This window comes from Vibrio sp. R15-SG3-ISO1A, assembly GCF_059833955.1.
In genome coordinates, this window is sequence record NZ_JCBDGH010000070.1 from 115,343 (window position 1) to 158,083 (window position 42,741).

A 42,741-nucleotide genomic window follows, 5' to 3' on the forward strand; every position below is an offset into this window, starting at 1 on the left:
CGCCTTAGGAAATACAGGGCTTTACAACGCTTGTTGTCGCTGAATAAAGGCTGTACAATTCGCGCCCTTAATTAATGTTCTGTCGTTTGTGAGGTTACATGAGCACTGAAAAAATCAATCTACTCGACTTCGATCGCAAGGGCTTGCGTGAATTTTTCGCTGAAGAATTAGGTGAAAAAGCATTCCGCGCCGATCAAGTTATGAAGTGGATCTACCATTTTGGTGTCGATGACTTCGACAACATGACCAACATTAACAAAAAGTTACGCGAGAAACTGCACGCGCGCTGTGAGATCAAAGCGCCGGTAGTCGCTGAGGCGCAACACTCTTCTGATGGCACCATCAAGTGGGCAATGAAGGTGGGCGATCAAGATGTCGAGACTGTCTACATTCCTGAAGACGATCGCGCGACCTTGTGTGTCTCTTCTCAGGTGGGCTGTGCACTGGAATGTAAGTTCTGCTCGACGGCTCAACAAGGGTTCAACCGCAACCTCAAAGTCTCAGAAATCATTGGTCAGGTATGGAGAGCTGCCCGTGAGATCGGCTTAGAAAAAGAGACCGGTCGTCGCCCGATTACCAACGTCGTGATGATGGGCATGGGTGAACCTCTGTTGAACATGAAAAACCTCATTCCAGCCTTAGAGATTATGCTAGATGATCTCGGTTTTGGTTTGTCTAAACGTCGCGTTACTGTCTCCACATCGGGTGTCGTCTCTGGCCTTGATCAGATGACAGGTAAGATTGATGTGGCGTTGGCGATCTCTTTGCACGCGCCGAACGATAAATTGCGCAGCGAAATCATGCCGATTAACGACCGATGGGATATCGAGGATTTTCTTGCGTCTGTGCGCCGTTACATAGCTTCTTCCAATGCCAACCGTGGCAAGGTGACCGTAGAGTACGTGCTGCTTGACCACGTTAACGACGATATGGACCATGCGCGTGAATTGGCAGAGCTGATGAAAGATACACCATGTAAAATCAACCTGATTCCATTTAACCCGTATCCGGGCTCGCCTTATAAGAAGCCAAGCAACTCTCGCATTGATCGCTTCCAGAAAACCTTAATGCAGTACGATCACACCGTGACCGTGCGTAAGACGCGTGGGGATGATATTGATGCGGCGTGCGGACAGTTGGTCGGCGATGTCATTGACCGCACCAAACGTACTGCCATGTTAAAAGCGGCCAAAGGTGAAACCATCGAGGTGAAAGCCGTTTAACCGCATATTGAATGCTTAAATTTGCATGAATCCGGAGGCCAGAGCTTTGCTCTGGCTTTTTTATCGACAATTTGTAATCAGATGTTGCGTCTTAATGTCAATTTAAGGAAAAACCTTGAGCTGGCTGTGAATTATCACCTTTTGTCATGTTGTTTCATCTCTGATATAGATTAGAATTGAAAGTTAATGCTTTTGGTGGCTTCCTCACACTTTTGATGGCGTATATTGCCTCTTTGATGAGTTAGCTGCCCGGATACTTCGCCAATTCTGCCCCATTGCTACCAATAATGAATAACGAAAAGCACGCGCGGAAGAGGCCCTGCACTTAAAAGAGATGAATTCATAATGACTGCCGAACACGAAACGACAGAAACCAATCAACCACAAGAACATATTGAAGCGGGTACACTACTTAAGCAAAAGCGCGAGCAGTTAGGATTAACGCAAAAGCAGATTGCCGATAGGCTTCGTCTTCGCCTCTCCATCATCGAAAACTTGGAAAAAAATGACTTCGAGTCTGACCAAGTCGCTACCTTTACCCGCGGTTACCTTCGTTCGTACGCAAAGGCAGTGGGGCTAAAAGAGTCAGTCGTATTGGCTGCGCTCGATCACAGCGGCACCGCTCAGCATAAAGAGCAATCGATGCAGAGCTTTTCACGTAAAACCAAGCGAGAGAAGCACGACAGCCGCATTATGATTCTGACGTGGGGTATTTTTGCCGTGATTGCCGGGATCTCTTCCTTATGGTGGTGGCAAAATCAGCAGGATGACATGTTGGATTTGGGCCCATCTTCGGCGCAGGAAACCACGCAGCAGAGTGCAGACTCAAGCAGCAGTGATACCTTGGACTTTGTTTCGCTTGATGAGGCGATGCCAGATGAGCCTTCGCAAGAGACTCAAGAAACGATGGAACCAATCCTTAGTGAAGATTCCGATGTGAGTCGTATTGAGACGATCGAAAACACGCAAACTGAGATGTCGTCAGAGACTGAAATCATCCGTGAAGAGAGTGCGCTAGAGTCCCCAGAAGAAACTGTGACCGCATCAGACTCAACAGAACAAGCTGATGCGCCGCAAGAGAGCACAACGGATACGGCGGTTGCAGTGACGAACCGTCTAGAGATGAGCTTTAGCGATGATTGCTGGGTTCAGGTGAAAGACGCTAGTGGTAAAACCCTCGTGACCGGCATCAAAAAAGGTGGCGAGTCGGTTGAGTTGGATGGTCAGTCTCCTTACAGCGTGATTTTAGGTGCACCAGAAAACGTTTCAATGACATTAGCGAGTGAACCTGTCGACCTTTCTGGGTATACTTCAGGCAAAGTAGCAAGATTCACCTTACCTTAGACATTACTATGCAACACGAATCTCCTATCAAACGTCGCCCCTCGACTCGTATCTATGTGGGCGACGTACCTATTGGTGACGGTGCGCCGATTGCGGTGCAGTCGATGACCAACACTCGTACTACAGACGTTGACGCCACCGTGGCTCAAATTCGTGCCCTTGAAAATGTGGGTGCGGATATCGTCCGCGTCTCGGTGCCGACAATGGATGCTGCCGAGGCTTTCAAGCAGATCAAGCAGCAAGTGTCGATTCCGCTGGTGGCGGATATTCACTTTGACTACCGCATCGCACTCAAGGTTGCGGAATACGGCGTCGATTGTTTGCGTATCAACCCAGGTAACATCGGTAAAGAAGATCGTATTCGTGCGGTCGTCGATTGTGCAAGGGATAAAAACATTCCAATTCGTATCGGCGTGAATGGCGGTTCTCTGGAAAAAGATATCCAGATGAAATATGGCGAGCCGACCCCAGAAGCCTTGGTGGAATCGGCGATGCGTCATGTTGATATCTTAGATCGCCTCAACTTTGATCAGTTTAAAGTGAGTGTCAAAGCATCCGATGTGTTCCTTGCGGTGGATTCCTACCGACTGTTGGCGAAAAAAATCGATCAGCCACTACACCTAGGTATTACTGAGGCAGGCGGAGCGCGTGCGGGTTCAGTCAAATCTGCGGTTGGACTCGGCATGCTGTTGGCAGAAGGGATTGGCGATACGCTGCGCATCTCGCTTGCGGCGAACCCAGTTGAAGAGATCAAGGTCGGTTTTGATATCTTAAAATCGCTGCGCATCCGCTCTCGCGGGATCAACTTTATTGCGTGTCCGAGTTGTTCTCGCCAAGAATTTGATGTGATTGGCACCGTCAATGCGCTAGAGCAGCGTCTTGAAGACATTATCACACCGATGGATGTTTCAATTATTGGCTGTGTGGTCAATGGACCCGGTGAGGCGGAAGTGTCGCATTTGGGCTTGGCAGGCAGTAACAAGAAAAGTGCCTTCTACGAAGATGGCAAACGTCAAAAAGAGCGATTTGATAACGACGATCTCGTGAGTCAACTCGAAGCGAAGATCCGCGCTAAAGCCGCGTTGATGGATTCGCAAAATCGCATTGATGTAAAAGTACAAGAGTAATAACTCTCAACCAACGATTACGGTAATTATTGTGGCAAAAACAATTCAAGCAATCCGAGGCATGAACGATTGTCTCCCAACTCAATCTCCACTGTGGCAAAAACTTGAAACCGCAGTGAAAAACGTAATCAGCGCTTACGGTTACAACGAAGTGCGCATGCCGATTGTTGAGATGACTCATCTATTTAGCCGCGCGATTGGTGAAGTCACCGACGTGGTTGAAAAAGAGATGTACACCTTTGAAGACCGCAATGGTGACAGCTTAACCCTTCGCCCAGAAGGCACGGCGGGCTGTGTTCGCGCCGGAATTGAAAATGGCTTGCTCTACAATCAAGAGCAGCGCCTATGGTACATGGGCCCAATGTTCCGTCATGAACGTCCGCAGAAAGGTCGCTACCGTCAATTCCACCAATGTGGTGTCGAAGTGTTTGGTCTCGATGGCCCTGACGTCGACGCAGAGCTGATCATGATGACGGCGCGTCTGTGGCGTGAGCTTGGTATTGATAAACATGTACGTCTAGAGTTGAACTCGATTGGCTCTCTTGACGCGCGAGCTGAATACCGCGAAGCGTTAATCGAGTTTCTCACTCAGCACATGGATATTCTGGACGACGATTGCAAGCGTCGCATGCACACTAACCCACTGCGAGTTTTGGACACCAAGAACCCAGAAATCCAAGCGGTACTCGGTGATGCCCCTCGTCTGTCTGACTACTTAGACGCAGACTCAAAGCAACATTTTGCCGGCCTTTGTGAACTTCTCGACGCAGCAGGTATCGAATACACAGTCAATGAGCGTTTGGTGCGTGGTTTGGATTACTACAACCGCACGGTATTTGAGTGGATAACGGAAAGCCTTGGTGCGCAAGGTACGGTGTGTGGCGGTGGTCGCTACGACGGCCTGGTTGAGCAACTCGGTGGCAAGGCAACGCCTGCGGTTGGTTTTGCTATGGGCCTTGAGCGTTTGGTTCTGATGCTAGAAACCCTTGAGTTGACCGATGTGCGTCGCAGCGTCGATGTTTACATGGTCACCGCGGGGGAAGGTACAATGATGGCTGGAATGAAGTTGGCTGAGCAGTTGCGCGAGCAAGTGCCAGGGCTGCGAGTGATGAATCACTTTGGCGGCGGCAACTTTAAGAAGCAATTCAAGCGTGCGGACAAAGTGGGCGCAGCGGTGGCGCTGGTTCTCGGCGAGAATGAAGTCGCAGACAGCACGGTCGTCGTGAAAGATCTGATTGGTGGTACACAAGAAACCATCAGCCATGCCGATGTGGCGAGCAAACTAGCGCAGTTGGTATAACCCGATAACAGGAAGTGGCGACCTTTATGCGCCACTTTTTTCGATTTTAAGAGGACAGGAAGTGGAACTCTACGATTCTGAAGAACAACAAGTAGAAGCGATTAAAGATTGGTGGAAAGAAAATGGCAAAGCGGTTATTTTCGGTGCCGTCATTGGTTTGGGGGGGCTGTTTGGCTGGCGTTATTACCAAGACTCCGTCACAGCAGCTCAGGAAGCGGCCTCTGAGAGTTACACCACCGTGATTCAAGAGTTGGCAGTCAAAGGCGCAGATGCCAGTGCTAACGTGCAAGGGTTTATTGAGGCGAATGGCGAGTCGCAATACGCGGTATTGGCGGCGATGCAACTGGCGAAAGCTCAGGTTGATGCAGGTAATTTGGATGAAGCACTAGCGCAGCTCGAGTGGGCAAAATCGGCCACTAAAGATCAAGCACTGCTGAGTATCCTTCACTACCGAATTGCGCGTATTCAAGCTCAGCAAACAGACTTTGATGCGGCGATCTCAGAGTTGGCTAACATCAACGACGAAAGTTGGATGGGGCGCGTAGAAGAGTTGAAAGGCGATATTCTTTTACTCAAGGGTGATGAAGAAGGGGCATATGCCGCCTACACCCAAGCTCAACAGTCTGGCGAGCCAAGTCAGGCTCTGCAAATGAAGCTGGACGATCTCGCTAAGTAAGGATGCGCATGAAGACAATGCTCAATAAAGCACTCTCTACCGCGCTGGTTCTTGGCTTGCTTGCAGGGTGTGCTGGAGAGGAAGACACCATTATCATGGCGCCGACACCGGTTGTAGACAATGAGTTCACGACCAAGAGCGCATGGAGTGCGTCGGCAGGGAAAGGTGTGGGCATGTACTACTCGCAACTTTCACCCGAATACGCCTACGATAAAGTATTTGTTGCCAGCCGTGATGGTGTGGTGAAAGCACTCAACCCTGAAACGGGCAAAGCGATTTGGCAAGCGGACCTGGAAAAAGAGGGCTCTGCACGTTTATCTGGTGGTATTACCGCCGGTTATGGTCAGCTGTTTATTGGCAGTGAAAATGGTCAGGTGATTGCCCTTGATGAAGAAAACGGGGCGCTCAATTGGCAGACCGCTGTCAAAGGTGAAGTGCTCGCTGCTCCTGCGGTAGACAGTAACTTAGTGATTGTTCATACCAGTGACGGTGTGCTTATCGCCTTGGATCAAGAATCGGGCGAGAGCAAATGGACCATCAGCACTGAAGTGCCGAACCTGACTCTGCGTGGTAACAGCGCGCCTGTGACGGTGTCTGGAGGCGTCTTCTGGGGAACGGCGAACGGACGTTTGGCGGCAGCGATTGTCGAGCGTGGTCAATTGATTTGGCAACAACCCATTGGTACACCACAAGGGGCGACCGAAATCGATCGTTTGGTGGATGTTGATGCTTCACCACTGATTTTGGGCAGTACGCTATACATTGTCGGTTACAACGGGCAGTTGACCGCGATTGATCTGCGTTCAGGCACGCCAAGCTGGAAGCGTAACTACTCTTCATCCACCGATATGGCGAGTGAAGGCAGTCGTTTATTCTTGGTGACTGATAAAGACCACATTGTCTCGGTTGATGCGCGCAGTGGTACTGAGCTTTGGAGCAATGATCAGCTTGAGCACCGTTTGCTAACGGCGCCAGTCATGCTCAATGGTTATGTAGTCGTGGGTGATAGTCTAGGCTTCTTGCACTGGATTGATCGACGTACCGGCGAATTTGTTGCTCAGCAGCAATTAGATGACAGCGGCTTCGCGGTCGCACCTATCGCCGTACCGGGTGGATTTGTCACGGTTACTCGCAATGGCGATGTAAAGAAACAGACGATCAACCCATAATCATGTGATATAATTCACATTCGGCTCCTAGCTGGTTACTCAGTTGGGAGCCGTTTTATTGTTAACGCTACGTGGTTATAGGTAAAAATTGGTCTCGTCATCAGTCCTTACCTATAACTACATATGAGAAAAAGATTGTAGAGGTTGTTATGGTACCTGTTGTTGCTCTTGTAGGGCGTCCAAACGTTGGTAAATCGACGTTGTTTAACCGACTAACGCGCACGCGTGATGCGTTAGTGGCGGATTTCCCTGGCTTAACTCGCGACCGTAAATATGGCCAAGCGAAACTTGGTCAACATGAATTTATCGTCGTAGACACTGGCGGTATCGACGGCACGGAAGAGGGCGTTGAAACCAAAATGGCCCAGCAGTCACTCGCCGCGATTGATGAAGCGGATGTTGTGCTATTCATGGTGGACGGCCGTGCGGGTCTGACTGTGGCGGACGAAGCCATTGCCCTTCATCTACGTAAGATTGAAAAGCCAGCGATGCTGGTGGTAAACAAAGTCGACGGTATTGATGCCGAAGCGGCCAGCGCTGAGTTTTGGCAACTGGGTATGGACAACATGTACCAAATCGCTGCCGCTCATGGCCGTGGTGTTGGTGCACTGATTGATCGTGCGCTTAACCCGTTTGCTGAGCAGTTACTTGAAGAAGCCAACGGCGAAATTGAAGACCTCACTGACTTCATTGATGAAGAAGAAAAACTGGAATACAGCGAGGAAGAGGCGGAGCAAGAGTTTAAACGCCTACAAGATCAGCCGATTAAATTGGCGATCATCGGTCGACCTAACGTTGGCAAGTCGACACTCACTAACCGTATTCTGGGTGAAGAGCGTGTGGTTGTGTACGATATGCCGGGTACCACTCGTGACTCTATCTACATTCCGATGGAACGCGACGGCCGTGAATATGTCCTAATTGACACCGCTGGTGTGCGTCGTCGTAAACGCATCAATGAAACCGTTGAGAAGTTCTCGGTGGTGAAAACATTGAAAGCGATTGAAGATGCGAACGTGGTTCTTCTGGTCATTGATGCGCGTGAAAACATATCAGACCAAGACTTAAGCCTACTCGGTTTTGCGCTCAACGCTGGACGCTCGATTGTGATTGCGGTTAATAAGTGGGATGGCCTTGATATGGACGTGAAAGAGCACGTCAAGAAAGAGCTGGATCGCCGCTTAGGCTTTGTTGATTTTGCACGCATTCACTTTATTTCGGCGTTACACGGTACGGGTGTAGGTCACCTGTTTGAATCGGTTCAAGAGGCGTACAAGTCTGCCACTACTCGCGTGGGTACCTCTGTTCTGACCCGAATCATGAAGATGGCAACCGACGATCACCAGCCACCTTTGGTACGTGGACGTCGTGTGAAGCTAAAATACGCCCACGCTGGGGGATACAACCCACCGATCGTGGTGATTCACGGCAACCAAGTGAATGAGCTTCCAGACTCTTACAAGCGCTTCTTGATGAACTACTTCCGTAAATCGCTTGAGATTATGGGCACACCGATTCGAATTACTTTCCAGAACAGTGAAAACCCGTATGAAGGTAAATCGAGCAAGATGACCCTATCACAAGAGCGTAAACGCAAACGCTTAATGGGCATGGTGAAAAACCGTAAGAAGTAGCCCTATCTGAATAATCACATGATGGTCAAAACGCCTTAGCTTGCTAAGGCGTTTTTTTATGTCATCAATGGGCTCCACCAAAGAGCCTATCCCTCTTTTCCACTCATTTTCGAGTTACATACTGTGTATTTGGATGAGTGATCATTTTATTAACTCTGGTTTTGGTGTGTAATATTAATCATTATTAGTTTATCGTGCTTTTTAAAATTGAAATGCAGCATATGTAACTTATGCTTTCGGTGTGTGGTTATATAAATGTTCTTTTAGGGGGAGATCGCTGATCACAGCGGCTTTTGCCGATGATCTTGTTATGATCATTTATAGAAGCATAGAGCGACGAGAGCAAGCTAGTCGGTGTGATATTGAGTTGGAGATGGGATTTTTGTATATTAGTTTACGCTAAATTAAAAAGGTAACACAGATCATGAACACCAATCTATGCCCAAGTTGTCAGCAAGAGCTGGAGTGGAATGGCCACTACCACTGCACACAGTGCCAATATGATTACAACAAGATCGGTTGGTGCCCACAGTGCGACAGTGAATTAGAGAAGCTGCAAGCGTGCGGGGCGGCAAATTATTTTTGTAATCAGTGCAATGAACTCAAATCGAAATCAGCGATTCGATTTGAGTTCCGTCCTATTGACTCGAAGAAATCGTAGAAAAGAGGGTGCCATCGGCTAATCGGGTGACTAAGGTGTCACCTGATTTCATTTGCTTTGTGGAGGTCACCACATCGCCTTGTGCGTTTTGGCTGATCGAGTAGCCACGTTTTAATGTCGCCAGTGGGCTTACCGCATCTAACGTTTCAGCCGCTAACGCGAGTTGATGGCGTTGATAGGTCAAACGTTTATTCATCGCGTCGATCAGTTGTTGCTCTAAACGGATCATGCTTGCGTGTTGATTGGCGAGTTTATGTGCAGGGCTATGCAGGTTGAGTTTGTAGTGCAGTCGCTCGACTCGTTGCTCTGCACTGCGCAATCCATTATCCATCGCTCGCTTGAGGCGAATTTCGAGTTCATCTAACTGCTGGCTCTGACGTTGAAGCTGATGAGTAGGATGTTGGCGTTCGAGACGATGCAGCAGGCCAGTCAGGTTGCGTTGTTGCTCAGACACTCTCTGGCGCCACGCACTGAGCAGTTTATGCTCACGACTAGCGAGCGCTTGCTCTTTATGGCTGTTATCGCGGCTCACTAGCTCAGCGGCTGCCGAGGGGGTAGGCGCGCGCATATCGGCGACGAAATCGGCGATGGTCACATCCACTTCATGTCCAACCGCACTGATAATCGGGATTTGGCTCGCCGCAATCGTCCGAGCTACGACCTCGTGGTTAAAGCACCATAAATCTTCTAGAGAGCCCCCGCCACGACCGACGATCAATACATCACATTCGTTACGGCTGTTGGCACAACCAATGGCTTGCGCGATTTGAATCGCGGCATCGTCACCTTGTACTAATGTCGGGTAAATAATCACCGGCAGTGAAGGGTCACGTCGCTTCAGTACATCCAGAATATCGTAGAGCGCCGCGCCGGTTTTCGAGGTAATGATGCCGACCCGTTTCGGATGCTCAGGCAGCGGCTTCTTGTTAGTCTGTGCAAACAGGCCTTCAGCGGCCAACTTCATTTTAAGCGCTTCAAACTCTTGCTGGAGTCGGCCATCGCCTTCCGGCTGCATGCTTTCAATGATCAACTGATAGTCGCCGCGAGGTTCATACAACGAGAGACGCGCTTTGACTAATACTTGATTGCCGTTAGCCGGTTTGAACGTGACACGACGATTATTGCCGCGAAACATCGCGCATTTGACTTGAGCTCGGGAGTCTTTAAGGGTGAGATACCAGTGACCAGACACCGGGGCAGAGAAGTTGGAGATCTCTCCGACCAACCAAACGATACCCATTTCGTTTTCAAGCAGCAGGCGAACTTCTGCGTTGAGGCGAGAGACAGTGAAAATGTTTTGATTGGTGGATGCAGGCACAGCTAATCCCATGGACGTGGGTATGGAAATTAGCGGCAATATAATACATAGCAAGGGGGTGATTGCAAATAAAAAGTAGAAAAATGTGTAGCCAAGCGTTTGCGTTGACCGTATAATCCGTCCGCAATATCTAATCCAAATGCAACTTTGTTCTCGCACACTCTAGTGTGAATAGGTTGCCCTCATTATGCGAAACGATGAGATTGGATTGTTCTTTTTACTCCTCTAATTGTGAGATATTGCAAATGCTAAGAATTGCCAAAGAAGCGCTGACATTCGACGACGTACTGCTTGTGCCAGCACACTCCACCGTTCTCCCAAACACAGCTGATCTTCGCACTCAGTTGACGAAAAATATCACTCTTAATATTCCGATGATTTCTGCGTCTATGGATACCGTGACGGAAGCCCGTCTGGCTATCGCTCTTGCGCAGGAAGGTGGCATTGGCTTTATCCACAAGAACATGTCGATTGAGCAGCAAGCGGCAGAAGTTCGTAAAGTTAAGAAATTTGAAGCGGGTGTGGTCACTGACCCTGTTACCGTTAACCCTGAAGCGACCATCGCGGATGTGGTTGCACTGACAGACAAGCACGGCTTTGCAGGCTTCCCTGTCGTCACAGAGAACAACGAGCTGGTCGGTATTATCACCGGTCGTGACGTGCGCTTTGTTACGGACCTCACTAAGAAAGTCTCTTCAGTGATGACGCCAAAAGAGAGCCTTGCTTCAGTAAAAGAAGGGGCAACTCGCGCTGAAGTGCAAGAGAAGATGCACGAAGCGCGCGTTGAAAAAGTGTTGGTGGTTAACGATGAGTTCCAACTCACGGGCATGATCACCGCAAAAGACTTCCATAAAGCAGAACGTAAACCGAACGCGTGTAAAGATGAGCGTGGTCGTCTTCGTGTTGGTGCGGCAGTTGGCGCTGGCGCGGGCAACGAAGAGCGTGTTGCGGCATTGGTTGAAGCAGGGGTTGACGTGCTTTTGATCGACTCTTCACACGGCCACTCTGAAGGCGTTCTTAACCGTATCCGTGAAACTCGCGCGGCATACCCTAACCTCGATATCATTGGCGGTAACGTCGCAACGGGTGCCGGTGCGAAAGCCCTTATCGATGCAGGCGTTAGCGCAGTGAAAGTCGGTATCGGCCCAGGCTCTATTTGTACTACTCGTATCGTAACGGGCGTGGGTGTTCCTCAGGTAACGGCCATCGCTGATGCGGCGGAAGTGGCAAATCAACACGGTATTCCCGTTATCGCTGACGGCGGTATCCGTTTCTCAGGCGACATCTGTAAAGCTATCGTTGCTGGCGCATCGTGTGTGATGGTGGGCTCGATGTTTGCGGGTACTGAAGAAGCTCCGGGTGAAGTGATTCTTTACAACGGTCGTTCTTACAAAGCGTATCGTGGTATGGGTTCATTGGGCGCGATGTCTCAAGGTTCTTCTGACCGTTACTTCCAAACGGACAATGCCGCAGACAAGCTTGTCCCTGAAGGCATCGAAGGACGTATCGCGTACAAAGGCCGCCTAAAAGAGATCGTTCACCAACAAATGGGTGGTCTACGCTCAAGCATGGGCCTAACGGGCAGCGCGACGATTGAAGACATGCGTACCAAAGCTGAGTTCGTTCGTATCTCTGGTGCTGGTATGGCGGAATCTCACGTCCACGATGTTCAAATTACTAAGGAAGCACCAAACTACCGTCGCGGTTAATTTCTTAGACAAGAAACCCTCGACGAAAACGTTTGCTTTTTCCTTGAAGCATTGAAGAGAGGCGGGTACACTCGCCTCGTTTTCTTAACCCAGCTTAAAAAGACTGCTCAAATGACCAAAAATATTCATGACCAACGTATCTTGATCCTCGATTTCGGATCGCAATACACCCAACTTGTCGCACGTCGTGTACGTGAAATCGGTGTCTACTGTGAACTGTGGAGTTGGGACGTTGAAGAATCAGATATTCGTGAGTTCAACCCAGACGGTATCATCCTATCTGGTGGACCAGAAAGCGTCACCGAAGAGAACTCGCCACGTGCTCCTCAATACGTATTTGACTCTGGTGTGCCAGTGCTCGGTGTGTGCTACGGCATGCAGACAATGGCAGAGCAGCTAGGTGGTAAAGTTGCCGGTTCCAATGAACGCGAATTTGGCTATGCGCAAGTCAAAGTGTCAGGCGAATCTTCACTATTTAAAGACCTAGACCTGACCCAAGATGTTTGGATGAGTCACGGTGACAAGGTTGTTGAGATTCCAGCAGACTTCGTCAAAGTGGGCGAAACGGACACCTGTCCTTACGCGGCGATGGCCAATGAAGAGAAAAAATACTTCGGCGTGCAGTTCCACCCTGAAGTGACGCACACCAAGCAAGGCCTACAAATGCTTGAGAACTTTGTGCTTGGCGTGTGTGGCTGTGAGCGTCTTTGGACCTCTGAATCCATTATTGAAGATGCGGTTGCTCGCATCAAAGAGCAAGTGGGTGATGACGAAGTTATCCTTGGTCTATCCGGCGGTGTTGACTCTTCGGTTGTAGCGATGTTGGTTCACCGCGCAATTGGCGACAAGTTAACTTGTGTCTTCGTTGATAACGGTCTGCTACGCCTAAACGAAGGTCAACAAGTGATGGATATGTTTGGCGATAAATTTGGCCTAAACATCATCAAAGTCGACGCAGAAGAGCGTTTCCTTGCCGCACTAGAAGGCAAGTCGGATCCTGAAGAGAAGCGTAAGACCATCGGTCACGTCTTTGTTGACGTGTTTGATGAAGAGTCGAAGAAGCTGAAAAACGCGAAATGGTTAGCGCAAGGCACCATCTACCCAGACGTGATTGAGTCTGCGGCGTCAAAGACGGGCAAAGCACACGTGATCAAATCTCACCATAACGTGGGTGGTCTACCTGAAGATATGGCGATGGGCTTGGTTGAGCCACTACGTGAGCTGTTTAAAGATGAAGTACGTAAGATCGGTCTAGAATTAGGTCTACCTTACGACATGCTATATCGCCACCCATTCCCAGGACCGGGTCTTGGTGTGCGCGTACTTGGTGAAATCAAGAAAGAGTACTGTGATTTACTGCGTCGTGCGGATGCGATCTTCATTGAAGAGCTGCATGCTGCTGACCTTTACCACAAAGTCTCTCAAGCGTTCACGGTCTTCCTACCGGTTCGTTCTGTAGGCGTTATGGGTGATGGCCGTAAGTACGACTGGGTTGTGTCACTGCGTGCAGTCGAAACCATTGACTTTATGACCGCACATTGGGCACACCTACCGTATGACTTCCTTGGTAAAGTCTCTAACCGTATCATCAACGAAGTGGACGGTATTTCTCGCGTGGTTTACGACATCTCAGGTAAGCCGCCAGCGACGATTGAGTGGGAATAATTTTTCCGACTAAATGTTAAGAACCAGCCTATCAGGCTGGTTTTTTTCGTCTTTGGATGAGCGGCCAAGCAAAAAAATAGAGGCAAACCTTGGTTTGCCTCTATTGATGACCGAAACGGTCGTCCACTGCTTTTTATTTATCGATTAGGTTGAAGGTTGCTCAACGCTTTTGGTTTTTGATTCCGCCTCTGCTTTCGGATCGAGTCCTGTTTTTCTGCGGTATTTTTCTTCCCAGTAGTCAGCGCCTTTGATGCCAAGTTTCACTGGGTTGAACGTGTACTCTTCAACACCTTGTTTTTGCTGTTCTTCGTAGTCATTCAGTGCTTTTAGGGCAGGTTTTGACATAAAGAAGATGATCAAAATACCGACAATGTTTAACCACGCCATCAAACCTACACCGACGTCACCCATCGCCCATGCGAGGTTTGCGGTTTTGACGGTGCCGTAGAACACCACGGCAATCAACGCGACTTTAAGGATGAACATCAAGCCGTCAACTTTGAAGTGGCGACGGATGTACGCAACGTTGGTTTCTGCAATGTAGTAGTAAGCCAGAATCGTTGTGAAGGCAAAGAAGAACAGCGCGATAGCGATGAACGGTTTGCCGATGCCTGGCAGTGCACTTTCAATCGCCATTTGCGTAAACACTGGGCCGTTCGCCGCGATATCCGCCGCGACATTCTGGATGATGAAGCCCTCTGCACCGTGAACGTTATACGCGCCAGTGATCAAGATCATGAACGCCGTGGCTGAACAAACAAGCAAAGTATCAATGTAGATAGAGAAAGATTGCACTAGGCCCTGCTGCGCTGGGTGCTCAACACTTGCCGCTGCCGCCGCGTGAGGTCCTGTACCTTGACCCGCTTCGTTTGAGTAAACACCACGTTTAACACCCCAGCCAATCGCCGCACCCACACCGGCCATCGGTGTGAATGCATCACCGATGATCATTGAGAAGATGCGTGGCACTTCACCAATGTTCAGTAGGATGATGATGAAAGCGGTGACGATGTACGCCAATGCCATGAAAGGCACGACAATCTGAGTAAAACTCGCAATGCGTTTTACACCACCAAAAATGATGAACGCAAGAATGATAGAAATCAGTGTGCCGGTGAAGATTTTCGCGAAACTAAAGGTGCCGATGGCCGTTTCGATCATGTCACCTGAGCCAAATGCAGCTTCGACTGCGTTACCGATACTGTTCGATTGCACACCAGGAAGTAGGAAGCCACACGCAAAAATGGTCGCGACTGCAAAAATCCACGCATACCATTTCTGACCCATGGCTTTCTCTATGTAGTAAGCCGGACCACCACGGAATTCGCCGTTATCTTCTTCTTTATAGATTTGCGCCAGTGTCGATTCTGCATACGCGGTTGCCGCGCCAAAAAATGCGACTGTCCACATCCAGAAGACAGCACCTGGGCCGCCAAAACCGATCGCTGCAGCGACACCTGCAATGTTACCTGTACCGACACGACCAGAGAGTGAAACGGCCAGAGCCTGGAATGAAGAGATGCCTTTAGAAGAACTTTTTCCAGACAGAAGCAAACGCCACATTTCGGTGAAGTGTCGAACTTGTACAAATCGAGTCATGATTGAATAGAACAAACCCGCGCCCAAGCACAAGTAAATCAGTGCCGGGCTCCAGATAATCCCATTCATAAAATCAACAAATGACTGCATATGAATTTCCCTGTTAGTTGTTGAGTCCCTTTAGTGACAAAACGGCATATCGTTTAAAGGGGTGTTGTGTTTAATTGCGAACAGCATATTAACCTTTTTGTAACCTTAATGTTAAATCATTTATCTATTAATCTTGTTTGGCGTGACCCCATCCACAAAATTCCAATCAGAAGAGAAATGATAGGTTAAAACTTCATCGATTAGTCTTTTTGTGCCAAAACTGAGAATGGTAAAACGCATCTGGTGGTCGATGCGTTCTATGGGAAAGTAGAATTTCTATTTTTTAAATATGCTGATAATGTTGGTTAATTCAGTGAATGCTACTATTTGCCGTAGCGGCTCATGCTCAGTTGCGGGTATTGATGACGATCTCCGGTGACAAGGTCGGTTAATATTTCGGCTGATCCACACGCCATCGTCCATCCTAGCGTACCGTGACCAGTATTAGTGAAGAGGTTACTCAGTGGTGTTGGGCCAATGATCGGCGTGCCATCGGGCGTCATTGGGCGAAACCCACTCCAATATTGTGCATGCTCAAAAGAGGCACCGCGAGGGAATAGGTTGCTGACGACATGATTCAGCGTAGCCAGGCGTTTGGCCGTTAGCTTATCGTCAAAGCCTGCCAATTCAGCCATACCTGCCACGCGGATTCTGTCATCAAAACGCGTTAGGGCGACTTTGTAGGTCTCGTCCATAATGGTGGAAGAGGGGGCATACTGATCATCGCTGACAGGTAAGGTAAGCGAATAGCCTTTGACGGGGTATATCGGGAGAGTTATCCCCAGCGGCTCTAATAATGCCTTGCTGTAACTGCCCATTGCGACAACGAAAGTATCGGCGGTGAAATCACCGGCATCTGTGTGAATGGCGCAGACACGTTGATGAGATGCAGTTAGACGTTGAATACGGGTATTGAAATGAAACTGAACGCCAGCCTCTTCACACAGACGCTGGAGCTCTTGGCAAAAAAGGTGGCAGTCACCGGTTTCATCGTCCGGTAGATAGAGGCCGCCGACCAGCTCACCCTGCATATGAGCCAAACCGGGCTCTTGGTTAAGGCACTGATTAGTATCGAGCAGTTCAAAGCGAGTACCTGCCTCGGCAAGCAGCGCCATGTCCTTTTCTACCGCTTGCAATTGCTGAGTATGACGTAACAGTTGCAGTGTGCCTTTCTGGCGTCCTTGATAATCGAGCTTGTACGTTTGGTTGAGCCTTTTTAAGCTCTTCTGGCTGCGAGTTGCTATCGTCAACATGCGGGCTTTGTTCACTCGATAGCGCTCTAGCTGGCAGTTACGCAGCATTTGCGTCATCCAAATGAATAGCTCGCGGCTCACCATAGGTTTGATCTTTAGCGGCGCATGTTGCTCGAATAACCATTTGATCGCCTTGAGCGGAATACCGGGAGCGGCCCAAGGAGAAGAGTAGCCATAAGAGATTTGCCCTGCGTTGGCAAAACTGGTTTCTTCGCCTGCGCGAGATTGACGATCGATAACCGTCACATCACATCCTGCTTGATTGAGCATCCAAGCGCTCGTGAGTCCGATGACTCCACTGCCCATCACCACAACCTTCACATCATTCTCCTCATTGGTATTTTGGCTAAGAATCTGTGATTTACATTTGCGTAACAATCGATAAAAATTAAACACATAATTTAGAAAAACTAAAAGCAGTGCTCATGACCCAGATGTTATTTCAAGGTGTTCATTTACTGTGCCAAGTCGCGCAGTACCCGACGATAAGCCAAGCAGCAAGTCGTCTAAACCTCACGCCGGGAGCCATCAGTCAGCAGGTAAAGTCCATTGAACAACATTTGGGTTTTAGTGTATTTGAACGTCATCCGCGCGGGATTCGCTTAACCGAGCAGGGGAGAAAACTGATCGACGGGGTGACGCCGCATCTGTTAGCCATCGAAGAAGTGACCGCGCAAGTGAGATCCTCCGGCGAAGCAGCGCAGATTCGTCTGAAGTTAACCCCCTCTTTCGCGTTTAAATGGCTCGTCCCTCGTTTAGAGAGTTTCTATCGATTACACCCGACGATTCAAGTTCACACCTTTGCCGAGGGCGCATTGGTGGATAGCCAGTATAAGGACTTTGATATTGCGATCGACTATGGCCCGATCCCCTATAAAGATGATCGCGCTGAACTGTTAATGGCGGAGTCACTGCTCCCAGTGATGAGCCCCCATTACTATCAGCAGCATTTTTCGTCGCATTCGCCCAATGAGGCGTGGTCGCGGGTGACGTTGCTGCATGATGCGATGCTTTGGCAAGGAGCCGTTCGAGATCATGAGTGGCGCTATTGGTCCAAGCAGCAAGGGATGGATTTTGACTGCCAACGTGGTCACTTTTTCAATCGCACCGATATGGCGATGTCGGCAGCAGAGGCGAACGTGGGTGTTGCTTTGGCTCGTATGGCATTGCTGGGCGATGAAGTTTCGATGCAAAGGTTAGTCGCACCTTATGAGCCCATCCCTGCTGGCGCAGGGTACTTTGTGTTGACCCATGTGGACAACGCACACACGCGGGTCTTCAAACAGTGGTTAAGAGCGCAGTGCGATGTGGGTGAGTAAACTACGGTGATGGTCACCATCGCCAATTAATCTGGCGCTGTGTCTTATTGGCTCTACACTTTAAAAAGTCAACGGGATAGCCTTTTGTTGGCAGAGTGAGGGAGCGGCATGTATGAATTCGAATGAGCAGTTATGCAGCTATCGTAATCCAGATGGTTGGTGCTGCGATCAAATTAGTGGTGAGTCAGGGCTGTGCTATTGGCATGATCCGAACATCGATAAAAGTAATGACGACATCAAACAGCAAGTGGAGCAATGGGCCGCAGAGGGCAAGCCACTGGATGGCTTTCAGTTAGCGAAAACCGATTTGACGGATGTAGACTTGGTCAATCGAGGCAGTAAAGACGGGTATCTTTGTCGTGAGGCCGATTTTTATCGAGCAGACCTCACCGATGCGCATTTTTTCGGCTTAGATCTTCGCGGCTCCTCTTTGATGAAAGCCAAGATGCTCGGCGCCAATCTGCATTGCGCGAAATTGGATAAATGCAATTTATTGGGCGCAGATCTTGGGCGTGCCAAGCTAGAAAATGTCGAGTGGGGACGCTACCTAAAACAAGAACTCGATGCCAGGCAAGCAAAGAAAAAGCACAATAGAACGCTCACCGCCAGTCTCTATCAGGAGGCGGAAGAGGTGTGTCGTAACATTCGTAAACAGTGCGAAAAACAAGGACTGTTTGAGATGGCGGGAGACTTCTTTAAACGTGAGATGCGTTTTCGTCGTTATCAGTTACCCAAATTCAGTACCAAACGGTGTATATCCAAAGCGGTCGATCTGTTTTGTGGCTATGGCGAAGATCCCGTCCGCGTAGTGCTGTTTTCGATCTTTTTGATCATGGTGTGCGCGATGGCCTATTTCTTTCTTGATACCACAGGGGCGCATCCGATTTACGAAGGGGTGACGGGCTGGCGTTTTTATCTGTTGGAGTTTTTTAACTCGCTCTACTTCAGTGTGGTGACCTTTACCACGCTCGGTTACGGTGACATCTCACCGGTTGGTGTTGCGAGGTTTATTGCTGCGCTTGAGGCCTTTCTAGGCAGTTTCACCATGGCCCTATTTGTGGTGGTGTTTGTAAAAAAAATGACCCGCTAGCGCAGCCTGTACTGATTACAGCTTGGATTGTGCACGGCCAAGGCGGTCGTGCACCGCGACCCACTCGTCAGTGCGAGGTGGCGTTTCTACCCAAATCTCATCGCAGTGCCATTGGTCAGCATCATCAAGCGCGCGGTACAGGTCGTGTGCGTACTGAGCCACGTTATCCGCCATTTTCATTGCTCGAACATTCAAATCCGTAGGTAACGGTGAGTAGTGTAGCAAAGCCACCTGTCCCTTTACTTCCGGTAGATGATCAATGTCGACCAACTTCACTGAGGTGTTAGGTTGATAATGGCTGGTCACGTTACCCGGGACGGCGACATTATGCGCTTGAGGCGAACACACTTCTTCACCTAATGTGTGTGACAATTGCGCCGCGCTAATGGGACCTGCGCGAAGGATTCGAAATGGACGTTGCGTGAGATCGACAATCGTTGACTCAAGGCCATGAGCACAATCTCCACCATCAAGCACCGCAGCGATATGACCGCCTAGCGATTTGAGTACGTGTGACGCTGAGGTTGGACTCAGTTTCTTATAAGGGTTAGCGGATGGGGCGGCAACGGCGAGCCCGCTAGAGAGCAGTTCATTAAACACGTCGTGTGCTGGCATGCGAACGCCAATGGTCTCTAGACCGCCCGAGACGACCGAATTAGCTTGTGGCGATTTCTTTAGTAGCAGGGTAACCGGACCAGGCCAAAAGACATTAGCAATGGTGTACGCTTCCTCTGGGATCTCCGTCGCCCAATCGGATAACTGCTGCACTTGGCCAATGTGTACGATCAACGGGTGGTTTGCCGGTCTGCCTTTCGCCGCGAAAATCTTCTTTACCGCCTCTGGGTTGGTGGCATCTGCCGCGAGTCCATAAACGGTTTCGGTCGGAATCGCCACTAACTCGCCAGAAGCAAGAAGCGACTTCGCTTGTTCGATATCGTTTTGGTTTTGTGCGGAAAGATGTAGCGTTTTCAATGTCACTTCCTCAGAAAAACGGACGGTTACACAGGCATGTTTGCTCTAGTCAAATCAAAGCAAACGCACATTTTAGCTATCTTTTTCAAATTTGCGATGCTTATTTTCCTTTTTACATCGCTAGGCGAACCTCGTTTTGCGAAGTGCTTGATTCTGTGTAAGCTTTCCATCAAATCTTGCCACAACCCACAACCCACAACCCACAGTCTCAAAAATGTGCAGCCGAACTCTGCACCGTGGGATAAGAGCGTGATTGCTTAATTAAATGGAGAGCGCCAGTAATTAACACTCAGCAGCGCAAGCTGAATCAAGTTTTCGTAAACGCAGAGACATCGACATCAAGGCAAAACCGCACGCCAATATCGCACCGCCAATCGCGACGAAAATCGTGCCATCGGCGAAGTTGTCGGTGGTGACAGCAAACAGCGCCACGATGACGCCCAGCGCCGTCATTGCTTTCCCCATAAAAATGCCGTTGGCGTGATCAATCGGCGTTTGTTCTTGCGAGGAAATCGGAGTGTGGATTCGCTCACTCACAGTGTGATTGAAATAGGGGCGTTTGGTCATCAAAGCGGTAGAAAGGAAAAAGCCACCAGTGACGATCACATGCGCCAGGAGACTGCACACCACCATCATATCAACACTTTCTCTGTGATTGAGCGGGCCGATGAAAGGCTCAAGCCAATGAACATCGAACACAAAATGCATCCAAGCGGAAACCAGAATGCCGACCAGAACCGTTGCCCAGCCAGACCAAGGTGGCGTACGTAAGTTGAGCATGGCCAATAGCGAGGGAATCGACATCGGCATGTGCAGCAAAGCAGAGAAGATCATCATGATGTCGAACAGGCTGTAGTCTTCGATACGAGCAAACAACAGTGCTACGCCGCAAGCCAACAGACCGGTCACGACTGTGGCGATTTTACCTAGACGCATCTGTTGCTCGCTGCTCGCGTGCGGATTGATCAAGGAAAGATAGACATTGTTGACTACAATGCCGGCGTTGCGATTGAGCGCAGTGGTCATCGGAGACACGGTCGCCGCTAACATCGCCACCATCACCAGCCCCAATAGTCCTTTTGGCATGTAGTGTTCGATATAGTAAAGGTAGGCGGCGTTGTTGGCTCCACCTCCGAGCTCTGGGTAGCTCAAGCCCAAATCAATATTGAGTGAAGCAACAAACCAAGGCGGGGCAAACCAAAGCAGCGGTGCGACGAGAAACAGCGCGCCAGCCAGCAACGCCGAGCGTGATGCTTCTTTCTCATTGCTGGTGGTGAGGAAGCGATAGCTGCTGAGGGCATTATTAGTGGTTAGCGTTTGTTTCAGCAGCATGATGGCCACCCAAGCAATGAAAATCTGCCAGGTGTGCATGCTCTCGCCCATGACGGTGTTTGACAAAGATTCAACCGGTAGGCTCACGACGTGCTTGGCCGCAGTGGCCCCAACGACCATGGTGATAGTGACCAACAGCACCAGTTGGATCACATTGGTCGCAGAGACCGTCCAAACCCCTCCGGTAAGGGCAATAAAGGTCACCAGCAGAGAAATAGAGACGATGGTGACATCGATACTAATGCCAAAGGTCGCCGACAAAAAGGCGCCCAATCCATTAAGCCAAATCGCTGCGCCAATCAGTGTGATGGGAAAACTCGACCAAGTGAAGACTTGCTCAGACAACTTGTCAAAACGCAGACGCACCACATCCATCGCTGTAGCAACCCTTAAGCGGCGGTAACGCGACGCAAAAAAGAGCGCTGAGACAAAAAAGCCTAACGCATTGCCCCAAAAGACAAACATGATGCTGAGACCATCTTCAAACGCTTTGGCTGCCGCGCCAGTAAATGTCCATGCCGAAAACTGCGTCATGAAGGCGGTGGCGCCCGCCATCCACCACGTCATTGCACCATTGCCTTTAATAAAGCCGTCGGCATTGGAAGCGTGGCGTTTGAACGCGTTGGTCACGATCAGTAAGAAAACGAAATAGAGCGCAAGTACGAACCAGTCGAGATGTGTCACAAGGGAACCTAACTATAAAAGAGGGAGTGAAGTTTTTTTTAAAATTGCGTTTCACTTCATATTGTACGACAAGATTGGCCTGCATTGGGAGAGCTGGATCATATTTGCTGAGTCAAGTAAGTGAATGAAACGGCTGCACGTAAGTATGGAAAGAGGTGATGTTACCCGCAGACACCTCAGTTATCTCCTCTGAATTGATGCGCCTATTGAGGTAGGATAGTGGTACTGTCTTTCAAACTTTGGATATTCGCCGTGCATCGCCCGACCCCGTTAGAGGTACTCAATTCTGTATTTGGTTACGATCATTTTCGTCATCAGCAACAATCGATCATCGAGACGTTGGTTGAAGGCGGTGATGTGCTCACCTTGATGCCGACAGGCGGGGGAAAGTCGCTCTGCTACCAAATCCCAGCCATTGTGCGAGAAGGCGTGGGGGTGGTTGTGTCGCCGTTGATTGCCTTGATGAAGGATCAGGTTGATGCATTAGCGCAAGTCGGTGTGGCCGCTGCCTACCTCAACTCCACATTAGATCGCTATGAACAGCGTGAAGTTGAAGATCAGATTCGACGTGAAGAGATTCAGCTTCTCTACATCGCCCCAGAGCGTTTGATGATGCCGCAAACCCTCGACTTGCTCTCCGAGTGCCGCGTATCGCTCTTTGCGATTGATGAGGCACACTGTGTGAGCCAATGGGGACATGATTTCCGACCAGAATATCAACAGCTTTCTGTTTTACATCAACGCTTTCCGAACGTGCCGCGCATTGCACTTACCGCAACGGCTGATAAGCGTACGCAGCAAGAGATCATCAGTCAGCTAGCGCTTCAATCGGCCCAAGTGTTTGTCCACAGTTTTGATCGCCCCAATATTTGCTACTACGTCAGTGAGCCAAGCAATGCAAAGAATGACTTGTGGTCATTCATCTCTGCGCATCACGCGAACGATGCGGGCGTCGTCTACTGTCTATCGCGTAAAAAAGTGGAAGAGACAGCAGAGTGGTTAGCGAGCAAAGGTCGAACCGCATTGGCGTATCATGCCGGAATGTCGGTTGAAAAGCGCAATGAGCATCAACAACGTTTTCTGCGTGAGGAAGGCGTGATCATCGTCGCGACCATTGCGTTTGGTATGGGCATCGATAAACCCGACGTGCGTTTTGTCGCTCACTTGAGTTTACCGAAAAGCTTGGAGTCCTACTATCAAGAGACGGGGCGCGCGGGCCGAGATGGCGACCCCGCCAATGCTTGGATGGCCTACGGGATGCAAGATATGGTGATGCAGCGCCAGATGGTAGAAAACTCAGACGGTAGTGACGCCTATAAACAAGTGCAAATTCAAAAACTGAATGCCCTACTTGGTTACTGTGAGTTGGTGACGTGCCGCCGGCAAACCCTTCTCGCTTACTTTGATGAGCAGATGAAGGAGCCGTGTGGCCACTGCGACAACTGCCTGACGCCGCCAACCACTTGGGATGGCACAGAGGCGGCTCAAAAGGCGTTGTCGACGGTATACCGATGTGAGCAGCGTTTTGGTGTCACATATCTTATCAATGTCTTGTTGGGAAAGCGCGACGATCGCATTGAACGATTCGGTCACGACAAGGTGTCTACCTTTGGGATTGGCACCGAGCTCAATGCCAATCAATGGAAAGGCGTCTTTCGTCAACTCATCGCGATGAATTACCTACGGGTGGAAGGTGAGTACAACCGTTTAGTGCTCACGCCGCAATGTCGTCCCATCTTAAAAGGCGAGCAGAGTGTCCAGTTGCGAGCACTGCGCAAAGCGAAGTCGAACCAATCGACGAAATCGAGCGCCGCAGAGTCGTTATCTCCTTCAGATACGGAGCAATTTCTTGCTTTGAAAGCCGTACGTGCTCGCTTGGCGAAAGAGCAAAACGTGCCAGCGTATGTCATCTGTCAAGATGTCAGTTTGAAAGCCATGGCCAAAGCTCGGCCCCAAACATTGGATCAGCTTCGTCAGATTTCAGGGTTTGGTGATACCAAAGTGAGTCAATATGGTGAAGCGCTGTTAGCCGTAATGGAAGATAAACCTGTTGAGCTGCGCCGCTTGAACGATACCGAGCAACAGTCGGTTGAGCTCTTTCACCAGATGGGGTCGGTTGCGAGTGTCGCTGCCCACCGTCAACTGGCCGAGACTACGGTACAGAATCACCTCAGCGCCGCCATTGAGAGCGGGGCGTGCCAACTCGAACAATTAGTGGATCTTAGCCCTGATGCGCTCAGCGACATTGAACAGAAAGCGACTGCGCTTAACAGCATCAATGAAAACAAGTTAAAGCCTTTGTTTGAAGCGTTCAATGAACAATACGACTATGGCACGCTGCGCTACGTACTCGGTCATATGAAGCATAAGCTAAGCCAACAAGCCGTTGAGGCTCAGTGAGCTTAGTCTGCTTGCTTATCATCTATCAGCGATTTTAACGTACTGACAGAAGTAGGGATCAGTCCGACTTTTAAGCCAAATGGTTTGAACACCTTGTTGAGAATCTCTGTGTTGTAGCTGCCCCGATCATTCTCTATATCTGAGAGTGTTTTTCTTGAGACATCGACAAGTCTTGCGAATACATCCTGTTTGAGTCCCAGTATATTAATGCGTAAACTTTTCAACGCTTGGCCTTGTGTTAGCTCTCCAAGCAATAAGTGTTTGATGATTTTGTTTGCTTCTCTTTTGCGTTCTGCTGCACTGACTGCTTTGGCGTTTTTTGAAGTTTTCGATCTCGTCGGAGTATTAAGTTGCGATCGTTCTTTGGTCGAATGAGTTGCATTCGTCCCAGTCTTGGGCTGATGTTGATTTCGCTTTGCTCTTAGACGAGCAACTGTATCTTGTACGGACTCTTTATTGCTTGGCTGATTCATAGTAGCCCCCATTTAGTGAGCTTTTCTGATATATGATTAAGTCCAACGGCTGGCATCTCTAAGATTTGTTCTGGCACTCCTCGTAATGCTAGTCTCTGCTTTAAGTCAATGCATTGACTTGCTGTAACCTCTAGCTCTTGTAATAACACTTCTTTTGGCACGAGATCAGATAAGGTGTCCGCTATTCCTACGAAGTCGTAAGTGCCGCCAACCTCTAGTGGGGCTTTCCATTTTGTTGTTCTTGGAATGCCTTCAGGATCCGCTTTCATTGGTGCGAAGTCGTATACGGGAGCAAGCTTTATGACTCCATCACCTTTTAAGAATGAAGTGTTTCTGCCATGGTTATCACTATTACCAAACAATATGTTGAGCAGATCTCTCTTCACCCACTCAATGACGAAAGCTTGAGTATCAAACCTATACCCTTGGTGTTTAACCATATTGCTTTCAGTGATTTTTTCTATGAGAGTTCGGATTGTTGTTTCGTGATCAAGAGTGACTCCAGCGCCTTTGTTCAAAATGGAATACACAGATTCCATGCCAAACCTCGAGATTTGTTGCTCAATAATTTGAACATCAAATCGAGGAAGCCACAAGGAAGGGTAGTTTAAACCTTCCTCCAAGCGCATTCCGTCGGTGGAGATTGTTTCAACTCCCATTTCTGTTAGCTCGTGGTAGAAGTAGAACTCAGCTCTTAGAATATTACAGTCGATGGTGCTTCTTGAGCCTCTAGGGTACTTTACTAAGTAATGTAAGTCGTGGTTGCTATTGTCATCTTGGTATGGGTCAATCCATATTTTTTCGCTGCCCGATCCATGATCGAAACCGCATCGGAGGATCAGTTTTGGCGCTTCACCTCCAGCCCCTGTCGCACCACCCGCGGCGGCCCCTCTTTGCTGTGCATAGTCGAGGAAATCACCAGCTCGATTTTTAACATCATCAACAGAGAAGTAGAGGTTGTCTGCTACTTCGTAGCGCTCAGGAAGAGAGTCTTTTACTCTTAAGTTACCAATAGGCGACATTGTGCCAAACTTGAGCAAAACATAGTCTTGTTCATCAGAACTAAGGTCGTCAATGTCTAGGTGTTTGAGCCAGTATCGTCTACTCGCACCACTAGGCATAATATCGTCTAGAAACGTTAACCATCCAGGTTTACCCATGTCATTAAAAAAGAATGAGACAGGATGATTTAGTGAAACAGCGTGAAAGTCATCTTTATCGTGATGTTCTAGCGCATAGTCGCTGAGGTAGTTGAGTTCAGTCACTCGGAAATTATGTTGGCTACTTTTAGGGAATGAGATGATACCGATATCTATCCATTCACCTCTGATAAAAGCTTGTACGGTTAGTTCTTCCATTGACAACACCTCTACTTATCAATGAGTAAAACTTTACTCGTAAAGTCGTTTTTTTTCAACTTGTGAGTAAATTTTTACTCATTAATATGCGGATAGACTATTTATGAGTAAATGATTACTCATAGAGCGCAAGTCAAAATTATTGATGAGCAGAATGGATTGTTTTAGCTATGAAAGCTGCGATAGGGGCGAGTTAATTGCCAAATACCAGATGAGGATATCTTTAGATAGCGCATTTTTAGTACAAGTGGTACACGAACGAAAAATAAAAACAAAAAAGGCGGTAAGTCAATAACTTACCGCCTTTCCAAACGTTTGGTGGAGCTGGCGGGAGTTGAACCCGCGTCCGAAAATCATTCATCTTTGGTACTACATGCTTAGTCGATCTTTAATTTCGCCACCCACCTGCGAACCGACACGCGAATGAATGACTAACCTGAATTATAATTCGCCGTTCATCTCTCAGGTGGGAGAATCCGGGCTAGCGCGTTTGGGTTTGATCCCTCGTTGGTCCCCGTCTTACGTGCGGAAGCTAGGGCGAGAGAGCTCTCAGCAGGGTATTAAGCTGCTAGTGCGTAGTTTTCGTCGTTTGCGACTATTTTTTTGCGGTTTGTTAACGAGGCCTACCGCACCTCGGCATGCACCTTAGACTGCAAAATTCCCGTCGAATCCTGAATCAGCCCCAAGGTTGTTGGTGCATAGTACCAGATTAGTGATGCCTGTCTAGCACTATGCGTTTAAGTGGTTAAGATTAGCGCAGCGCGCTTTTCATTACTCGAGCTTTTTGACGCTGCCAGTCGCGATCTTTGATGTCATCACGTTTGTCGTGTAGTTTTTTACCTTTTGCTACGCCGATTTTCATTTTGACCCAAGATTTAGACCAGTAGAGAGACAAGGCGATAAGCGTCATGCCTTCACGGTTGATGCGTCCGGTTAAGTTGTCGAGCTCTCGACGGCTCATAAGTAGTTTTCGCACACGAGTAGGGTTCGCCACTACGTGTGTCGATGCCTGATTTAGAGGAGTGATCGTCATTCCACTCACAAAGGCTTCACCGTTACGCATAAATACGTAACTTTCTGAAATATTGGCTTTACCTTGGCGAAGGGCTTTCACTTCCCACCCTTGTAGCTCTAGACCTGCTTCGATCTCATCTTCGATGAAGTATTCGTGGCGAGCCTTTTTATTGAGCGCGATGGTATTGCTACCCGCTTTTTGTTTTGAGTTTTTCTTTGCCATAATACGGTCATTATAAAGAGGGTTGAGTGCTTAGCAAATCCCTTTGTTTGCGCTGAGTGCAAATAAAAGTAAAATTATCGCCAGCTTGATGCCCAAGCTTAGTCGTAAGGAGTCAATATGAAGCAAGTCAGTCGCTCAGCGCTGGTATCTTTTAGCGCAGAGCAGATGTATGAGTTGGTCAATGACGTGGCGAGTTATCCCGAATTTCTTCCAGGCTGTTCCGGTTCTCGAGTGATTGAAGAGAGTCAGGATGCCATGGTGGCGTCGGTCGATGTGTCTAAAGCGGGTATCAGCAAGACATTTACTACCTCAAACACGTTGCGCTTTGGCGAGGCGATCATCATGAATTTGGTCGATGGCCCATTCAAAACCTTGAAAGGGGGGTGGTATTTTACACCGCTGGATGAGCGAGCCTGTAAAGTAGAGCTAAAGTTAGAGTTTGAGTTTTCCAGCAAAATGATTGAGATGGCCTTTGGTAAAATCTTCAATGAGTTGACGAGCAATATGGTCAATGCTTTTACCGCAAGAGCGAAACAGGTGTATAACTGCTATGAGTATTGAGTCTGATATGATCCATGTTGAGGTGGTGTATGCGCTACCCAATGAGCAGCGGGTCTACACTTTGGTGGTCAACAAGTCGATGACGGTTGAGGAAATCATCAAGCAATCTGGCGTTTTGGAACGCTATCCCGATATTGACCTAACAAAAAATAAAGTTGGGGTGTTTAGTCGCAATGTGAAGTTGGATGCGACTGTCCGAGACAAAGATAGAATCGAAATTTATCGACCTTTATTAGCGGACCCGAAAGAGATCCGACGCAAGCGAGCAGAACAAGCCAAAGCGGCCGGAAGCGCAGATCCAGTGACAGGGGGCAAAAAGAACCCGCTTAGGAAAGAACAGGCCTAACCAAAAAACGCTGACATCTTGTCAGCGTTTTACATTTTTACGCGAATAGCGCCTCAACGAATAGGCACTTTATTAATTGATACTTTCAAAAAAATCGTCACTGGCGGTGAAGTCGCCAGTCACATCAACCAGCTGACCATTGCCATTGAAGTTGACCACTAAGTTTTTCTGAATCGAGTCATGGTGGCCTTTTGTGTGATGGTAAATATAGTACCAAGTGTCAGGGTAGCCATTTTCAACCAACATCGGTGAGCCCATTACATAACGTACTTGCTCTTTGGTCATACCGAATTTAAGTTTTTCTACCGCTTCTTGCTCAACATAGTTGCCCTGGTTGATGTCAATGCGATACACCAGCTTCTCTAATAATGAACAGCCAGTCAGGGTTGTGATCGCGAGTGGTAATGCGATAAGCCACTTAGTTAGTTGCATACGAGTATTCTTACTGCAGAGGGTTCTAAAACTGAGCCGATAATAAACAAGCTTGCTTGTAATGTAAAAAGCTCATCGGCATTTGAACTGTTTCAGACCATGATTTTTGAATTAGGTTGCAAATTCGAGCCAAAATTCCTGAGGTAGGGAACTTTGGCTACCTAACCTGAGCGCGATCTATTGCTGAACACCCTAAGCGGCGACTAGGAGCTCTTTTGCATTGGCTAAGGTTGAGTCGGTAATTTCACTTCCACCTAACAAGCGGGCAAGCTCGCTAATGCGCTGATTGCGATCGAGAACACGCATCTGGGTCTCGGTTTTACCTGCTTTGGTGTTTTTGGCAACAAACAGTTGCTGGTGGCCACATCCGGCGACCTGCGGTAAGTGAGTCACACAGAGAACCTGGGTAGATTCGCCTAATTTTCGCAGCATTTTACCGACTACGGCGGCGGTTGGCCCACTGATACCGACATCCACTTCATCAAAAATGAGGCTTGGTGTGTCGACTTTCTGCGCAGTAATGACTTGAATGGCTAGGGAAATGCGTGAAAGTTCCCCTCCAGATGCCACTTTGGCAATCGGTTGAAGTGGTTGGCCGGGGTTCGTTGAGACTAAGAAGCATACTTGGTCGAGGCCAAGTGGTGAAGGATGCGCCGTATCACTGACCACATCGATACAAAACTTCGCTTTTTCCATACTCAACTCGTGCATGCTGGCTGAGATCAGCTTGTTGAGCTCTTTGGCATATCGTGAACGTGATTTACTCAGTTTTTCTGCGTGCTCGACAAAGGTTGCAAAAGTCTGGCTCACCTCATTTTCCAGTTGCTCGAGTTTTTCATCGGAGCAGTCTAGCGCGTCGATTTGTGCCAACAACTCTTGGTGATGTTGATATAAAGCTTCTGGCATCACATGGTGTTTACGTGCGATAGACATCACTTTGGAGAATCGCTCTTCTACATAAGCCATGCGCGCAGGGTCAACGTCAATATTGTCGAGGTAGTTGCGAAGCTCATTGTTGGCCTCTTCAATCTGAATCAGGGCTTCCGCCAGCATATTAGGCAGTGCAGCTAACTTATCGTCGAGTTCTGCAAGTTGAATCAAGGACTGACTGGCTGATTGGAGAATACTAAGCGCATTAACTTCTTCACCTTCGTAAATAAGCTCAATGGCTTGTTGGCAGGTGGTGGCGAGCTCTCCGCTGTTGGAGAGGCGTTTGTGTTCTTGTTCGAGCTCTTCATATTCTTCCTCCCCTAGAGAGAGTTCGTTTAACTCTTTAATTTGGTATTCAAGCAACTGTTTTTGCGCAAGGTTTGCCGCGCTATTTTCTTTAAGTTGCTTGAAATGAATGTCCGCCTGACGCCAGAGTTGGTAAGCATTACGAGTGCTTTTGAGCAAGTGTATATGCCCAGCGTACTGATCGAGCATGGCGAGTTGGTGTTCAGGTTTCATCAATTGATGATGCGCGTGTTGGCCATGAATATTGATCAGCAGTTGTCCAAGCGACTTGAGCTGAGAGAGAGGGACTGGGCTACCATTAATGAAGGCTCGTGAGCGGCCTTCTTTGCTAATGATACGACGCAAAATGCAGTCGCTCCCATCGAGCAGGTCGTTATCTTCTAGCCATCGTGTTGCGTGAATATTGTTTTCTAGTGAGAACGCGGCACTGACTTCCGTTTTATCTTCACCTTGGCGAACCATGCTGGCTTCCGCTCTGCCACCGAGGCATAAGCCGAGCGCATCGATCGCAATGGACTTGCCTGCGCCCGTTTCACCGGTGATGGTTGTCATTCCTTTAGAGAGTTCAAGTTGTAGAGATTTTACAATCGCAAAATTATTCACACTTAGATGAGCCAGCATTTTTAGCACCTGTTTAAATGAACAATACTGTATAAGAAAACAGTATATACTGTTTCTTTATACAGTAAAGATGGTGGCAACAAATTTTGTGAGGGCGATTAAAAAAGGTTGATGCGCGTACATCAACCTTTCAAGTGTTCATCTCTGTTTAGGGCCGCTTGTTAGAAAAGCTTGCTGGACCAGCCCAGTTTGTTTCTCAGCACATGATAGTAGCTGTATTCCGTTGGATGGATAAGTTTCAGGACGTTCGGGCTTTGATAAATATGGATTTCATCCCCCGGTGAGACGGGCAATGATACTTGGCCATCACAACTGACTTCCTGTGTGCCTCGGTTATCGGGCGACACCAGTAGCTTGATACGCCTTTTTCCGTCAACGACCAAAGGTCGACTCGACAAGGTATGGGGAAACATAGGGACAAGCGAGATAGCGTTGAGGCTAGGCGACAGAATTGGGCCGCCCCCAGAGAGCGAATAAGCCGTAGAGCCGGTCGGCGTTGAGACTATGATGCCATCCGCACGCAGAGAAAACGCGAAGCTGTTATCGATATAGACCTCGAATTCAATCATGTGCGCAATTTGCCCGGGGTGAAGCACCGCTTCGTTTAGCGCAGCGTTGTGGCTTTTAACTTGGCCATGACGATGGACTTCCGCTTCAAGTAAAAAGCGCTCTTCTTCAATGTAGTCTCCCGCTAGCACGGTTTTCAGCGCTGCTTGAAAGTCTTCGGGATTTAAGTCCGTCAAAAAGCCGAGATTTCCTCGGTTCACACCAATGACGCGCACGTCAAAGCGCGACAGCACACGAGCGGCGCCTAGCATATTGCCGTCACCACCAACGACAATTGCCAAGTCTGCGACGTTACCCAGCCGAATCAAACTGGCGAAATCTTGTTGCGGTAAGTCATCTAAGATTTCACTGAGGCGATCATCGATAAGAACCTGATAACCTTCTGATTTTAACCAAGAGTATAGTTCTCGGTGCGTTTGGATAGCCTGCTGATCTCTGGGCTTACCAATGATAGCGATCACTTCAAAAGGTTTTTTCATAAGTTTTCCGCACTAAATAGGCTTGAATCGACAGTCTACATCCCCATAATAATGGCAAGTTAGCTAATTGTGCGAATTTTTTGTATTTGGTGGTGGCAAACTGAGCCGTTAAGTACAAAGAACATTGAATTCTGGAGAGACCATGAGCAACGAAGAAAACAAGATTAAAGAAGAAGAGCTTGATCAAATCATCGAAGAAGCGGAAAAAGCCGAAGCGGCAGCACAAGAAGTGGAAGCTGAGCTTGAAGAGATGGGTGATGAAAAAGACGCGAAGATTGCTCAACTAGAAGCGGCGCTACTGACAAGCGAAGCGAAAATTCAAGAACAGCAAGACGGTGTATTGCGCGCGAAAGCAGAAGTCGAAAACATGCGTCGTCGTACGGAAACCGAGATCGACAAAGCACGTAAATACGCATTGAATAAGTTTGCTGAAGAGCTGTTACCAGTGATTGATAACCTAGAGCGTGCGATTCAAGCGGCAGACGGTGAGAATGAAGCAGTCAAGCCGATTCTTGAAGGTGTTGAACTGACGCACAAAACGTTTGTCGATACCGTGTCTAAGTTTGGTTTGAAAGAGATCAACCCAGAAGGTGAAGCGTTCAACCCTGAGCAGCACCAAGCGATGTCCATTCAGGAAAGCCCTGATCATGAATCGAACACGGTGATGTTTGTGATGCAAAAAGGGTATGAGTTGAACGGACGCGTGATTCGTCCTGCCATGGTGATGGTAGCGAAGTAAACCGAAATAATCGCGACATTATGCGCGATAGAGTAGCGAGCAAAGCGAGGCTTCGGCCTCGCTTTGTTGTTTCTAAACAAAAATTACGATTTTTTTCATTTTGTCCCTTGAAAAGGTAATTCCAGACCTTATCTAAGGGGCATAGAGAAGCAAACATGATTATTTTTGTTTGTGAGCAAGGGTTGAAACCCGATTCTCCATCCCCACATAGGGGATATAGCACAACGAAAATAGAATTTATTCGGAGATAGCCTGATGGGTAAAATCATTGGTATTGACTTAGGTACTACTAACTCTTGTGTTGCTGTATTAGACGGCGACAAACCACGCGTGATTGAAAACGCAGAAGGTGAACGCACTACTGCATCGGTAATTGCTTACACAGACGGCGAGACATTGGTTGGTCAGCCTGCGAAACGTCAAGCAGTTACTAACCCTGAAAACACGCTATTTGCAATCAAGCGTTTGATCGGTCGTCGTTTTGAAGACGAAGAAGTTCAGCGCGACATCGAAATCATGCCATACAAGATTGTTAAGGCTGATAACGGTGACGCTTGGGTTGAAGTGAAAGGCCAACAAATGGCAGCACCTCAAGTTTCTGCTGAAGTTCTGAAGAAAATGAAGAAAACAGCGGAAGACTTCCTAGGTGAAGAAGTAACAGGTGCGGTCATCACTGTACCGGCTTACTTTAACGATGCTCAGCGTCAAGCAACCAAAGATGCAGGTCGCATCGCAGGTCTAGAAGTAAAACGTATCATCAACGAACCGACAGCGGCTGCGTTGGCATACGGTCTAGACAAGAAAGGCGGCGATCGCACTATCGCGGTTTATGACTTAGGTGGTGGTACGTTCGATATCTCTATCATCGAAATCGATGAAGTTGAAGGTGAGAAAACGTTCGAAGTTCTTGCAACCAACGGTGATACTCACCTAGGTGGTGAAGACTTTGATAACCGCCTTATCAACTACCTCGTTGAAGAGTTCAAGAAAGAGCAAGGCATCGATCTTAAGAAAGATCCTCTAGCGATGCAGCGTGTGAAAGAAGCGGCAGAAAAAGCGAAGATCGAGCTTTCTTCGACTTCTCAAACTGACGTAAACCTACCATACGTGACAGCGGATGCGACGGGTCCTAAGCACATGAATGTGAAAGTGACGCGTGCGAAACTAGAATCTCTAGTTGAAGACCTTGTTCAACGTTCACTTGAGCCACTAAAAGTCGCACTAGCGGATGCGGATCTTTCAGTGAATGAAATCACTGACGTTATCCTAGTCGGTGGTCAGACTCGTATGCCTATGGTTCAGAAGAAAGTTGCAGAGTTCTTCGGTAAAGAAGCGCGTAAAGACGTAAACCCTGACGAAGCCGTAGCTATGGGTGCTGCTGTTCAAGGTGGCGTACTTGCGGGTGACGTGAAAGACGTACTGCTACTTGACGTTACACCTCTGTCTCTAGGTATTGAGACAATGGGGGGCGTAATGACTAAATTGGTTGAGAAGAACACCACTATCCCAACCAAAGCGAACCAAGTTTTCTCGACAGCGGAAGACAACCAGAACGCGGTAACCATCCACGTTCTTCAAGGTGAGCGTAAGCAAGCGATGTACAACAAGTCTCTAGGTCAATTTAACCTAGAAGGCATTCAGCCTGCGCCACGTGGCATGCCACAAATCGAAGTGACTTTCGACCTTGATGCGGACGGTATTCTACACGTGTCAGCGAAAGACAAGCAGACTGGCAAAGAGCAGAAGATCACTATCCAAGCGTCTGGTGGTCTAAGCGATGAAGACATCGAGAAAATGGTTCAAGAAGCAGAAGCGAACAAAGAAGCGGACAAGAAGTTCGAAGAGCTAGCGACTGCACGTAACCAAGCGGACCAAATGATTCACGGTACTCGTAAGCAAGTAGAAGAAGCGGGTGATGCGCTTCCAGCTGACGAGAAAGAGAAGATTGAAGCCGCGATTTCTGAGCTAGAAACAGCACGTAAAGGCGAAGACAAAGAAGCGATCGACGCGAAAGTTCAAGCACTGATGACTGCGGCTCAGAAACTGATGGAAATCGCTCAGCAGCAAGCTCAAGCGCAAGCACAAGGTGGCGAGCAAGCAAGCAGCGACGCTCAAGACGATGTGGTTGACGCAGAGTTCGAAGAAGTCAAAGACGACAAGAAGTAATTCTTGATTCGGACTTAACTTAACTATGATGCGGGCGTTTGAGGAGACTCTTACGCCCGTATGTTTGTACATTATGTCCATCTAACTAAAAGTGTCTTTTTGGTGTGGGATCGCTAAAATCCAGAGCCATTAGTTAGGTAGATATAACACCAAGCGGTGTTGACCGTTTGCAGTAATAAATTTGGTGACGAGAAACATGTCAAAACGTGATTTTTACGAAGTATTAGGCGTAAGCCGCGATGCATCAGAGCGTGATATCAAAAAGGCGTACAAACGCCTAGCGATGAAATTCCACCCAGACCGTAATCAGGGTGATGACAGCGCTGCAGATAAGTTTAAAGAAGTAAAAGAAGCGTACGAAGTTCTGCTCGATCCACAGAAGAAAGCCGCTTATGACCAGTACGGCCATGCAGCCTTTGAACAAGGCGGTATGGGAGGCGGCGGCTTCGGTGGTGGTAGTGCCGACTTTGGTGACATCTTTGGCGACGTGTTTGGTGACATCTTTGGTGGCGGTCGTCGTGGCGGCGGTCAAGCTCGCGCTCAGCGTGGCGCTGATTTACGCTACAACATGGAATTGACGCTTGAAGAAGCCGTACGTGGTGTGTCGAAAGAAATTGAAGTTCCTACGTTAGTCCATTGTGACAGCTGTGAAGGAAGCGGCGCGAAGAAAGGCACATCACCTGAAACATGTGGTACTTGTCATGGTCATGGCCAAGTTCAGATGCGCCAAGGTTTCTTTGCGGTTCAACAAACCTGTCCGACCTGTCACGGTAAAGGCAAAATCATTAAAGATCCATGTAATGTGTGTCATGGTCAAGGTCGTAAACAGAAAAGCAAAACCCTTAACGTTAAGATCCCAGCTGGTGTGGATACTGGCGATCGCATTCGTCTTTCAGGTGAAGGTGAAGCGGGAGAGATGGGCGCACCAGCGGGCGACTTGTATGTACAAGTACACGTGAAAGAACACCACATCTTTGAGCGTGATGGTAATAACCTCTACTGTGAAGTGCCTGTGAGCTTTGCTATGGCAGCGCTCGGTGGTGAGGTGGAAGTCCCCACATTGGACGGCCGAGTGAACCTTAAAGTGCCAACGGAGACACAAACTGGTCGTATGTTCCGTATGCGCGGCAAAGGCGTAAAAGGTGTTCGTGGTGGTGGTATTGGCGATTTGATTGTCAAGCTTGTGGTAGAGACGCCAGTGAACCTCAGTGCCCGTCAAAAAGAGCTACTCAAAGAGTTTGAAGAGTCTTGCGGTGGTGAAGCGGCGACCAAGCACAAGCCGAAATCAGAAGGCTTTTTCAATGGTGTGAAGAAGTTTTTCGATGACTTGACCAGCTAACGCACAAGCTGAATTCAAAGCGGTAACACAGCAAAAAAGGTAGGAAACCGAAGGGTTATCCTACCTTTTTTACAATGTGCAAGCGAAGGTGTTACAAGAACATCAGTAACGTTAGCGCAACACCGACACTCAGCCAGTTCAACTGGTTTAATGACATAGTCTTATCCGAATGTAACGCTGTAATAATGAATTTTTATGTGGCCAAACCCAAAACGATGGGAGTTCGTCAGTGGCGCGAAGGCAACGATTTAAATCTTACTGTCTCAATATTACGATTAAATTACATACAGACGATTTTTTATGCAGCCTTGCTCAATAGTCGATCCAAGGCTCGGCTAGATAGTAGACGTTTTAGCCACCAAAGCACTCGCGTTGGCGTGGTAATTCTGTAGCGGATTTTGGGTTTTTCGGACTCCAAAGCATGAACCACAGGCGCAATACAGGCAGAGGCGGGAAGAACAAAGCGGTTGCTTGAAGTATCGTTGCCAAGTCTTGCTAATTGTTGCTCATAGTGCGCACGATGCGCGCTCTCTTCCACCTTGATCCAGCGTTGAAATGCCACCAAGGCGTTGGCGCGAAACTGCGTCTCTATGGGACCTGGTTCGATGAGGCTGATGTGAATGTTGGTGTCGGCCAGCTCGAGTCTGAGTGTGTCTGTCCACCCCTCAAGAGCAAACTTGGAGGCGTTGTACGCACCACGATATTTCATCGCCGCAAATCCAAGTACCGAGCTGTTTTGTACGATTCGCCCAGCGCCTTGCGCTCTCATTATCGGCAGAGCCAAAGAAACAAGATGATGCCAGCCAAAAAAATTGCTTTCAAACTGGGCGCGCAGGGCTTCTGTCGGGAGATCTTCCAATGCCCCAGGTTGACCGTAGGCCCCATTATTGAACAGAGCATCAAGTCGGCCGTTGCTTAATGCTAAGGCTTCATGAAAGCCTGTTTCGATACTTTGTGGATCAGAGAGATCCAGTTGTACCGACAACAACCCCTCTTGTTTTAATCGCTCAACGTCTTGTGCTTGACGACAAGACGCGATCACTTGGTATCCTCGCTGATGAAGGGCGTGGGCAACTGTATAGCCTATGCCGCTCGAGCAGCCTGTAATCAAAATGTATTGAGTCATGTTTGTGGTATTTATGATCCGTTGTTAGCGCCCTACGGGTTGCAAAAGGTGTTTGAGGGCGGGTTCAAGTCGTGAGTATTGGAAAGTGAAGCCCAGTTCGGTGAGCTTTTTGGGTTTCGCGCGGATGCTATCAAACAGCAAGGTCGCGCTCTCGCCCATCATCAGCTTCATTACCCATGCCGGTGTAAAAAGTACATGCGGCCGTCGCAGGCAACGAGCCATCGTCTGACTAAACAGAGTATTGATGACAGGGTGAGGCGCAGTGAAGTTGAACACGCCTTGGGCATGTTCGGTATCCAACAAGTAGACAATGGCACGCACCATATCCATCAGGTGTATCCAAGGCATATACTGCTTGCCAGTACCTATTGGGCCGCCTAATCCGAGGCGATAGGGGGGCAGCATTTTCTTTAGTGCCCCACCATCAGGACCAAGTACAATACCTGTTCTCATCAAACACACTCGCGTGTGCTGAGATTGTGCGCGCAGAGCAATCTGTTCCCAACGTGCACAGACTTGATGAGCGAAATCGTCATTGCTTTGCACTTGCAGACTTTCGTCAAACGGATGCGCTTGTTGGTCACCGTAGTATCCCACCGCAGAGCCACTGAGAAATACCGAGGGCGGCGCGGTGCTTGCGTGAATCAAGGCGACCAACTGCTCTGTCAGTTGCCAGCGACTTTCACAAATTAAGGATTTTTGGGTGTCAGTCCAGCGTTTGTCGGCAATGGGCTCTCCGGCTAAATTGATGACGGCGTCGAAGGGATTGAGATCATGAAAGTCGTCCAAACTGTCGATGAAGGAGAGATTGCCTTGTTTTAGGTGGGCGAGGACTTGCCGAGCGCGCGAGGGAGATCGGGTCAATACTGTCACTTCATGAGTGGTCAACTGCTTAAGCAGCTCTCTGCCAATAAACCCGGTTCCTCCGGTGAGCAAAATTTTCATTGCTGTCCCTTCTTTTTGATTTCTCGAATCATTATAGCGATCTCAAGCATGAATAGATCGCTCTTCACTCGGTTTGACCGCATCTTTGCTTATTGGCTCACTCGCCAACTCACAAAATGAAACATTCGTGCGTTCTATCGGGAGAGATGCCAGATTTATCACACTTAAGGATGAATTCCTTTGCCATGATAAATAGTGTGGATTTCATCGCAGCGGAGAGAGTATGGAAGCAATAAGGGCACTATTTCGTTCTTTAATGGGCAGCTTACGTGACTTACTGCCCATCATCGCTGTGATTGCTTTTTTCCAATTGGTCGTTTTGCAAGAGCCACTTCCCAACCTCCCTTCAATCGTATTTGGACTCGTGTTGGTGGTACTTGGGCTGAGTTTTTTTATTTTTGGCTTAGAGATGGGGCTGTTTCCCATCGGTGAATCCATGGCGCAAGCGTTTGCGCGTAAGGGGAGTGTCTTTTGGTTGCTGCTGTTTTCGTTCTGTTTAGGGTTTGGGACCACCGTTGCTGAGCCTGCTCTCACGGCAGTTGCCTCAGAAGCCGCAGAAGTGGCGGCGCAAGGAGGGATGATTGCCGACAGGCCGGAGGCGATGGATGATTACGCCAATGGCTTACGGTACACCGTCGCCCTCTCGGTGGGCTTTGCGATCATGTTGGGTGTGCTGAGAATTTTAAAAGGTTGGCCCATTCAGTATCTGATCATTGGTGGCTACATTGGCGTAGTGGTACTGACGATGTTTGCGCCGGAGAGTATCATCGGCGTCGCTTACGACTCAGGTGGAGTCACAACCTCCACCATTACGGTGCCTCTCGTCACGGCACTAGGGGTTGGGCTTGCAAGTGCGATCAAAGGACGTAACCCCATGATCGATGGGTTTGGCTTGATTGCGTTTGCCTCATTGCTGCCGATGATGTTCGTCATGGTGTACGGCATGGTGGTGGCATGATGGAATGGCAACACTTTTTTCATACTCTGCTTGGTACCATCACCGATGTGGTGCCGATTGCGACCATTATTTTCGGATTCCAGTTTGCCGTGTTACGACGCCCGGTCACCAACCTTGCTAAGGTATTGCTCGGTTTTGTCTATGTCATTCTCGGCTTATCTCTGTTTCTTATTGGTTTGGAGCTTGCGTTGTTTCCGCTTGGCGAGACGATGGCCACTCAATTAACGGCGCCCAGCTTTATCGATCAGTTTCGAGACAACCTAAGCGCACCACTTGAGTGGTTTGACTACTATTGGGTCTACTTGTTTGCCTTTTTTATCGGCTTTAGTACCACTATTGCAGAGCCGTCACTGATCGCCGTTGCCATCAAAGCCAATCAAGTCTCGGCGGGCAGTATCAGTGTCAATGGGTTGCGTATCGCGGTGGCGCTTGGGGTTGCGTTTGGTATCTCGCTTGGCAGCTACCGAATTGTGGTTGGCGATCCTATCCACTACTACATCATCGTTGGTTACATTGTGGTGGTGATTCAAACCTTTTACGCCCCTAAGCTGATTATCCCATTGGCTTACGACTCTGGCGGCGTAACGACCTCAACGGTCACCGTACCTTTGGTGGCCGCGCTTGGTCTAGGGCTTGCTTCTACCGTACCGGGCCGAAACCCAATGATCGATGGCTTTGGCCTTATCGCCTTTGCCAGCTTATTCCCCATTATTTCAGTCATGGGCTATGCACAAATGACAGATTGGCTGAATAAACGCGCCAATCAGGAGGATGAAACTAATGCGCTTTAAACTCATTATTGCGTTTGTCGAAGACAGCAAAACCGACGTGGTGCTTGATGCGGCGCGCACTGCGGGCGCTACGGGGGCCACGGTTATTAACAATGCCCGTGGCGAAGGATTAAAACAGAAGAAAACCTTTTTTGGTCTTACGCTCGATGTGCAAAAGGATGTGCTGTTGTTTGTGGTCGAGGAGCACTTATCGCGACACATACTGGAGACGATCAACGAGGTTGGAGAGTTTGATCAAACCTCTGGGCAAGGCATCGCGATTCAAATTGATATTGAAGATGCGGTGGGGGTCGCCCACCAAGTAGAAACATTGACTAAAGTGGTGGAGGATGAGTTATGAACAGTCATGATAGAGTGCAAGTGCGCGATGTGATGGCCAATACTTATGTCATCATTGATGGCTTAACGACCGTCAAAGAGGGAATCCAGCTTGCGCGCCAACACCAAGTCAAAGCGCTGGTGGTTGATAAGCGGCATGAAGGGGATGAGTACGGCATTGTGCTGATGAACGACATCGCGAAAAAAGTGTTGGCGCAGAATCGCTCGGCAGAGCGGACGAACATCTATGAAATTATGACCAAGCCTGCACTCTCCGTCAGCCCTGATATGAATGTGAAATATTGCGCACGCCTCTTTGAGCGTTTTGGTATCAGCCGAGCCCCTGTGATCGAGCATGGCCAGATTATTGGGATGGTTAGTTACAACAACATTGTGATTAACGGCATGCTCAATGATGACGATGTGTAGCTCAGTGCGTACAATAGCCTTATTTACGTTAAGGGTACGCATTAGGTGACTATTTTTATCGCGTCAGACATACACGGCAGCCTTCCTGCAGCCGAAGCACTGTTATCAGCCTTTTCAGCATCGGGTGCTAAGACTTTGGTGCTGCTTGGGGACATACTGAATCACGGACCAAGAAACCCGATCCCTGAGGGGTACAACCCGGCCGAGGTTGCCAGTCGGCTCAATGAGTTTGCTGCGCAGATCATTGCCGTGCGTGGCAACTGCGACAGTGAAGTGGATCAGATGTTGCTCGATTTCCCTATTATGGCCGATTACGCCTGGCTGGTCTTGGAGTCGGGCACTCGACTGTTTTTAACCCACGGTCATCTGTACAACGCGGACAAGCGTCCAGCTCTAAGCCCCAATGATGTGCTGGTTCATGGTCATACTCACATCCCAGTGGCGCAGCGAGATGGTGAACACTTCGTCTTTAACCCAGGTTCGGTGACCTTCCCTCGTAACGGCTTTGCGCCTAGCTACGGACTTTATGACGATGGCGAGCTGAAAACCGTCACTTTTGACGATGAGTGCATCGTGAGCTGTCAGCTGTAAACACGGAATATTTGAGAATAAGGCTAGTACACCTTTGGGCTACTTGGTATCACTGTGGCCCAAATCTCTTTGTGGATCAATGATGTCGCGCACTCGTTGTTTCAACACTTTTGCTTCTGGGAAGCCACTATCGCGCTTTCTTTCCCACACCATCACGCCATTGCAGTGAATTTCAAATCGGCCACCGGTGTCTGGGTGTAACGATAGCGTATCGATCTCTTCACTAAAGGTGTGCAGTAGCTCCTGGCTGAGCCAAGTGGCACGCAGCATCCAATTACATTGGCGACAGTAGTAAATATCAATGTGTGCTTTTAGCATATGTTCTCCACAAAGAAGGGAGCCGAAGCTCCCTAGAGGTATTAATTGGTGAACAGCACCGTCGAGCCGTGGCTGAGGCTGGTCAGAAGCAAGGTCTTCTCATTGACAATATCTATGCGGCGGCTTTGCTGAGCATCCATCCTGAAGATCTGTGTGATAAGCTCTAACTGCTGCTCGGAAAAGTCGCGCGTTTGCGCAGACGAGACATCTTTGAACTCACTTGGAGTGATCAGCAAGTAATTATCACTGATGTCCCACTTACCGCTTTCCGAGATATTGATGATGCTTTCTAGTGAGTCGGTATCTGGAAAAAGGCGGACGGTAGAGACGCGGATGTAAGTGTTATTAGGTAAATATTTAACGTTTGAAACCACGTCCACTTTACGCAAAGGACCGATATCTTGTTCATGGCGCATTTGGTCAATTAGGGTGACCATTTTCGATTGCCATTCACTTGAGGTGAGGATTTTCTCAATTTTGATATCACTGCCCCAGTAGAGCCAACTACTTAACGCAGCAGAGATAATGGCGAGGCCAGCGGCGATTCTATGATTCATGGGTAACTCCTACTGGCATACTCGAGAGAGATCGTCTTGCTCGGCAACAATGCGCAAGGTGATGTTTTCACCTGATTGTTGAAGAGAGTGAATGTAGTTCAAGACTAACTGATTGTTTTGACCACCCGTAGCGATCACCTCTACAGGCGCTAAATCCCCTTGGCGTGTTTCGTTGTAGCGTTTGACGCACTGCTCGATAGAGGGCATCCACACGCTTAAATCTGGGTGGTTCAGCGGCGTTCTCACCGGTGTGCTATCGACCACTGTCAGCTCACGAAACTGCGTTTGCGCCGGTTTTGCTAGCAGGATGGCAAGGATAGGCAGCATGACGGTAATGACAAGCAATACCATCATCAAGGGCTTGTTGTTGGTTTTAGGTTTCTTGGTGTCCACCGTGCCGGCAGTGGTGTCAACGGTCTGGGACAATGACGCTGTTACATTCTCGTTGGTGTCGAACCCTGAAACGTTAGTATCTTGGCTGTCGTCCATCTCGTCGAGATCGTCACTGGTGACTTGAGGCAACGCTCTTTCAACCGGACAGATCAACTGGTAGCCGCGTTTAGGCACTGTTTTAACGTATTGAGGCGAC

At 48.7% G+C, this 42,741-nt stretch carries 39 protein-coding genes and 1 other RNA gene; 23 read left to right on the forward strand and 17 right to left on the reverse strand.

Annotation, left to right across the window (positions count from 1 at the left end):
* Window positions 1-98 precede the first annotated feature (98 nt).
* The 8 genes from rlmN (at window position 99) to AC6R0L_RS11675 (ending at window position 9,134) form a co-directional block, all read left to right on the forward strand.
* Complete coding sequence (gene rlmN, locus AC6R0L_RS11640; protein WP_487901679.1) at window positions 99-1,223, forward strand: dual-specificity RNA methyltransferase RlmN; 1,125 nt, start codon at window positions 99-101, stop codon at window positions 1,221-1,223.
* Window positions 1,224-1,568: 345 nt separating this feature from the next.
* Window positions 1,569-2,567 carry a cytoskeleton protein RodZ gene (gene rodZ / locus AC6R0L_RS11645; protein WP_500629233.1) on the forward strand — a complete coding sequence of 333 codons (999 nt, stop codon included), beginning with the start codon at window positions 1,569-1,571 and terminating at the stop codon, window positions 2,565-2,567.
* Between the two features lie 8 nt (window positions 2,568-2,575).
* Window positions 2,576-3,694 (forward strand): flavodoxin-dependent (E)-4-hydroxy-3-methylbut-2-enyl-diphosphate synthase, encoded by a 1,119-nt coding sequence (ispG, locus tag AC6R0L_RS11650; protein WP_334551312.1) that lies wholly within the window; start codon window positions 2,576-2,578, stop codon window positions 3,692-3,694.
* A gap of 31 nt (window positions 3,695-3,725) precedes the next feature.
* Complete coding sequence (hisS, locus tag AC6R0L_RS11655) at window positions 3,726-4,994, forward strand: histidine--tRNA ligase (RefSeq protein ID WP_334551311.1); 1,269 nt, start codon at window positions 3,726-3,728, stop codon at window positions 4,992-4,994.
* Window positions 4,995-5,055: 61 nt separating this feature from the next.
* Window positions 5,056-5,670 (forward strand): YfgM family protein, encoded by a 615-nt coding sequence (locus tag AC6R0L_RS11660; RefSeq protein ID WP_500629234.1) that lies wholly within the window; start codon window positions 5,056-5,058, stop codon window positions 5,668-5,670.
* 8 nt (window positions 5,671-5,678) lie between these two features.
* Window positions 5,679-6,839, forward strand: coding sequence for an outer membrane protein assembly factor BamB (gene bamB / locus AC6R0L_RS11665; protein ID WP_500629235.1), 1,161 nt, complete (start codon window positions 5,679-5,681; stop codon window positions 6,837-6,839).
* Window positions 6,840-6,988: 149 nt separating this feature from the next.
* Complete coding sequence (gene der, locus AC6R0L_RS11670) at window positions 6,989-8,473, forward strand: ribosome biogenesis GTPase Der (RefSeq protein WP_500629236.1); 1,485 nt, start codon at window positions 6,989-6,991, stop codon at window positions 8,471-8,473.
* Between the two features lie 424 nt (window positions 8,474-8,897).
* Window positions 8,898-9,134, forward strand: coding sequence for a zinc ribbon domain-containing protein (locus AC6R0L_RS11675; RefSeq protein WP_500629237.1), 237 nt, complete (start codon window positions 8,898-8,900; stop codon window positions 9,132-9,134).
* Here AC6R0L_RS11675 and xseA read toward each other — a convergent pair.
* The gene (xseA, locus tag AC6R0L_RS11680) at window positions 9,112-10,452 is read right to left on the reverse strand and encodes an exodeoxyribonuclease VII large subunit (RefSeq protein WP_500629238.1); all 1,341 of its coding nucleotides are present in this window, start codon (window positions 10,450-10,452) and stop codon (window positions 9,112-9,114) included. The genes AC6R0L_RS11675 and xseA overlap by 23 nt on opposite strands.
* 245 nt (window positions 10,453-10,697) lie before the next feature.
* Here xseA and guaB point away from each other — a divergent pair, with 245 nt between their 5' ends.
* Both guaB and guaA read left to right on the forward strand, forming a co-directional pair.
* Window positions 10,698-12,161: an IMP dehydrogenase gene (guaB, locus tag AC6R0L_RS11685; protein ID WP_334551301.1), complete on the forward strand. Its 1,464-nt coding sequence runs from the start codon at window positions 10,698-10,700 to the stop codon at window positions 12,159-12,161.
* A gap of 111 nt (window positions 12,162-12,272) precedes the next feature.
* Entirely contained in the window at window positions 12,273-13,826 is a 1,554-nt protein-coding gene (gene guaA / locus AC6R0L_RS11690; protein WP_500627024.1) for a glutamine-hydrolyzing GMP synthase, read from the forward strand.
* A gap of 144 nt (window positions 13,827-13,970) precedes the next feature.
* Here the strand turns inward: guaA and AC6R0L_RS11695 are convergent, their stop codons facing one another.
* A complete protein-coding gene (locus AC6R0L_RS11695; RefSeq protein WP_500629239.1) occupies window positions 13,971-15,515 on the reverse strand; it encodes an alanine/glycine:cation symporter family protein in 1,545 nt (514 codons plus the stop codon).
* A 323-nt stretch (window positions 15,516-15,838) separates the two neighbouring features.
* Window positions 15,839-17,146, reverse strand: coding sequence for a D-amino acid dehydrogenase (locus tag AC6R0L_RS11700; protein ID WP_500629240.1), 1,308 nt, complete (start codon window positions 17,144-17,146; stop codon window positions 15,839-15,841).
* Window positions 17,147-17,193: 47 nt separating this feature from the next.
* On the opposite strand from AC6R0L_RS11700, the gene AC6R0L_RS11705 reads away from it, so the two are divergent.
* Both AC6R0L_RS11705 and AC6R0L_RS11710 read left to right on the forward strand, forming a co-directional pair.
* Window positions 17,194-18,087: a LysR substrate-binding domain-containing protein gene (locus tag AC6R0L_RS11705; protein ID WP_500629241.1), complete on the forward strand. Its 894-nt coding sequence runs from the start codon at window positions 17,194-17,196 to the stop codon at window positions 18,085-18,087.
* Between the two features lie 112 nt (window positions 18,088-18,199).
* Window positions 18,200-19,177: an ion channel gene (locus AC6R0L_RS11710; RefSeq protein WP_500629242.1), complete on the forward strand. Its 978-nt coding sequence runs from the start codon at window positions 18,200-18,202 to the stop codon at window positions 19,175-19,177.
* 15 nt (window positions 19,178-19,192) lie between these two features.
* Here the strand turns inward: AC6R0L_RS11710 and AC6R0L_RS11715 are convergent, their stop codons facing one another.
* Together AC6R0L_RS11715 and AC6R0L_RS11720 are read right to left on the reverse strand one after the other, a co-directional pair.
* Window positions 19,193-20,149, reverse strand: a complete 957-nt coding sequence (locus AC6R0L_RS11715) for an L-threonylcarbamoyladenylate synthase (RefSeq protein ID WP_500629243.1) — start codon at window positions 20,147-20,149, stop codon at window positions 19,193-19,195.
* Between the two features lie 282 nt (window positions 20,150-20,431).
* Window positions 20,432-22,165 (reverse strand): sodium:solute symporter family transporter, encoded by a 1,734-nt coding sequence (locus tag AC6R0L_RS11720; RefSeq protein ID WP_500629244.1) that lies wholly within the window; start codon window positions 22,163-22,165, stop codon window positions 20,432-20,434.
* A gap of 219 nt (window positions 22,166-22,384) precedes the next feature.
* Between AC6R0L_RS11720 and recQ the strand changes: the two genes are divergently transcribed.
* Complete coding sequence (gene recQ, locus AC6R0L_RS11725; protein WP_500629245.1) at window positions 22,385-24,565, forward strand: DNA helicase RecQ; 2,181 nt, start codon at window positions 22,385-22,387, stop codon at window positions 24,563-24,565.
* Window positions 24,566-24,567: 2 nt separating this feature from the next.
* Here recQ and AC6R0L_RS11730 read toward each other — a convergent pair whose 3' ends face one another.
* From AC6R0L_RS11730 to smpB, 4 genes are all read right to left on the reverse strand, one after another.
* Window positions 24,568-25,050 carry a helix-turn-helix transcriptional regulator gene (locus AC6R0L_RS11730; RefSeq protein WP_500629246.1) on the reverse strand — a complete coding sequence of 161 codons (483 nt, stop codon included), beginning with the start codon at window positions 25,048-25,050 and terminating at the stop codon, window positions 24,568-24,570.
* A complete protein-coding gene (locus AC6R0L_RS11735) occupies window positions 25,035-26,396 on the reverse strand; it encodes a type II toxin-antitoxin system HipA family toxin (RefSeq protein WP_500629247.1) in 1,362 nt (453 codons plus the stop codon). The genes AC6R0L_RS11730 and AC6R0L_RS11735 overlap by 16 nt, the downstream gene beginning before the upstream one ends.
* A gap of 316 nt (window positions 26,397-26,712) precedes the next feature.
* Window positions 26,713-27,080: a transfer-messenger RNA gene (gene ssrA / locus AC6R0L_RS11740) on the reverse strand.
* A gap of 67 nt (window positions 27,081-27,147) precedes the next feature.
* A complete protein-coding gene (gene smpB / locus AC6R0L_RS11745; RefSeq protein WP_334551285.1) occupies window positions 27,148-27,633 on the reverse strand; it encodes an SsrA-binding protein SmpB in 486 nt (161 codons plus the stop codon).
* Window positions 27,634-27,750: 117 nt separating this feature from the next.
* Between smpB and AC6R0L_RS11750 the strand changes: the two genes are divergently transcribed.
* Both AC6R0L_RS11750 and AC6R0L_RS11755 read left to right on the forward strand, forming a co-directional pair.
* Complete coding sequence (locus AC6R0L_RS11750) at window positions 27,751-28,194, forward strand: SRPBCC family protein (protein ID WP_500629248.1); 444 nt, start codon at window positions 27,751-27,753, stop codon at window positions 28,192-28,194.
* On the forward strand, window positions 28,184-28,540 hold the full coding sequence (locus AC6R0L_RS11755) for an RnfH family protein (protein ID WP_334551281.1): 357 nt from the start codon (window positions 28,184-28,186) through the stop codon (window positions 28,538-28,540). The genes AC6R0L_RS11750 and AC6R0L_RS11755 overlap by 11 nt, the downstream gene beginning before the upstream one ends.
* A 72-nt stretch (window positions 28,541-28,612) precedes the next feature.
* Here the strand turns inward: AC6R0L_RS11755 and bamE are convergent, their stop codons facing one another.
* The 3 genes from bamE to nadK form a co-directional block, all read right to left on the reverse strand.
* Complete coding sequence (gene bamE, locus AC6R0L_RS11760) at window positions 28,613-28,972, reverse strand: outer membrane protein assembly factor BamE (RefSeq protein WP_334551279.1); 360 nt, start codon at window positions 28,970-28,972, stop codon at window positions 28,613-28,615.
* 192 nt (window positions 28,973-29,164) lie between these two features.
* Window positions 29,165-30,829 carry a DNA repair protein RecN gene (gene recN / locus AC6R0L_RS11765; RefSeq protein ID WP_500629249.1) on the reverse strand — a complete coding sequence of 555 codons (1,665 nt, stop codon included), beginning with the start codon at window positions 30,827-30,829 and terminating at the stop codon, window positions 29,165-29,167.
* A gap of 161 nt (window positions 30,830-30,990) precedes the next feature.
* Complete coding sequence (gene nadK, locus AC6R0L_RS11770; RefSeq protein WP_500629250.1) at window positions 30,991-31,875, reverse strand: NAD(+) kinase; 885 nt, start codon at window positions 31,873-31,875, stop codon at window positions 30,991-30,993.
* Between the two features lie 142 nt (window positions 31,876-32,017).
* Between nadK and grpE the strand changes: the two genes are divergently transcribed.
* From grpE to dnaJ, 3 genes are all read left to right on the forward strand, one after another.
* Window positions 32,018-32,614, forward strand: coding sequence for a nucleotide exchange factor GrpE (grpE, locus tag AC6R0L_RS11775; protein ID WP_334551275.1), 597 nt, complete (start codon window positions 32,018-32,020; stop codon window positions 32,612-32,614).
* A gap of 255 nt (window positions 32,615-32,869) precedes the next feature.
* Window positions 32,870-34,780, forward strand: coding sequence for a molecular chaperone DnaK (dnaK, locus tag AC6R0L_RS11780; protein WP_500629251.1), 1,911 nt, complete (start codon window positions 32,870-32,872; stop codon window positions 34,778-34,780).
* Between the two features lie 196 nt (window positions 34,781-34,976).
* Window positions 34,977-36,119 (forward strand): molecular chaperone DnaJ, encoded by a 1,143-nt coding sequence (dnaJ, locus tag AC6R0L_RS11785; RefSeq protein WP_500626178.1) that lies wholly within the window; start codon window positions 34,977-34,979, stop codon window positions 36,117-36,119.
* A 298-nt stretch (window positions 36,120-36,417) separates the two neighbouring features.
* Here dnaJ and AC6R0L_RS11790 read toward each other — a convergent pair whose 3' ends face one another.
* Both AC6R0L_RS11790 and AC6R0L_RS11795 read right to left on the reverse strand, forming a co-directional pair.
* Window positions 36,418-37,245, reverse strand: coding sequence for an SDR family oxidoreductase (locus AC6R0L_RS11790; RefSeq protein ID WP_500629252.1), 828 nt, complete (start codon window positions 37,243-37,245; stop codon window positions 36,418-36,420).
* 24 nt (window positions 37,246-37,269) lie between these two features.
* On the reverse strand, window positions 37,270-38,190 hold the full coding sequence (locus AC6R0L_RS11795; protein ID WP_500629253.1) for a TIGR01777 family oxidoreductase: 921 nt from the start codon (window positions 38,188-38,190) through the stop codon (window positions 37,270-37,272).
* A gap of 223 nt (window positions 38,191-38,413) precedes the next feature.
* Between AC6R0L_RS11795 and AC6R0L_RS11800 the strand changes: the two genes are divergently transcribed.
* From AC6R0L_RS11800 to yfcE, 5 genes are read left to right on the forward strand one after another with little or no spacing between them, the layout of a single operon-like run.
* Complete coding sequence (locus AC6R0L_RS11800) at window positions 38,414-39,148, forward strand: DUF1538 family protein (RefSeq protein WP_487903713.1); 735 nt, start codon at window positions 38,414-38,416, stop codon at window positions 39,146-39,148.
* Entirely contained in the window at window positions 39,145-39,939 is a 795-nt protein-coding gene (locus AC6R0L_RS11805) for a DUF1538 domain-containing protein (protein WP_487903714.1), read from the forward strand. Before AC6R0L_RS11800 ends, AC6R0L_RS11805 begins: the two co-directional genes overlap by 4 nt.
* On the forward strand, window positions 39,929-40,279 hold the full coding sequence (locus AC6R0L_RS11810) for a P-II family nitrogen regulator (RefSeq protein ID WP_334551262.1): 351 nt from the start codon (window positions 39,929-39,931) through the stop codon (window positions 40,277-40,279). The genes AC6R0L_RS11805 and AC6R0L_RS11810 overlap by 11 nt, the downstream gene beginning before the upstream one ends.
* The gene (locus AC6R0L_RS11815; protein WP_487903715.1) at window positions 40,276-40,686 is read left to right on the forward strand and encodes a CBS domain-containing protein; all 411 of its coding nucleotides are present in this window, start codon (window positions 40,276-40,278) and stop codon (window positions 40,684-40,686) included. Before AC6R0L_RS11810 ends, AC6R0L_RS11815 begins: the two co-directional genes overlap by 4 nt.
* Before the next feature lie 45 nt (window positions 40,687-40,731).
* Window positions 40,732-41,277: a phosphodiesterase gene (gene yfcE, locus AC6R0L_RS11820; protein ID WP_487903716.1), complete on the forward strand. Its 546-nt coding sequence runs from the start codon at window positions 40,732-40,734 to the stop codon at window positions 41,275-41,277.
* Window positions 41,278-41,316: 39 nt separating this feature from the next.
* Here the strand turns inward: yfcE and AC6R0L_RS11825 are convergent, their stop codons facing one another.
* The 3 genes from AC6R0L_RS11825 to AC6R0L_RS11835 form a co-directional block, all read right to left on the reverse strand.
* Window positions 41,317-41,595 carry an Rdx family protein gene (locus AC6R0L_RS11825; protein WP_487903508.1) on the reverse strand — a complete coding sequence of 93 codons (279 nt, stop codon included), beginning with the start codon at window positions 41,593-41,595 and terminating at the stop codon, window positions 41,317-41,319.
* Between the two features lie 41 nt (window positions 41,596-41,636).
* Window positions 41,637-42,152, reverse strand: a complete 516-nt coding sequence (locus AC6R0L_RS11830; protein WP_487903509.1) for a regulatory protein ToxS — start codon at window positions 42,150-42,152, stop codon at window positions 41,637-41,639.
* Window positions 42,153-42,161: 9 nt separating this feature from the next.
* Window positions 42,162-42,741, reverse strand: a 580-nt coding sequence (locus AC6R0L_RS11835) for a transcriptional regulator (protein ID WP_500629254.1), incomplete at its 5' end; no start/stop codon positions are given.

Coding starts and splice junctions, on each gene's coding strand:
- AC6R0L_RS11830 (WP_487903509.1), bottom strand. CDS start 42,152: ATGAATCATAGAATCGCCGCTGGCCTCGCCATTATCTCTGCTGCGTTA.
- AC6R0L_RS11790 (WP_500629252.1), bottom strand. CDS start 37,245: ATGACTCAATACATTTTGATTACAGGCTGCTCGAGCGGCATAGGCTAT.
- guaA (WP_500627024.1), top strand. CDS start 12,273: ATGACCAAAAATATTCATGACCAACGTATCTTGATCCTCGATTTCGGA.
- nadK (WP_500629250.1), bottom strand. CDS start 31,875: ATGAAAAAACCTTTTGAAGTGATCGCTATCATTGGTAAGCCCAGAGAT.
- bamB (WP_500629235.1), top strand. CDS start 5,679: ATGAAGACAATGCTCAATAAAGCACTCTCTACCGCGCTGGTTCTTGGC.
- dnaJ (WP_500626178.1), top strand. CDS start 34,977: ATGTCAAAACGTGATTTTTACGAAGTATTAGGCGTAAGCCGCGATGCA.
- AC6R0L_RS11805 (WP_487903714.1), top strand. CDS start 39,145: ATGATGGAATGGCAACACTTTTTTCATACTCTGCTTGGTACCATCACC.
- AC6R0L_RS11825 (WP_487903508.1), bottom strand. CDS start 41,595: ATGCTAAAAGCACACATTGATATTTACTACTGTCGCCAATGTAATTGG.
- AC6R0L_RS11730 (WP_500629246.1), bottom strand. CDS start 25,050: ATGGGGGCTACTATGAATCAGCCAAGCAATAAAGAGTCCGTACAAGAT.
- bamE (WP_334551279.1), bottom strand. CDS start 28,972: ATGCAACTAACTAAGTGGCTTATCGCATTACCACTCGCGATCACAACC.
- dnaK (WP_500629251.1), top strand. CDS start 32,870: ATGGGTAAAATCATTGGTATTGACTTAGGTACTACTAACTCTTGTGTT.
- AC6R0L_RS11705 (WP_500629241.1), top strand. CDS start 17,194: ATGACCCAGATGTTATTTCAAGGTGTTCATTTACTGTGCCAAGTCGCG.
- AC6R0L_RS11815 (WP_487903715.1), top strand. CDS start 40,276: ATGAACAGTCATGATAGAGTGCAAGTGCGCGATGTGATGGCCAATACT.
- AC6R0L_RS11710 (WP_500629242.1), top strand. CDS start 18,200: ATGAATTCGAATGAGCAGTTATGCAGCTATCGTAATCCAGATGGTTGG.
- AC6R0L_RS11750 (WP_500629248.1), top strand. CDS start 27,751: ATGAAGCAAGTCAGTCGCTCAGCGCTGGTATCTTTTAGCGCAGAGCAG.
- AC6R0L_RS11800 (WP_487903713.1), top strand. CDS start 38,414: ATGGAAGCAATAAGGGCACTATTTCGTTCTTTAATGGGCAGCTTACGT.
- AC6R0L_RS11675 (WP_500629237.1), top strand. CDS start 8,898: ATGAACACCAATCTATGCCCAAGTTGTCAGCAAGAGCTGGAGTGGAAT.
- AC6R0L_RS11810 (WP_334551262.1), top strand. CDS start 39,929: ATGCGCTTTAAACTCATTATTGCGTTTGTCGAAGACAGCAAAACCGAC.
- guaB (WP_334551301.1), top strand. CDS start 10,698: ATGCTAAGAATTGCCAAAGAAGCGCTGACATTCGACGACGTACTGCTT.
- ispG (WP_334551312.1), top strand. CDS start 2,576: ATGCAACACGAATCTCCTATCAAACGTCGCCCCTCGACTCGTATCTAT.
- AC6R0L_RS11795 (WP_500629253.1), bottom strand. CDS start 38,190: ATGAAAATTTTGCTCACCGGAGGAACCGGGTTTATTGGCAGAGAGCTG.
- grpE (WP_334551275.1), top strand. CDS start 32,018: ATGAGCAACGAAGAAAACAAGATTAAAGAAGAAGAGCTTGATCAAATC.
- AC6R0L_RS11695 (WP_500629239.1), bottom strand. CDS start 15,515: ATGCAGTCATTTGTTGATTTTATGAATGGGATTATCTGGAGCCCGGCA.
- der (WP_500629236.1), top strand. CDS start 6,989: ATGGTACCTGTTGTTGCTCTTGTAGGGCGTCCAAACGTTGGTAAATCG.
- smpB (WP_334551285.1), bottom strand. CDS start 27,633: ATGGCAAAGAAAAACTCAAAACAAAAAGCGGGTAGCAATACCATCGCG.
- AC6R0L_RS11735 (WP_500629247.1), bottom strand. CDS start 26,396: ATGGAAGAACTAACCGTACAAGCTTTTATCAGAGGTGAATGGATAGAT.
- rlmN (WP_487901679.1), top strand. CDS start 99: ATGAGCACTGAAAAAATCAATCTACTCGACTTCGATCGCAAGGGCTTG.
- rodZ (WP_500629233.1), top strand. CDS start 1,569: ATGACTGCCGAACACGAAACGACAGAAACCAATCAACCACAAGAACAT.
- recN (WP_500629249.1), bottom strand. CDS start 30,829: ATGCTGGCTCATCTAAGTGTGAATAATTTTGCGATTGTAAAATCTCTA.
- AC6R0L_RS11755 (WP_334551281.1), top strand. CDS start 28,184: ATGAGTATTGAGTCTGATATGATCCATGTTGAGGTGGTGTATGCGCTA.